This window comes from Paraburkholderia sp. SIMBA_027 (assembly GCF_046535315.1).
Taxonomy (GTDB): domain Bacteria; phylum Pseudomonadota; class Gammaproteobacteria; order Burkholderiales; family Burkholderiaceae; genus Paraburkholderia; species Paraburkholderia tropica.
In genome coordinates this window covers 1-56617 of the sequence record NZ_JAWRWY010000017.1, presented here as the reverse complement: position 1 = coordinate 56617, position 56617 = coordinate 1, and the positions used below count along the sequence as shown (strand labels likewise).

The window sequence follows — 56617 nt, the reverse complement described above, 5'->3', positions numbered from 1 at the left end:
GAGCGCCGCCATTTCGCCGAGCGCGCGGACGGGCTGCCCGACCGTCGAGAGCGCCGGCCACGTGAAATTGCCCAGTTCGATGTCGTCGAAACCGATGATCGAGCAGTCGGCCGGCACGCGCAAGCCGCGTTCCGCCGCCGCCCGCAGCGCGCCGATGCCCATCATGTCGTTGCCCGCGAAGATCGCGCTCGGGCGCACCGTGTCGAACAGCTGGGCCGCGGCGCGATAACCGCCCGCGCCCGAAAAATCCGCTTCGACGATCGCGCCCGGCGCGATCTCGATGCCGCGTTCGGCCATCGCGCGCAGGAAACCGTGCATGCGCATCGCGCTGACCGCCGTCGTGATCGGCCCGGTGATGCAGCCGATGTTCGCGTGGCCCAGTTCGATCAGATGGCGCGTCGCGAGCCACGCGCCGCGCTCGTGATCGATCTGCACCAGATCGGCGTTGAGCCCTTCGATGTTGCGGTCCACCACCACGATCGGCTCGCGGGTGTCGCCGAGCGTCGCCGCAAGCACCGCGTCGTCGCCCGCCGAGGCCACGATCAGCCCGTCGATGCGCTTTTCCTGCAGCACGCGCAGATAGTTGCGCTGCTTTACGGGATCGTCGTCGGAATTGCAGAAGAACACGCAGTAGCCTTTCTTCGCACAGCCGTCCTCGACGCCGCGCGCCAGCTCCGCGAAATACGGATTCGTTCCGTTCGGCACGACGAGCCCGATCGTCGCGGTCGAGCGCGCCTTGAGCGAGCGCGCGACCGCCGACGGCACGTAGTTGAGTTCGCGTATCGCGCGCTCGACCTTGGCCCGCACGTCCGCCGAGACCGGACGCGAATTGTTCACCACATGCGACACCGTCGTAAAAGACACCCCCGCCACTGCGGCTACATCCTTGATCGTCGCCATCTTGTATGTTGCTCCTGCTTCGTGCTGCCGTTTGCTACTGCTGCCGCCACGCGGCGGTGATTGCTCTCGTCGCCCGCGCTGGTCCAATGCGCGGGCACGCCCTCGAATGTCTTCTTCTTGCCGCGGTCCGAGCCGTCGCGCCGCGCCTGGTTGCGCGCGCAGCGTTCGTCTACCGCTTTTATCGCTTCATCTGTTGCTGCCGGTTCCGGCTGGTTTTTCCGTCGATGCTGCATTGCACGGCTAGTCGATACTTTTCCGATTCCCTTCCGACGCCCATCAAGCCTTGCGTTTGCCGCGCCGGCTGCGATACGTATCGAGCACCACCGCCACCACGATCACCGCGCCGGTGATGATGCGTTTGGTCGGCTCGTTCGCGCCGATCTGCGCAAGCCCCGCCGCCAGCACGGAGATGATCAACACGCCGAAAAACGTGCTGATCACCGAACCGCGCCCGCCCATCAGACTCGTGCCGCCGATCACCACGGCCGCGATCACCTGCAGCTCCAGCCCGACGCCCGCGTTCGGATCGGCGGCTTCGAGGCGCGACACCTGAAACAGCGCCGCGAGCCCGGACAGCGCGCCCATCAGCGCGAACACGATCACCTTGTAGGGCCGCGGATCGACGCCCGCGAGCCGCACCGCTTCCTCGTTGGTACCGATACCAATCAGATAGCGGCCGAACACCGTGCGCGTGAGCACCAGCTGCGCGATCACCATGACCGCGACGGCGATCAGGAACGCGGGCGAGATGCCGAACGCGATCGGATTCGAGAGAAAATCGAATGCGTCGCCGATATAGGCCGTGCGCGAATTCGTCATCTGGTACGCGAAGCCGCGCGCGGCTTCCAGCACGCCCAGCGACACGATGAACGACGGAATCCGCCAGCCCACCGTGACCGCGCCCGTGAGCGTGCCCGTGGCCGCCGCGGCCAGCACGCCGAGCACGGCGGAAGGCAGCGCGCCGAGTCCCCATTTGAGCGCCGCGACGCTCACGACCGACGCGCCCAGCGCAAGCACCGAGCCCACGGACAGATCGATGCCCGCGATGATCAGCACGAAGGTCATGCCCACCGACATCACGACGAGATCGGGAATCTGGTTCGCGATCGTACTGAACGTATCGTATGTCAGGAAGTGCGAACTCAACAGCGAGAACAGTACGATCATCGCGACCAGCGCGAGCGCCAGCCCGAGGTAGTTCGAGAAGCCGAAACGCGTGCCCGCGGGCTTGCCGCTCGCGGCTTGCGGCGCGGGCTGATTCGTTGCCGGTTCGCGCAACGGTCCGTTCGTCATGAAGCGCTACCTCCTGCGTCTGTGTGCACGTCGCCGGCGGCCGGCAGATCGGCCGCGTCCGCGAGCATGGCGTCCTCGGCGCGATAGCCCGCGAACGCGGCGCCAAGCAGCGCGTCCTGACTCCACGCGCCGCGCGCGAATATCCCCGTCATCCTGCCTGCCGACATCACGCCGATGCGGTCGCAAATCAGCATCAGTTCGCGCAGATCGCTCGACACCACCACGAGCGCGCGGCCTTCGCGCGCCAGTGCGCCCATCAGCGCATAGATGTCGAACTTCGCGCCGACGTCGATGCCGCGCGTCGGCTCGTCGAACAGCAGCACGCGCACGTCGCTGTTGATGCGCCGCGCAAGCCAGCGGCCGATCACGACCTTCTGCTGGTTGCCGCCCGACAGCTCGCCCACCGGCTGGCCGGGACCCGCCGTGCGAATGCGCAGCGCCTCGATCTGCGTGCGCGCGAGCGCGTTTTCGCGCGCCGCGTCCACGATGCCGTACCGCGCCACCGCCCCCACGTTGCCGAGCGACACGTTGGCCGCGACCGGTTGCGGCAGCAGCAGCCCTTCGCCCTTGCGATCCTCGGTGATGAGCGCGATGCCGTGGCGTACCGCGTCCACGGGCGAATCGATCTTCACCGGCTGCGGCGCGCCGCCGTCCTTGCCCGCGAGCGCCACCGTGCCGCGCTCTTTCGTATCGGCGCCGTAGATCAGGCGCATCAACTCCGTGCGGCCCGCGCCAATCAATCCCGACACGCCGAAAATCTCACCGGCGCGCACCTCGAACGAGACGTCGCGCACCGCGTTCGCCCGGCTCAAACCGTCCACCTTGAGCAAGGGCGCGCCGATGCGCCGCTCGCCCAGATCGATCTGCTCGCCCAGCTCGCGTCCCACCATCAGCGCGACGATGCGCTCGGGCGTGAGATTCGCCATCGCGTCGACGCGCACGAGGCGGCCGTCACGCAACACCGCCACACGCTGCGCGATGCGCTCCAGCTCTTCGAGCCGGTGCGAGATATAGACGAGCGCCACGCCGCGCGCCTTGAGCCGCGCGATCTGCTCGAACAGCAATTCGACTTCGCGGCCCGTGAGCATCGCCGTCGGTTCGTCGAGGATGAGCACGCGCAGCGGCGCACCGCCCTGCGTTTCGTCGACGATCAGATTGCGCGCGATCTCCACGAGCTGCTGATGGCCGATCCCGAGTTCGTCCACGAGCGTGTCCGGGTCGATCGCCTCCAGTCCGACCTGGGCCATCGCGGCGCGTGCGTCCTCGCGCAGGCGCGCGCGATCGATCCATCCCGTCCAGCCCAGCGCACCGAAGCCGCGCGAACGCGGCAGCCGGTTCAGAAACAGGTTCTCCGCGACCGACAGCGTCGGCAGCAGGTTCAGCTCCTGCATCACCATGCGCACGCCGAGCGCCTCGGCGTCGTTGCGGCTCGCGGGCGCGTAAGTCTGCCCGCCCAGCGTCATCGCACCGGCGCTCGGCGCGGTCAGGCCGCCCACGATCTTTGAAAGCGTGCTTTTGCCTGCGCCGTTCTCGCCCGTGAGCGCAAGCACCTCGCCGGCGTGCAGCGCAAGGCTGACGTCGGCGAGTACGGGCTGCTCGTAGGTCTTGCCGACGCCCTTGACCGTCAGCACGGCGTCGGCCGTGGCTACCGGGTGGGTGTCGGGGGCAATTGCATCCATCACGATCCTGTAGTCGCGGGCTGCGCCGCCCAGGTCCGCGGGCACGCCTCGTGGTTCCGCCGGCGCGTCCGGGCGGTTGCCATCCGGACGATCCCGCGGTTGCGACGCCGGGCGGCTGGCCCGGACATCGTCAGGCGACGGCGCGGGAAAACGGGCCTTCCCGCTGCCCGGATGCACACGCGCCCATCACCGACGAAATAACGGCGGCGCCGCAGCTTTCTTGAGCGCTTATTGCACGAAAAGTATGAAGAATGGCCGCGCGCCCGCCGCACCGGGAAATCGCCGCGCGTCGGTTGCACCGTTATGCACGCCGAAAATTCGGCATGCATAGCGTGTGCGCGCCGCGCGCCATGCACGGCGCTTACTTCGTGACCAGCACCACGGGCGTTTCCACCACGCCCGACAGATCGGATTGCTTCTTGTGCTCCTTGATGGCCTTGAGGGCGGTATCGATGCCGAACACGGCCTGTTTGGCGGCGTACTGGTCGGCGGTCGCGAGCACGCGGCCGTCCTTGAGCATCGGCTTGATGGCGTCGATGTTGTCGTAGCCCACCACGTAGACCTTGCCCTGCTTGCCCGCCGCGCGCACGGCCGAGACCGCGCCGATCGCCATGTTGTCGTTACCGCAGAGCAGCGCCTTCAGGTCGGGATACTCGTTGAGCATGGCCGAGGCCACCGCATTGCCCTTGTCGATTTCCCACTCGCCCGACTGGGTGGACACGATCTTCGCGCCGAGCGCGTCCATCGCGTCCTTGAAGCCGGCCGTGCGCTGCTGCGCGTTGGTGGTCGTCGACACGCCTTCCACGATGCCCACCTGGTCGCCCGCCTTGAGCTTCTTCGCGAGGTAGTCGCCGACGAGGCGCGCGCCCTTGCGGTTGTCCGGCCCGACGAACGGCACGTTCAGGTTCTTCGACTTGAGCACGTCGGGATCGAGCCGGTTGTCGATGTTCACGACGATGATGCCCGCGTCCACGGCCTTCTTCACGACCGGCACGAGCGCTTTCGAGTCGGCGGGCGCGAGCACGATGGCGTCGACCTTCGAGACGATCATCTGCTCGACGATCTGGATCTGCGCGGCCGTATCGGTTTCGTTCTTGATGCCGTTGGTGACGAGGTCGAAGGCGCCGGCGTTGTGCTTCTGGTAGTCCTTCGCGCCGTTTTCCATGGTCAGGAAGAACTCGTTGGCGAGCGACTTCATGACGAGCGCGACCTTGGGCTTGTGGGCCGCCGCCTGCGCATGAGCGGCGAGCGGCGTGAGCGCGACGGTGGCGAGGGCGACGGCCGTGCACAGCACGCGACGGCGGATGCGGAAGTTCATCGTTTGTGTCTCCGGTTTGTCTGGCCCGGTGCGGGCCGTATTTCTGGTTATGCGCAAACGTTTGCAAGCATCCCGAAACGGTGGACGGGATGCCGGTCCTTCTCTTCTCTGCGTGTTACGCCTTCAGTCCTGCCATGCGGCCACCCGTCCTGGCGGCGGTTTGACCCGGAGTTTGACTCAGAGCCACCCGCCGCGGCGGAACAGAAAGTACAGCACGATGTCGATGCCGGCCATCACGGCCAGACAGGTTTCGTAGCCGTATTTGTAATGTAGCTCGGGAATGCGTTCGAAGTTCATCCCGTAGATACCCGCAATCATGGTCGGCACGGCGAACAGGGCTGCGAACGAGCCGAGCCGCTTGGTCACCTCGTTCTCGGCGAGCGAAATCATGCCGAGATTCACCTGGATCGCCGTGACGATCATTTCGCGGCGCGCGTCGATCGTGTTGGACAGGCGCACGAGGTGGTCGTACACGTCGCGATAATACGCCTGCATGCCCGCGCAGATCTGCGGAATGCGCCCGCCGATCAGCTTGCCGACGGCGTCGAGCAGCGGCGTGACGTGATGCTGGAAGATCACGAAACGGCGCTTGAGCGAATAGAGATCTTCGATGATGGCGCGCGAGGCCGCGAGATTGTGCTTCTCGAAGATGCGGTCCTCCAGTTCCTCGATTTCGCTCGCGAGCGATTCGAGCACCGGCATGTAGCGATCGACCACGCTGTCCATCAGCGCGTAGAGCACGAAACCCGAGCCTTCGCTGAGCAGTTCCGGCTCGCGCTCGCAGCGCGCGCGCACGTCGGTGAAACCCTGCTGCGCGCGGTGGCGCACCGAGAGCACGAAATTCTTGCCCGCGAACACGTTGACCTGGCCGGTCACGAGCTCGCTGTCGGCGTCGAGTTCGATCGTGTGGAACACCGCGAACAGCGTGTCGCCGTATTCCTCGATCTTCGGGCGCTGGTTGCCGTTCATCACGTCTTCGATCGCGAGCACGTGCAGCCCGAATTCCTCCTGCATCGCGGCCATCTCGCCCGCGTCGGGATCCTTGAGTGCGACCCAGACGAAGCACTCCGGTTTCTGCAGATAGTCGCTGATGGCCTCGACATCGATGTCGGCCAGTTTCTTGCCGCCCTGATACGCGGCGCAATTGATGAGCATGTCGTGTTCGTCCTGGCGGCGTGCGGAAACTGAAAGCTTTGCAAGCCGCTCGTCCTGAAGTTGAATCGTTTCGCTGAAGCGGTTCCCAGTGTAAGCGCTGGATTGACCAGGCCGCTGGCTAGCAGGTTCCGCGCCCGGGTCAGTGCGGCGCCTCGGCGGGCGCGGACGCGGCCGCCTCAGTGCGGCACGCGCCGGATGCCGATCCGATGATCCTTGTCGAACGTTACGCTGGCGAAGCTCGTATAACGGGCGTCGACGAGAAAACGCAGTTCGACGACCGGATCGAACTGCGTCGAGACGCCGATGCGGTGCACGCCGGGTTTCAGGTAGAACGTGACGTGCTCGCCGTCCATCAGGTCGGTGACGCGCTCGCCGTCGAGGTAGACGGGCGCGTCGCGGAATTTGACGATCACGTTGCCGGTGCGCTCGCGACGCACGTCCACGGCCACGAGCCCTTCGCCGGGCGTGGTGTAGCCGGGCTTGAGGATGCGTGCGGCCGGGACCGGCTTGAACGGCGCGGCGGCCGCGCGCTCCTCGGCGCAGCCGCCGAGCGTCAGGCACATGAACAGACTCAGCGCCACTGTCAGGGCGGCGCACGAGGCCGCGGCAAGCGACGTTCGCCTGTTGCGCATCCTGCCGCCCGCCCCGCTCCCCGACGACGACACGCTCACTCCGCTCGCTCGCATGGACGCTCTCCCCTCGTTTGTTCTGTCATTCGCCGGTGATGCGCGACCGGCCGGTCAGGCCGATGTCGCGATGTTCGCGTGCGGTCCCATGATATACGCGCGGCGGCACGAGGCGCGCGGCGATGGAGTATGCTGTCCCGAAATTCATCGGGCACCCGCAGGAGGACGCGAGCGATGTGGTATTTCACGTGGATACTCGGCATTGGCGTCGCGCTCGGCTTCGGCATCATCAACGTGATGTGGCTCGATGCGAACGGCAAGTTCTTCGAGCGGCCCGGCGACACCCCGGCCTCCAGCGGCGACGATGGCCGCGCCCGTGCGCCGGCAGCACCGGAAAGCCGTTCGTGACGAGACTGGTGATGGTGTGCGGTCACGCCGGCACGGGCAAAACTTCGCTCGCCAAACGCCTGATCGGCCCGCTGGCGCGCGCGACGGGCGAACCGTTCTGCCTGCTCGACAAGGACACGCTCTATGGCCGCACGAGCGCCGCGACGCTCAGCGCGCTCGGTCAGGACCCGCATGACCGCGACAGCCCGCTGTTTCTCCACCATCTGCGCGACCCCGAATACCAGGGGCTGCTCGATACGGCCCGCGAGAATCTCGCACTCGGCGTGAGCGTGCTGGTGGTCGCGCCGCTGTCGCGCGAGGCGCGTGAGCGGCGTCTCACCGATCGTGCGTGGCTGGGCGTGGACGCCGATGTGAAAGTGGCGGCCGTCTGGGTGCGCTGCGACGAAGCGACCGCACAGCACCGCATCGTGGCGCGCGCCCATCCGGACGACGCCTGGAAGCTCGCGCATTGGGACGATTACCGGCAGCGCCGCATCGACCCGGTCGGCGCGGCACTCGACGCGCTGATCGCGTTCGACACCACCTCGCCCACCGACGCGGACTACGACGCGCTATTGCAGCGCCTGCAATCGTTGTGACGGCGGCCGCCGACTGAACGCCGCGGCCGCCTCTGCTTCCCACCTGACTTAGACCACCGCCGCCGGAGCACGCGCATCGAGCGTCGCGCCCTCGTAGACCTGACCGAAGCGGTTGGCGAGGAATTGCGGCAGCGACACCTGCTCCTGACGCACGAAGCCCGCTTGCGGCAGACGCTTCTCGCGGAACAGATCGAGCACCGCGCACATCGAACCGGCCGTGGTGATCTGGATCGCGCTCATCGGCATGCCGCAGACGGTCTTCGCGAAGATCTTGCGGGTGAAGACTTCCTGCACGAGCTGGCCGTTGCGCATGCCGGTGACGGTCATGAAGATCAGCACGACGTCCTGCTCGGTCGACGGAATCGCGCGGCGCATGATGTTCTTGAGCGTGTCGCGGTCGCCTGAAAGACGCAGATCTTCGAGCAGGAATTGCATCAGCGCGCGATGCCCAGGATAACGCACCGACTTGTAGTCGAGCGACTCCACGCGGCCTGACAGCGTTTCGCACAGCGTGCCGAGTCCGCCCGAGGTGTTGAACGCCTCGTACTCGACGCCGTCGAGCGAAAAATGTTCGAGTCCTTCGAGCGGCTGCACCCATTGCATGCGGCTGTCGCGAATCGCTTCGCAGGGCTGGCAGTACTCGTTGATGAGACCGTCCACGCTCCACGTGAGGTTGTATTTGAGCGCATTGGTCGGAAACTGCGGCAGCGCGCCGACGCGCATTTTCACTTCGCGGATCTCGGTGAAGCGGCTCGCGAGCGCGTGCGCCGCGATGCCGATAAAGCCCGGCGCGAGACCGCACTGCGGCATGAACGCGTGATCGGCGCCTTCGGCGAGCGCGCGGATCGCATGCGTGGCGCGCACGTCCTCGGTCAGATCGAAATAATGCACGCCCGCACCCTTGGCCGCTGACGCGACATTCACGGCGAGGTAATACGGCAGCGCGTTGATCAGCACGTCGTAGCCTTCGAGCGCGCCGCGCAGCGCGGCGGCGTCGGCGGAGTCGACGCGCACGGTGGGAATGCCCTGCGCCGAAAGCGCGTCGAGCGCGCGTGCATCGCGGTCGAGCGCGGCCACTTCGTAGTCGCCGGTTTCGCGCAGCATGTGAGCAATGGTGTGGCCAATCAGGCCGGCGCCTGCAATCGCGACTTTCATCTCGCCTCTCCTTTTCATGTTCTGTGATCGATGGGCTTGCGGCGCCCGTTCGCAGACAGTCTAGGGAGGTGCAAAATCAGTTGATAGGCGCAAAATGATGCGCTTTGTCGTCGATTTTCGTCATTTCGACGAAGGTTTTCGTCATAGTGACGAAAAAGGGTAAAAACAGCGTAAAAACGCGCCGCGGCAAACCGCGTCGGTGCGCTTCAATCCGCTTCAATCCACCCCAATCCGCTTCAGCCCATCACCGTACCGCGGTCGATCTTGCGCGCGAGCACGATCGACGTGGTCGTGCGCTCCACGCCCTGCATGCCGCCGATCTGGTCGAGCAGATCGTTCAGCCGATCGGGCGAATCGGCGCGCAGCCACGCCACGTAGTCGTATTCGCCGCTCACCGCGCAGAGCAACTGCACCTCGGGCATCTTGCCGAGCCGCTTCTGCACGTCCGGCCCGTGACGCGGCGCGATGATCAGTCCGACCCACGCCTGCAGGCTCGCGTCGAGCACGTCCTGGCCCAGGCGCACGCCATAACCGGCGATCACCTGCGTGCGTTCGAGCCGCGCGATGCGCGCGAGCACCGTGGTGCGCGCGACGTCGAGCTGACGCGCGAGATTGGCCACGCTTTCGCGCGCGTTTTCCTGCAGCAGCGCGACGAGGCTGCGGTCGAGGTCGTCGAGTTGGTCGAGGCGCGGCGGTCTCATCGAGGAAGCGGCTCTCTATGTGAAGAAACGTTAAGAAGCTCGTGCCATTATCGCGCGCGTGGCCACGACAGCGAAAGCACGCCGCCACCTTCATGCGAGCCGGAATGCGATGCGCACTGCGTATTTCAGGGTATTTCGGAGCGTTTCGTTTGTAAGCAGTTGTGGCATCGCAGCCGCTTTTACACGATAACGTGGTACTAATATCGGCTGTTAACCCGGCCTCGCTGCCGGGTAACGCGCCTACTCGCTACGAAACGAAGATTCAAGGAGCAACAATGAAGAAAGCTTTCGTCATCCTGGCCGCTACGCTGTCCATGAGCGGTGCGTTCGCGCAAACCGCCGCGTCCACGCCTGCGGCTGCCGCGGCGTCGGGTGCCGACGTGCGCGCTGCACAGCATCAGCAACGCGTGGAAGAGCGTATCGCTTACCTGCACTCGGCGCTGAAGATCACGCCCGAGCAGGAGCCGCAATGGAAGGCGTTCGCCGACACGATGCGCAACAACGGCGAGACGATGGCCACGCTGTACAAGCAGCGCGCGGACAGCGAAACGTCGCGTAACGCGCTCGACGACATGAAGCAGTACGCGCAGATCAGCCAGGCGCACGCCGAAGACATGCAGAAGCTCGTGACGGCTTTCGAGCCGCTCTACACCAGCCTCTCGCCGGAACAGAAGAAGCTCGCCGACACCACCTTCCGTCACCGCGGCCCGGGTCCGGGCGCGAAGGGTCCGGCTCACGGCAAGCACAAGGGCAAGCCGAAGTCGAAGGCGCCCGCAGCGGCAGCCAGCGGCGCGGAAGCCGCAAGCGCGCCGGCAGCCGAGTAAGCTCGCTGGAGGCTGCGCCGCTGCAGGGCCACGGCTCGAAGCGGCGAAGCCTTGCGGAACCTGCGAAGGCCGGGCATCATGCCCGGCCTTTCTGTATTTCTGGACTGCGCTTCCGGACGGTATTTCCGGACTGTATTTGCGGGCCGCTTTTCTAGCCTATATTTCAGGCAGTCGTTTTCCGCTTTCCCTGCTTTCTGCGCCTTCCGCCACCATGATCGAACTGAACCAACTCGACCTCGCCACCGATCCCGCCGCACAACGCGTCGTCAAGGACGAAACCGTGACGGTCGAATTCGCCGCCGCGCCCGGCGAGCTGATGAGCCTCGAAGGCCCGAACCGCTACGCGCAAGGCGACGCGATCATCACCGGCGCAACCGGCGAACGCTGGGTGGTCTCGCGCGACCGTTTCGATCCGAAATACCTGTCCGCCGATGCCGCGCTCGCGCACGGCGCGCCCGGCGCGTATCGCAACCGCCCGTCCGTGGTGCTCGCCAAACGGATCGACGAACCGTTCACTATCGTGCGCTCGGCGGGCGGCGACCGCCTCACCGGCGCGGCCGGCGACTGGGTCATGCAATACGCACCCGGCGATTACGGCGTCGTCAAAGCCGCGCGTTTTGCGAAGGTCTACCGGCTGGCGGACTGAGCGACGCGCTCGTCGCTTCATTGGGCGTCCGTCGCGCTCAGGCAAACTCTTCGTCCAGCGCGAGCGTCACGTCGCGCGGCGTTTCCTCGCCCTTCGCATGCTGCTCCTCAAGCGAGCCGATGGTCGCTTCCACGTAGGCGCGCAACACCGCGAAGCTGCGTCCGCGCAAACGCGGCGGCAGCGCGCGGTAACGCGCGAGCGCGGCGGGCGCGATGGCCACCGAGAGCGTCATGCGGCGCGCGGCGGCGCCCATGCGCATCGCCACCCAATGCACGACGAGGAGCGGCGCGCCGTTATCGGCGGGCTGCTCGCTAAAACGCGTCTGTTCCGGAAACAGATCGGCGATCACGCGCGCGAGCTCCTCGAAATCGGGACTCGCGCATTCAAACAGATAGTCTTCCATCGCTGACCAAAAAAGTGAAAAAGCGCTGCGGTGCAGGACTCTATCAGACGGCGCGCGCGGGACGTCCGGGCGCGCAGCGGCGGAACAGCACGACGGCCACCGCGACCGCCACGACCGCATAGAGCGCATCGACGGCGACGAGCGGCACGAGGCGCGCCTGGAACATCGCCGCGGGCACGTCGATCAGCGCGTGCAGCACGATCGCGAGCGGCAGGATCGACTTGCGTCCCGCCTGCACGCCGCGCCACATCAGCACCGACAGCCCGATCTGGAACACGAAGGCCGCCGTGCGTTCGAGCGCGAAAATGCCGGCCTGCAGCGGCGACAGCGTGGCGAGCACCAGATGCACGCGCAGCACCGAATCCATCGTGAGATTGCTCAGATGCGTATCGAGCTCGCCGCGATTGGCGAGCACCGCGAAGAAGATCCACTGCAACTGCACGAGCACGCCGACGAACCACGCCTCCGCGCCGCCGTGGCCGATGCCGTAGGCGAGGCCCGTGCTGTCGACGGGCGTGTTGGGCAGACGGCCGCCGCGGCGCGCGAGCATGCGCATCGCGATGTAGCGCCCCACTTCCTCGCAGACGCCCGCCGCGAGCGCGCCGTAGAGCACGAAGGCGAGCGGATTTTCGAACAGTTGCGCCGTGGCCGGATTCTGATGCAGCACGAAGTCGTTGAGTCCCCGTTCGAGCACGGTCGCAAACAAGGCGAACACCGCGACGCCGGAAATGGTGTCGCGCCAGTCGAATCGGAACGGCTTGCGCAGCCGGCGATAGACAGTAATGGGCAAAACGGCGACGAACAGCGTGGCGAGCGACAGGCAGACGAGCGTGACCGGATCTACGTGCATGGGTTTCCTTGTGACATCCGGCGCGCCGGGCGCGCGCCGCAGCCCGAATCATCGCAGATATCGGGCGGCTCGCGCAGCCCCGGCTACGCGCCCATGGCGCGTCGCGCGCGTTTTTTGTCCGGGCGCTGCGGCGTTCAGCCGAGCGTCGACGCGCGCACGACGAGTTCGCCGGGAAACGCCGCCGCGCGCGCGGCGGGCGCCGCGCCTTCGATGCGCTCGTGCAGAAATTCCACGGCGCGATAGCCGATCTCGCGCGTCGGCTGGCGGATCGTCGTGATGCCGGCGAGTTCGGCCCATTCGGGATCGTCGATGGCGATCAGGCCCACGTGCTGCGGCCATTGCGCGCCGAAGCGCGCTTTCAGATGCAGCGCGAGGCGCAGTGCGACCGGCGCATTCGCCGCGAACAGCGCGCAGCGCGCGCCACGCTTCGCGGCCTGGGCGAGATGCGCGTCGAGTGCGTCGAGCGCGGGCGCGACCGCGTCTTCCTCGCGCAGATCGAGCACCTGCGTCGCGTGCGCGACGGTTTTGGCATGCTGTGCGTCCTGCGTCGCGTGGCGAAACGCCGCTTCGCGCTCGCGCCGCGAACTCACGTGCTCGAACGGCTGCACCACGAAGACGAGGTCGTCGTAGCCGCGTTCGAGCAGATGCTCGACACCGAGCCGCACGGCCGCCGCATTGTCGAGACCGACTACGTCGGCGTCGAGGCCGTCGACGGTGCGGTCCACCAGCACGGCCGGAATGCCGCCGCTGCCGACCGGCTTGAGCATCGACTCGCGCACGCCGAGCGCATTCACGATCACGCCTTCCACGCGATACGTCGTCAGCAGTTGCAGATAGCGCCGCTCCATGTCGACTTCGTTGGCGGCGTGACAGATCAGCGGCATGTAGCCGAGCGCATGGCACGCCGACTCCACGCCTTGCAGCACTTCGACCGAATACGGATTGGCGAGGTCGGCGAGCAGCAGCCCGAGCAGACGGTTGCGGCCGCGCTTGAGGCCGCGCGCCATCTGGTTGGGCCGGTAGTCGAGGCGCTCGATGGCGGCTTCGATGCGCGCGCGCAGATCGGGCGACAGCACCGACAACTCGCCGTTCAGATAGCGCGAAATGCTGGTCTTGCCGGTGCCCGCCTCGCGCGCCACGTCGCTGATCGTCGCGCGGCGCGGCGCGGCCGCCGGGGCGTCTGCGTGCGGGTCTGCCTGAGTGTCTCGATGGCCGCCGTCCACGCCCATGCTCATCGCGCGAGCACCTCGCGATTGACGATGTTGTTGCGCAGCGTGCCCGCGAGCGCGCCGACGAGGTTTTCGGCGGCGTTGCGCGCCATCGCGTGACGCGTTTCGTGCGTGGCCGAGCCGATGTGCGGCAACGCCACCACGTTCGGCATGCGCAGCAGCGGCGAAGCCGGATCGATCGGTTCCTGATCGAACACGTCGAGCCCCGCGCCGTGAATCGTGCCCGCTTCGAGCGCGGCGATCAGCGCCGGTTCGTCGACGGTCGCGCCGCGCGAGGCGTTGATCAGGATCGCGCTCTTCTTCATCTTGCGGAACTGCTCCGCGCCGATCATGTGACGCGTGGCGTCGGTCAGCGGCACCTGGAGGCAGACGAAATCCGACTCCGCGAGCAGCGTGTCGAGTTCGACGCGGCGCGCGCCATACTCGCGCTCGGCCGTCTCGTTCGGGCTGCGGTTGGTGTAGAGCACGTTCATGTTGAAGCCCAGCGCCGCGCGCCGCGCGACCGCCCCGCCGATGCGTCCGAGCCCGACGATGCCGAGCGTCTTGCCCTGCACGTCCACGCCGAATTGCGGCGCGCCGATGCTGCCCTTCCAGTGGCCCGCCTTCACCCAGTCGGCCAGTTCGACCACGCGCCGCGCGCTCGCGAGGATCAGCGAGAACACGGTGTCGGCGGTCGATTCGGTCAGCACGTCGGGCGTGTGCGCGAGCACGATGCCGCGTCGCGTGAGGTCGGCCACGTCGAACTGGTCGAAGCCGACCGAGATGGTCGACAGCGCCTTGATGCGCGTGCCGTCGAGCATCGCGGGCGTCACCTTCACGCTCGCGCCGATCGCGCCGTCGGCGTCCTTGAGCGCGGCGGCGAGCGCTTCGGCGTTGTTGCCATCGACGAATTCGACTTCGGCGTGCTCGCGCAGATACGCGGTGACGTCGTCGGGCAAGGCTTTGTAGGCAACGATTTTCTGCTTCATAGGTGCGCTATCTCTCGAATGCTTCAATGCGGTCGGGACGGTGTGACGAGGTTCTTGAAAGCGTTATTTTCCATGTACTGGCGCGGCATAGCCAGCCGCGTCGTCGCGCTGCGGCTTGACGGCGAGCGTGAGACCCACCGCGGCCACCAGCGCCGCGCTCATGAACGCATAGGATGCCGCAGGCGAGCCCGTCGCCCCATTCAGATAGCCGACCACGTACGAGCCCACGAACGAACCGAGCGCGCCCATGCTGTTGATCAGCGCCATCGCGCCGCCCGAGACGTTCTTCGGCAGCAGCTCCGGCACGATCGCGAAGAACGGGCCATACGGCGCGTACATCGCCGCGCCCGCCACGATCAGCAGCGCGTACGAAAACCAGAAGTGCGTCGTGCCGAGCGCGTACGAACCCGCGAAGGCGAGCGCGCCGACCAGCAGGAACGGCCACACGAAGGCGCGGCGATTGTCGAGCTTGTCCGACGCCCACGACGCCGCGAGCATCGCGATGGTAGCAGCGAGATACGGCAATGCCGAGAGCCAGCCCGTTTCGACCATGCCGAGCGCCGAGCCGTTCTTCACGATCGACGGCAGCCACAGCACGAAACCATACACGCCGATGCTCCAGCAGAAGTACTGCGCCGAAAGCAGCATGACCGCCGGCGTGCGAAACGCTTCGGCGTAATTCTTGACCGGCTTGATGGCGGCCTGTTCGGCGCGGAACGCGGCGTCGAGCGCGCGCTTTTCGTCGTTCGAGAGCCACGTCACCTGGGCGGGTTTGTCGCGCACGAGGCACCACCAGCACACGGCCCACACCACGGCGGGCACGCCCTCGGCGATGAACATATGACGCCAGCCGAACGCGTGCACGAGATAGCCCGAGACCACCGACATCCACAGCACCGTGACCGGATTGCCGAGGATCAGGAAGGTGTTCGCGCGCGAGCGTTCGCTCTTGGTGAACCAGTTGCTGATGTAGATGAGCATCGCGGGCATCACCGCGGCCTCGACGACGCCGAGCACGAAGCGGATCGCCATCAGCGAGGGAATGTTGGAGACGATGCCGGTGAGCGCCGCGCAGCCGCCCCACAACACGAGGCTCACGAACACGAGCTTGCGCACGCTGCGGCGTTCGGCGTAGACCGCGCCCGGAATCTGGAAGAAGAAGTAGCCGAGAAAGAACAGCGCGCCGATCAGCGACGAGAGCGCCGGGCTGATGCCCAGGTCGCGATTGATGCCGGCCGCCGACGCGAAGCCGTAATTCGCGCGGTCGAGATACGCGAGGCTGTACGTGATGAACACGATCGGCATGATCGCCCACCAGCGGCGCGGTGCGAGCGAGGTTGAGGTCATCGATGTCTCCTGTTGATCGCATCGGGCGCGGCTGCGCCTCGTGCGGCCCCCTGCATGGCGGATGGCTGCCGGGCGGCGGTTCAATTGCGCCCGGCTTTTGCCGTTTCAGGCTGCTTCGTAGTGATACGAGGTGTGGCGTGTTTTATGCGGCGTGAGCGGTATCGGTGAGATCGACAGTAGCGGGCCTTTCCTGCGCTTCCTGCGCTTCGAGCGCGTCGAGCTGCGCGCGCGTGGGCAAGCCTTCCGAGTCGCCGATCACCTGCACCGCGAGCGCGCCGATGCGGTTGCCGCGCGCCACCGCTTCGGGCAGCGTGCGGCCTTCGAGCAGCGCGCTGACCACGCCCACGGCGAAACCGTCGCCGGCGCCCACGGTATCGACCACCTTCTCCACCGGCTGCGCCTGCACGTGGCCGTACGCGCCCTCGGCGGTCTCGAAGTACGCGCCTTCCGCGCCGAGCTTCACGACCACGCCGCGCGCGCCGCGCTCCAGATAGAAACGCGCGATCAGCGCGGGATCGTCGGAGCCCGTGAGAATGCGGCCTTCGTTCACGCCTGGGAACACCCAGTCGGCGAGCCGCGCGAGTTCGTTGAGCGTCGCGACCATCTCGGCTTCGGAGCCCCACAGCGTCGGGCGCAGATTCGGGTCGAAGCTGATCGTGCGGCCCGCTTCGCGCATTTCGCGCGCGAGCAGGAACGCGAGTTCGCGCGAGGTGGCGGAAATCGCGGGCGCGACGCCGCTCAGATGCAGATGGCGCGCGCCGAGCACGTAGCCGCGCTTGAAGTCGCCGATCGACAAATGGCTCGCCGCCGAGCCGCGACGGAAATATTCGATGGCGGGATCGCTGCCGTCGTCGCATCGGGACTTGAGCTGGAAACCGGTGGGAAAGCGCTCGTCGGTGGCCACGCATTGCGTGTCGATGCCTTCCTGTTCGAGCACCGCGCGCACGAAGCGGCCAAACGAGTCGTCGCCGACGCGGCTCATCCAGCCCACCTTGAAGCCGAGGCGCGCGAGGCCGGTCGCCACGTTGAGTTCGGCGCCCGCCGCGCGCTTCGTGAACTGCGCGACGCCGTGCAGCGGACCGGTTTCGGCGGCGACGAACATCGCCATCGCCTCGCCGTAAGTGATGACATCGAGTGAGTGGTTCATGGAATGCGTTCCTGAATGGAGAGAATGCGGGCCGTTCGTGTGCGTTGAGGTGTGCTTTGAGGCGCGCTTCAGGCGGCGCCGAGCCAGCTCACGTAGCGCGCGGCGTCGTCGGCGAGGCGCGTCTCGTCGAACGGAAATTCGATGCCGCGCGGCACGTCCGACGGCAGGCGCGCGAGTGCGGCGCGGCACAGCGGATCGTCGGCGGCGGGCGCGCAGGGGAAGCGCCGCGCGCCCTCGCCCTGCACGGCCTTGCAGTGGATGTACTCGACGTGCGGCGCGAGCGCCACGGCGGCCATCAGCGGCGCTTCGCCGGTCCATTGCCAGTTGCCGATATCGAACGTCATGCCAAGCAGCCCGTCGTGGCCGCTCGCACGCAGCGCGCGAAACAGCCCGGTGAATTGCGCGAGACGGCCGCCCATTTCAAGCTGGCCGTTTTCGACGACCACGCGCGGCAAACGCGTTTCGCTTGCTACGACGTTCGTTGTGGCCTTTGCGGCCTTCGCGCCCAGTTCCGCGAGCACGTCGGCCAGATGCGCCGCGTGCGCGTCGCCGGCGAAGCCGCCGAGCTGAAGCTTCACGAACCGCGCACCGAGCGCCTGAGCGCACGCGACCGCCTCGCGCAGCGCGGATGCGTCGAGCGCGCCGTCCTCGGCGTAGAGCGAATCGGGCGTTGACCACACGGACCACATCTGCGCGTTCGCAAATGCCGTGCCGAGGCTGCGCAGCGCGTCGAGGCTGGCGTCGGCGTCGTCCATCAATTCGCGCCGCACCTCGAAAGCGTGCGCGCCGCCCGCGTTCGCGACCTTCAGCCACGTCGCGTGTCCGTCTCGCCGGATCGCCCCGGCGCCGAACGCGCTCGCCACAATTGCCACTTCCGCCATCGTCGTCTTCCTGTTTCCGGGCCGGCCGGAGCGCGATTTGCGCGATCCGGCACCCTTTCTCATTGCTTCATATTTGCTTTGGAACCGGTTCCAATCAGGTTCCGAAAAAAGGCGCATGAAGCGCCCGATCGATGGCCGAATAGTGCGCCGAGGCGCCGCGCGTCGCCATTGTGGAAATCCCCTAAATCACGGCGGGAACCTGGCCGCCGCGCTGCCGTCATCGGGCGTATCGAGCAGACAGAGTTCGAGAAAGCGCTGGGCGACCCGCGAAGCCGCGCCCGCGTGCGGCACGAGGATCGAAAAGCGCCGCGCCAGTGGTTCCGGGCCGATGCGGATCTGCCCCAGCGCGCCGTCTTCGTGGCGCATCGACATCGCCGAGACGAAACCGATGCCCATGCCCGCGCGCACGGCCTCTTTCACGCCCTCCACGCCCGCGATTTCGAGCGCGACGCGCATGGGCACGGCGGCGCGCGCGAACGCGCGCTCGACGAGCTGGCGCACGCCCGAGCCGTCCTCGCGCAGCACCAGCGGCCAGTCGGCGAACGCGCTCAAGTCGCAGCGCGGCGGTGTCGGTGACGGTGTGGCAGTCGCGCGTTCGCGTTCATCGAGTTGCGCGATCAGCGGATGCCCGCGCGGCACGATGGCCACGATCTCGTCCTCGTGCCACGGATGCACGGCGGCATCGGCGGGCAACTGCTCGCCCACCGGCCCTTCCACCAGCGCGATATCGAGCTGGCCGAGCATGGCGACGACGTCCGAGGTGTTGCCGCTCGCGGTTTCGAGCTTGACGTCGGGATAGCGCCGGTGAAACGCCGCGACCAGATACGGCAGCCGGTAGCTCGCGGGCGTGGTGCTCGCGCCGATGCGCAGCGTGCCGCGTTCGAGCCCGCGCAGCGCGTCACGGAACGCCTGAGCGTCGCGCCAGGTGTCGCGCAGGCGCGCCGCATAGGCCGCGAGCTGCTCGCCGGTGGGCGTGAGCCGCACGCCGCGGCCGTCGCGCTGATACAGCGGCTCGCCGAATTCCTCCTGCAGCAGCCGCAATTGCCCCGACACGGCGGGCTGCGACAGATGCAGCGCCAGCGCGGCACGGCTGATGTTGCGGTGCTCCGCGACGGCGGCGAACGTTATCAGTTGCTCCGGGGTCATTGCGTAGATCTATAAGGTTGACCTATATTTTACTTCGTAAATGACGATTATTCATATCGTTATATCTAAATTAGGATTAGCGCATTCGCTCGATACTTAATTGGATAACCGTCATGTCCACCCCATCGACCACGCTTGCGCATTCCCCGTCGTCTACACGCGGCCAACTGAACGGCGTGTTGTTCGTCGCCCTGTTCGCGGCCGCCGTCACGCGCGTCGCCGCGCTGCCCGCCATCGCCAATCTGGGCCTGAGCCCGCTGATCGTCGGCATCGTCGCGGGCGCCGTCTACGGCAACGCCTTGCGCGACGGCATGCCCGAAAGCTGGGCCGCCGGCGTCAACTTCTCGGCGCGCAAGCTGCTGCGCATCGCCGTCGCCTTCTTCGGGTTGCGCGTGAGCCTGCAGGAAATCGCGCAGGTGGGCGTGCCGGGGCTCGTCGAGTCGGTCGCCATCGTCGTGAGCACGCTCGTGATCGGCACGTGGGTCGGCATGAAAGTCATGAAGCTCGATCGCGACACCGCCATTCTGACGGCGGCAGGCAGCGCGATCTGCGGCGCGGCCGCCGTGCTCGCCTTCGAGTCGACGCTGCAATCGAAGCCGCACAAGAGCGCGATGGCCGTGGGCAGCGTGGTGCTGTTCGGCACGCTCTCGATGTTCCTCTATCCGCTGCTGTACCGCGCGGGCTGGCTTCATCTCGACACGGTCGGCGCGGGCCTGTTCTTCGGCGGCACGATCCACGAAGTCGCGCAGGTCGTGGGCGCGGCGAGCAACGTGAGCCCCGAGGCCACGCATATCGCCACCATCGTCAAGATGACGCGCGTCATGCTGCTCGTGCCGGTGCTGCTCGTGCTCGGCGTGTGGCTGAACCGCTCGGCGCGCCAGGCCGTCGCCAGCAAGACGCACGGTGCGCAGCACGAAGCGCACCACGGCGCCCGCAAGCTCGCGGTGCCCTGGTTCGCGCTCGGCTTCCTCGCGCTGGTGGTGGTGAATTCGCTGCACGTACTGCCCGAAGCGGCCACCTCGACGCTGAACACGCTCGACACCTTCGCGCTCACGATGGCCATGACCGCGCTCGGCATCGAAACGCGCGTCTCGCAGATCCGCCAGGCCGGTCCGCGTGCGCTGACGACGGGGTTCATCCTCTACGTGTGGCTGACGCTCGGCGGCCTCGCGATCACCTGGGGCGTGGAGCGTCTGTTCGGATGACCCGCGCATGATCCGCGGCCGAGCGGGAGCCGCCCGCGCCGCCCTTCCCGTCAGCGCCAACAGCGCCGTCAGCCCCGCCCGCCGCGGGGCTTTTGGCGTTTGTGCGCCGGGGGCACGCGCAATCCAGGCGCGCCGGTTGCGAGCCATACTGTCCACTGCCGCCCGACGTTCAGGCGGCGGCTCGACCAGGGGGACGACCGATGGCATACGAACTGTATTACTGGGACGGCCTGCAAGGCCGGGGCGAATTCGTGCGGCTCGCGCTGGAAGAAGCGAAGGCGCCGTATATCGACGTGGCGCGCGGCTCGAAGGACGATGGCCAGGGCATCGGCGCGATGATGGCCGAACTGGACAGCGACGACCCGTATCCGCCCTACGCGCCGCCGTTTCTGAAGGACGGCGAGCTGATCGTGCCGCACGTGGCCAACATCCTGTTCTACCTTGGGCCGAAGCTCAAGCTCGCGCCGCGCGACGAGGGTCTGCGGATCATTGCGAACGGCTTGCAATTGACGATCGCCGATCTGGTGACCGAAGCACACGACACGCATCATCCGATCGCGAGCGGCCTCTATTACGAGGACCAGAAAGACGAGGCGAAGGCGCGCTCGAAGGATTTCATCGCGCATCGCATTCCGAAATTCATGGGCTATTTCGAGCGCGTGCTGGCGCAGAATCCGGACGGGCCGCGCCACATGGTCGGCAACGCGCTCAGTTACGTCGATCTTTCGATGTTCCAGATCGTCGAAGGGCTGCGCTACGCGTTTCCGAAGGCCACGAAACATTTCGCCGATCACTATCCGCACGTGGTCGCGCTGCACGACGCGGTGGCGGCGCGCCCGCACATCGCCGCGTATCTGGCTTCGGAGCGGCGTTTGCCGTTCAACGAGACCGGCATTTTCCGGCACTACCCGGAACTCGACCACGCCGTGCGCTGAACGCCAGGCGGCGCTGCCGGCGCTTCCCGCGCCCGCCCGCCTGCTATCGGGCTGACGCAGCGCATGCCGCGCGCTGTGCGGCCCCGGCGTTCGCGACGCCCGCGCGCCGCCGCGACGTTATCCTCGCTTTATCGACGCTTTCGCACGCACGCCGCCCCGCGCGCGTGCGATCCTGTTCACCTGTTCAATCCGTCTGCCTGCCGTGCTGTCATTCCTGCTGAAACTGCGCACCCGCGCCCGCGATCTCTTTCGCCTCTCCGACGCCCACACGATGCTGATCTGGTCGGTCATCGTCGGCGTGGCCGGTGCTTTTGCGACCGTGCTGTTTCGCGAAGGCATCGCGCATCTGCAGATTCTGTTCACGGGCAGCGAAGGCAGCTTCGTCGAGATGGCGCGCCGTCTGCCGTGGCACACGCGCATCTGGCTGCCCGCGGCGGGCGGCTTTATCGCGGGCTGTCTGCTGCTCGTCGCCAAACGCAGTTCGGCGGGCGACGCCGCGGGCGGCGGCAGCAAGCCGATCCACACCGACTACGTGGAAGCCGTGGCGATCGGCGACGGCGTGATGCCGGTCGGCAAAAGCATCTGGCGCAGCGTTTCGTCGCTGTTCACCATCGCGAGCGGCGGCTCGATCGGCCGCGAAGGCCCGATGGTGCAACTCGCCGCGCTGGCCGCCTCGCTGATCGGCCGCTGGGTGCACTTCGATCCGCAGCGGCTGCGTCTGCTGGTGGCGTGCGGCGCGGCGGCCGGTATCACCTCGGCGTACAACGCGCCGATCGCGGGCGCGTTCTTCGTCACCGAAATCGTGCTCGGCTCGATCGTGATGGAAAGCTTCGGGCCGATCGTGGTTTCTTCCGTGGTCGCCAACATCACCATGCGCGAGTTCGCGGGCTACAAGCCGCCGTACGAGATGCCGGTGTTTCCGCCCGTGACGGGCATCGAGGTGCTGCTGTTCGTCGCGCTCGGGCTGCTGTGCGGCGTGCTCGCGCCGCGTTTTCTCTCGCTGCTCGACGTCGCCAAGGCGGGCTTCGGCAAGCTGGCGATTCCGCTGCCCGCGAAACTCGCACTCGGCGGCCTCGTCTGCGGCGTGATTTCGGTGTGGACGCCCGAAGTCTGGGGCAACGGCTACAGCGTGGTGAATTCGATCCTGCATTCGCCGTGGACGTGGACCGCGCTCGCGGCGGTGCTCGTCTTCAAGCTGATGGCGACGGCGGCGACAGTCGGCTCGGGCGCGGTCGGCGGCGTGTTCACCCCGACGCTGTTCATGGGCGCGGTGGTGGGCTGCCTGTTCGGCCAGGGCATGCATGCGCTGTGGCCGCATGGCACGTCGGCGCCGTATGCGTATGCGATGGTCGGCATGGGCGCGTTCCTCGCGGGCGCGACCCAGGCGCCGTTGATGGCGATCCTGATGATCTTCGAAATGACGCTCAGCTATCAGGTCGTGCTGCCGCTGATGCTGTCCTGCGTGGTCGCGTACTTCGTCGCGCGCGCGACCGGCAAGAAGTCGATGTACGAAATCACGCTGCATCGCAATCGCGAGGAAGCCGAGCGTCTGCGCCTGCGCGCCACGCAGATGCGCGAACTCGTGCGCCCCGCCGACACGGTCGTGCGCGCCGGGGCGACGGTGCAGGAAATGACGCGCGTGTTCCTCGAATATCCGGTCAAGTATCTTTACGTGACCGACGACGACGACCGCTTCCTCGGCGCAGTCGCGCTCGCCGACATCACGAACGACCTGCTGCAAAAGCGCGATACCTCGAACAAGCATGCCTGCGACTACCTCAAGGCTTCGTTCGACGTGCTGACACCCGACATGCCGCTCGCTGTTGCGTTGCAGCATTTCATGTCGTTTCAGGGCGAGCGTCTGCCGGTGATCGAAAGCGCGCAACAGCCCAAACTCGCGGGCGTGGTCTATAAGACATCGCTGCTCGATGCGTATCAGCGGCTGAACGCCGAGCGCTGAGGCCGCGTGGCGGAGTTCGCCTGTAGCGCCTCGCCTCTCGCGTTTTGCAGACCGATCGATGAAAAAAGCACGCGCGTTCGCGACGCGCGCAGGCTTTTGCTGCCATTATGAGCAGGACGCTCGCGCGTGTGCGCGGGCCGGCGGTCACAGCCGGTTTCTCCAGCCGGCCCCTCGTCGCACAGGCCGCCTCGCCCGCCGTTCGCACGCGCCGCGCTGAGCCGCTTCGCTGCTGGGGTTGCCGTGATGTTTGCCATCGTCGGCGCGCCTTCGGCACGCGGTCGCCGCATCGCACGGACGCAGGGGCGCACTGTCGCGGTACGGCACTTGCTGTGGCCTTCGGGCCGCATGAGGAAAGGAGGTCGAGCGATGAAAACCTCGACGCTGTTGACCACTGTGTTGCTGTCCGCGTCGTGTTTTGCCGCGCCGGTGCACACGCATGATGCCCAGATCGACCGCGCCAGCGCACACGCGATGGAGCCGTCCACACGCTCTCCGATGGCCGACGTGCCCGTCGCGCCACCCGCGCCCGACGTGCCCGCCGCCACGAGCACGCAGCGCTGGGAATATCTGACCCTGCCCAAATCGCACCGTCTCGATCACGCGCTCACGCCCGACGTGCATCTGCAGACCTGAGCCGCGCGCCCGCGTGGGCTGAAACGGGCGGCGGGCGGCCGCGCACCCTGCGGCGGGTTTCGACGTGGATTGTGTATGCTTGACCCGCGACGCCCGTGGACCGAAACGCATATCTGATCGGCTCCGGCTGGATGGCCGGGCCGTATCCAGAAACCGCCATTGAACCGATTTCCGACACTTCAGCCCGTTCAGCAAGGATTCAACGCATGTCCGCCTCCCGCCTCCCCGAAGAACCGATCGACCTCCAGTTCACCGACGTCCTGCGCGAAGTGCGCTGGCCCGCCAACAAGGACGATCTCGTGGACGCCGCACGCGCGGCGGGCGCCAGCAACGAGGTGCTGGCGATTCTCGACGGCATGCCCGAGCAGGATTACCGCGACGTGGCCGCGGTCACGGCGCTCATCGGCAGCAACTACGGCCCTGGCCTCGGCATTTGAGGCACGCCGCGCGCACGCGTCAGGCGTCGCGACCGAAGACCACGCGCGCGAAGAAGCGGCCCAGCACTTCCTCCACCACCGGCGGCGTTACATGCTGCGGATCGGCCGTGGCGAGAAACTGCACGCCGTCGCACAGGCCCATCAGCCCGAGCGCCATGAGGTCCGGCGCGATCGTCACCGGCGTGCCGACGCGCGCCGAAAACTCCGCGATATACGCGCCGAGCCGCTCGCGCTTTTCCTTCATGAAGGCGTTGAAGCGCGCCCGGAAACGCGCGTCGCGCGCCGCGAGCAGCTTGGCTTCCACCCACAGCAGAAACATCTTGTTGTCCTGCGGCAAGCGGCTGTAGAAAGTCAGCACGCGCGCTTCCATTTCCTCGCGCGAGGCGGGCGTTTCGAAGATCGAACGCAGCTCGCCTTCCATCGCTTCGTGATCGCGCCGCAGCAACACCACGAGCAATTCCGCCTTGCTGCCGAAGTTCGAGTAGAACGCGCCGCGGGTGTAGCCGGCCGCGACCGCGATGTCTTCCACGCTCGCGCCCACGAAACCCTTCTTCATGAACATGGCCTGCGCGGCGTCGAGCAGGCGCTCGCGCGTCTGGTCGCGGCTTTCTTCGCGGGTAAGGCGCTTGCGCCCGGTGGTCTGGCGTGCCATGGCGTGTCGATAACGATGCGAGAAACGAGGTGGGGACCTCGATGGAAAACGTCGCCGGAACGATGCGTCCCGGATGGAAAGGCGATCGCCGAAGTCTAGCACTGAATCATTCTTCGGATTCAATCGTGTATTCAGATACAACGTTGTATTAGAATGCAAACCATCATCTGAGATCGGTTGACGCGCAGCGGAGGAGACATCGAGGCGCGTCCCGCGCCACGCGCGGACAGACTCAGCGGCGGCGCGGCGTGTCCGGTGCATTCGATCCGGCCCGGCGCGCGTTCCAGGCGTGTCGAGGTCCAAGTGAATCGTTGCGGTCGTGGCGCATCGAGCAGGATGCGCGGGCAGTGCCCCGTTTTCGTCGAATCCCCTTCCACTCTGCGCCGGGCCGTGCGCCGCCTTGCGGGCGTCGCCGCGTGCTGCGCGCTCGCGGGCCTCGCGGCTTGCGGCAAGCACGAGGCCGCCGCGCCCGGTCCGCGCCCCGTCGTGTCGATGACCGTGCATCCGGACGCGCACGGCGCGAGCGCCAGCTATCCGGGTACCGTGCAGTCGCGCAACGCCACGCCGCTGTCGTTCCGCGTGAACGGCAAGATCATCGAGCGCAACGTGCGGCTGGGCGACAGCGTGAAGCCCGGCCAGGTGCTCGCGCGTCTCGATCCGGGCGATTACGACAAGAACGCCGCGAGCGCGCAGGCGCAGTACGACGCCGCGGCGCATCGCTACGTGTTCGCCAAGCAGCAGCTCGATCGCGACACCGCCCAGTCGCAAGCCAACCTCATCGCCCGCGCGCAGTTCGAGCAGACCCAGGACGCGTATGCGTCGGCGCTCGCGCAGCGCGACCAGGCCAAACAGCAGCTCGCGCTCGCGCAGGATCAGCGCCGCTATACGCAGCTGGTTGCCGACCACGCGGGCGTGATCACCGCCGAAAACGCCGACACCGGCCAGAACGTGCAGGCGGGGCAAGCCGTCTATCAACTGGCCTGGACCGGCGAGATCGACGTGGTGAGCGATCTGCCGGAAAACGCCATCGCGGGCCTGCGCACGGGCGATACGGCTCAGGTCACGCTGCCCGCGCTGCCGGGCCGCCGCTATGCCGCGAAAGTGCGCGAACTCGCGGCCGCCGCCGATCCGCAAAGCCGCACGTGGCGCGTGAAGCTCACGCTCGAACATCCCGACGCCGATGTGCGTCTCGGCATGACCGCGAACGTCGCGCTGGCGGCAAACAACGCGAACAACGTGCCCCAGGACGCATACACGGTCCCGGCCACCGCCCTCTTCCACGACGGCAACGCGCCCGCGCTCTGGATCGTGCAAGGCGCGGACAACGTGCTGCAACTGCGCCGCGTGAGCGTCTCGCGCTACGACGCGCGCACCATCACCGTGACGAACGGCCTCAAGGACGGCGAGCGCGTCGTCGTGCAAGGCGTGCACACGGTCACCGTCGGCGAAAAAGTGCGCCCGATTGCGCCGCTGCATCCCGAGGACTTCGCGTCATGAGCGAGGTACCCGAGCAGGAACACGACCGCGAGCCAGGCGCGGATCATCAGGAAGGCCGCTTTAATCTCTCCGCCTGGGCGCTGCGCCATCAGGCGCTGGTGATCTTCGTGATCGCGCTCGCGACGATCTTCGGCGCGCTCTCGTACACGCGTCTTTCGCAGTCCGAGGATCCGCCCTTCACGTTCCGCGTGATGGTGATCCAGACCTTCTGGCCCGGCGCGACCGCGCGCCAGGTCGAGGACGAAGTCACGAGCCGCATCGGCCGCAAGCTCCAGGAAACGCCGTATATCGACTTCCTGCGCAGCTATTCGCGTCCGGGCGAGTCGCTGGTGTTCTTCACGATGAAGGACTCCGCGCCCGTCAGCGAGGTGCGCGAAACGTGGTATCAGGTGCGCAAGAAGGTCGGCGACATCGCGCCGATGCTGCCGCAAGGCGTGCAAGGCCCGTTTTTCAACGACGAATTCGGCGACGTCTACACCAACATCTACACGCTCGAAGGCGACGGCTTCTCGCCCGCGCAACTGCACGACTACGCCGACAAGCTGCGCGAGGAACTGCTGCGCGTGAAGGACGTGGGCAAGGTCGATTATTTCGGCGACCCGAACCAGCGCATCTATATCGAAATTCCGAACGCGCAGCTCACGCGCCTCGGCATTTCGCCCACGCAGATCGGCCAGGTGATCGGCGCGCAGAACAGCGTCGCGGCCTCGGGCACGCTCACCACCGCCGACGACCGTGTGTTCGTGCGCCCGAGCGGCCAGTTCACCGACCTCAAGACGCTCGCCGACACGCTCATCACCGTGAACGGCCACAACTTCCGGCTCGGCGACATCGCCACGATCCGGCGCGGCTACGACGATCCGCTCGCCACGCAGATGCGCTACGACGGCAAGGCCGTGCTCGGCATCGGCATCACAATGCAGCCGGGCGGCGACGTGATCCGGCTCGGCAAAGCGCTTGACGCCCGTATCAACACCTTGCGCGCCGAACTGCCCGCGGGCCTCAAGCTTACCGAAGTGTCGAGCATGCCCGACGCGGTCTCGCATTCCGTCGACGACTTCGTCGAAGCCGTGGCCGAAGCCGTCGGCATCGTGCTGGTCGTGAGCCTCGTCTCGCTGGGCGTGCGCACGGGCATGGTGGTCGTCATCACGATTCCGATCGTGCTGGCCGTCACCGCGCTCGTGATGTTTCTGTTCGACATCGGCCTGCACAAGGTCTCGCTCGGCACGCTGGTGCTCGCGCTCGGCCTGCTCGTCGACGACGCGATCATCTCCGTCGAAATGATGGCCGTGAAGCTCGCGCAGGGCTGGAACCGCACGCGCGCCGCCGCTTTCGCGTACACGAGCACGGCGTTCCCGATGCTCACCGGCACGCTCGTGACCGTCTCGGGCTTTTTGCCGATTGTGCTGGCGAAGTCGAGCACGGGCGAATACACGCGCTCGATTTTCCAGGTGTCGGCGATTGCGCTGATCGCGTCGTGGTTCGCGGCCGTGGTGCTGATTCCGCTGCTCGGCTACCGCCTGCTGCCCGAGCGCAAGCGTGACGCCAACGCGCCGCACGACGAACATCACGAAGACGACATCTACGACACGCGTTTCTACCATCGGCTGCGCGGCTGGATCGGCTGGTGCATCGAGCGCAACTTCGTCGTGCTCGGGCTCACGCTGGTGCTGTTCGTGGTCGCGCTCGCGGGCTTCACGCTGATCCCGCAGCAGTTTTTCCCGAGTTCCGATCGCCCCGAACTGCTCGTCGACGTGCGGCTGCCCGAAGGCGCATCGTTCGACGCGACGCTGCGCCAGGCGAAGCGACTCGAAGAAGCGCTCAAGGGCCGTCCGGAAATCGATCATTCGATCGACTTCGTCGGCACCGGCGCGCCGCGTTTCTATCTGCCGCTCGACCAGCAATTGCAGCAGCCGAATTTCGCGCAGTTCGTCATCACGGCGAAGTCGGTGAAGGATCGCGAGAAGCTGGCAGAATGGCTCGAAACCAAACTGCGCAACGATTTTCCGGCGGTGCGCACGCGTCTTTCGCGGCTGGAGAACGGACCGCCCGTCGGCTATCCGGTGCAGTTCCGCGTGAGCGGCGACGACATCGCGACCGTGCGCGGCATCGCCGATCGCGTGGCCGCGGCCATGCGCGCCGACAAGCGCACCGAAAACGTCAGCTTCGACTGGGACGAGCCGGCCGAACGCTCGCTGCACTTCGAGATCGATCAGCAGAAGGCGCGCGCGCTCAATGTGAGTTCGCAGGATGTCGCCAACTTCCTGCAGATGACCTACTCCGGCTACACCGTCACGCAGTATCGCGAGCGCGACAAGCTCATCAGCGTCGATCTGCGCTCGCCGCCCAACGAGCGCGTCGATCCCGCGCACATGCTCTCGCTCGCCATGCCCACGCCGAACGGCCCGGTGCCGCTCGGCGCGCTCGGGCATCTCGAGAACACGCTCGAATACGGCGTGATCTGGTCGCGCGACCGGCAGCCCACCATCACCGTGCAGTCCGATGTGCGCCAGGGCGCGCAAGGGATCGACGTCACCCATGCGTTGCAGAAAACGCTCAAGTCGATCCAGGCCACGCTGCCGACGGGTTATCGGATCGAAGTGGGCGGCTCGGTCGAGGAAAGCATGAAAGGCCAGACGTCGATCTACGCGCAGTTGCCGATACTCGTGATCGCCGTGCTCACGCTGCTGATGATCCAGTTGCAAAGTCTGTCGCGCGTGATGATGGTCGTGCTGACGGCGCCGCTCGGGCTGATCGGCGTGGCCGTCGCGCTGCTGCTGTTCAACGAGCCGTTCGGCTTTGTCGCGATGCTCGGCGTGATCGCCATGTTCGGCATCATCATGCGCAACTCGGTGATTCTCGTGGATCAGATCGAGATGGATATCCGCGCGGGGCATCCGCGCTTCGACGCCATCGTGGGCGCGACCGTGCGGCGTTTCCGCCCGATCATGCTGACGGCGGCGGCCGCCGTGCTCGCGCTCATTCCGCTCGTGCGCTCTAACTTCTTCGGGCCGATGGCCACCGCGCTGATGGGCGGCATCACGAGCGCCACGGTGCTCACGCTGTTCTTCCTGCCCGCGTTGTACGCGACCGCGTTCCGCGTGCGCAGCAGCGAAACCGACCAGCCTCAAGCGAACGCGGGGAAAGCATCATGACCATTTCCACGCCGACGAAGATGGGCGAGGCCGTACGCGCGGCCCGGCGCACGGCCGCTGCCTCGCGCCTGCGCCTGAGCGCGGCGGCCCTGGCGGCGCTGCTCGCGAGCGCCTGTTCGTGGGGGCCGGACGGCAAGCCGCCCGCAATGCCGCAGCCCGCGCATTACGGCGCCGAGCCGCAAGCGGCGCAGACGGTCGCCGCGCAAGGCGTCGCGCAGCAGTTCGATGTGGGCGCGCAGCCGGTGCCGCAGTGGTGGACGCTCTACGACTCGCCGCAGCTCGATGCGCTCGTCGAGGAAGGCCTCGCGAACAGCCCGAATCTCACCGCGGCCGATCACAGCCTGCAAGCCGCGAAGGAACAGTTGCGCGGTCAGATCGGCAGTTCGATGCTGCCGACCGTCGATGCACTCGGCACCGCGCAGCGCCAGCGCGCGCCCGGCATACCGCAACTCGGCATCGACAAGCTCCAGTACGACGTGTTCGCGGGGCTCGTCGAAGTGCGGTACTCGTTCGACCTGTTCGGCGCGACGCGACTGAACAACGCGGCGCTCGCCTCGCGCGTGAACATGCAGGTGTTCCAGTTCGAGTCGGCGCGACGCGCGCTGGCCGCCAACATCGTCGCGAGTGCGCTGGGCGCGGCCACGCTGCATGCGCAGATCGACACGACCGTGCAGTTGATCGCGCTCGCCAACGCGCAAGCCGACGAAATGCAGAAACGCTACGCGCTCGGCGCCGTGTCGCACACCGATTTGCTGAATGCGCAGCAGAGCGCGGCGTCGCTGGCGGCCAACCTGCCGGGACTGCGTCAGCAATGGACGGCGATGCGCCACGCGCTCGCCGTGCTGCTCGGCCGCACGCCCGACAATGCGCCGCCCGATCTCGATCTCGCGAGCCTGCATCTGCCGCAGCAGGTGCCGGTGGTGGTGCCGTCGGAACTGCTGAAAACGCGTCCCGACATCGAGGCCGCGAGCGCGGCGCTGATCGCCGCTTCCGCCGACGTGGGCGCGGCGACGGCGCAGATGTTCCCGAGCATCACGCTCTCGGCGGGCCTCGGGCAGGCGGGCTTCAGCTGGCCGGTGGTCACGTCGGGCGTAGGCGCGCTGTGGGCGATCGGCGCCTCGCTCACGCAACCGATCTTTCACGGCGGCGCGCTGGTCGCGCAGCGGCGCGCGGCGCTGCAGACCTATGATGCGGCCAGCGCGTCGTACCGGCAGACCGTGCTGGCGGCGTTCCAGGACGTGGCCGACCGGCTCGCCTCGCTGGAGCACGACGCGCAGGCGCTCGATGCAGCGGGCACCTCGGCGCAGGCCGCCCAAGGCGTCTACGACGACACCAACGCGCGCTACAAGCTCGGCGCGCTGCCCTACTACGCCGTGCGCCAAAGCGAGCAGCAATGGCGCAATGCGCGTCTCGACGAGATTCGTTATCGCGGCGCGCGTCTGTCCGACACGGCGGCGCTGTTTCAGGCGATGGGTACCCCGCCGTCGGACAATCCCGTTTCTTCTCCGAAAGCGGCCGCCGATGCCGCTGCATCGGCCTCCGCGGTGAGCAACTGATACGCACCCGGCGTTTCGCATGATTCGTTGAAAAGCGCCTGAAACAGGCGCTTTTCACGTTTTTCTGTCAGAAAAATCGCAGGACTCTTTTTGGGATGTGGCTGCTACACTCCCCGTCACATCAGCTCATCGCAAAATAATTCATTAGTGATGCTGATGAAAATAATGACTGATCGGAGCGTTTAAGGGCGTGGGCTGTGCATCGTCGCATCGCGTGCATGGTCGCGTCCGCGGACCACAACCTCGAGCATGACGACCATGACTGCCTTCTTCCGATACACGATCTCGCTCGCGCTGCTCATCGCCGTCAGTCACGCGGCGTACGCAGGCATCGATTGCGCCGGCTCGCGTGGCGGCTTTCGCTTCCAGAACCACGATAGCTGGACCGGCACGGACAAGCTCGAACACTTCGGCTTGTCCGCGCCATTCGGTGCAATCGGTGGCTGGCTCGCGCGCGATACCGGACATCCGGTGATCTACGGCACATTGATCGGCACGGTGCCGGGCTTGCTGAAAGAGGCGTTCGACGGCACCTGCCGCAGCGACGGATTCTCGTACAAGGACCTGTTCGCGGACGCGCTCGGCGCGCTCACAGGCGCGTGGCTCACGCACTGGGGGTTGATGTTCTCGCGTACATCGCATAGCCAAACCTTCGGTCTGCGATACGACAGCGTGTTTTGAGGCGCAATCTGCCTTGCGCGGCACGCGCGCGAAAGCGCCATGCGGATCAGCGGGTTAGATTTGATCTTCAGAGGTTACCCACAGGGATGCTAACAAAAACTGTGGATAGCTCCAGACTGTCTGCGTGGCCACTCGCCCCTATCATTGCTCGGCATCCTAATGATTGACATTGCACCCCTGCCTGGTCGGAGTGCCGGTCGATTACCCGTTAAACGTGAAGCCCTTCCACTGGAAGCCGCGTGCTTCCTCCAGCGAGCACAGCCACATCCATTGCCCGGGGACCATCGGGCAGGACGAACGGTCTGTGGTCAGCGGTACGGTGCGTACCACGTCGAACTTCTGCCCCTTCTCGATGCGCAGGATATCGGTGGGTCCGGACTCCTTCGTCCAGCCCTCCCAATAGCCGCTTTCCGGGCAGACGCCCCCTGTGCAGAGGTTCATGTAGCCGTAGTCATTGCGCTTCTTGAGTCGTTCTTCCTCGCGCTTCTGTTTGCGCATTTCTGGTGTTAGCAACGGATAGGCGCGGGCAATTCTCACTAACCACAGTGACGGCTGCGTACCAACTGGTGCATCACTTCCCGGTTCGAAATAGGTAAGTTCAACATCGACTGGAAAGCGACTATCCGAATGCGCATTCGCACGGAAACGATATCTATGCTGTCCGGGCGTTTCAGCCAAGGGCGGTCCCATATCGTTGTCTTTGGACCGAGATCCATCGCTGCTTACCCAATAATCGGCCAAATCGAGTTCCTGCTTCAGAACGGATATGGATATTCCGCGAACCGCTACATAGAAAGTCAGTCGGAATTCGGATGGCACTATTTTCAACATAGAGCGATCGTCAGTATAGTCAAGCGGATCATCAACCGTCCTTAGCTTGATGGAGGCTTCTGGCATTTCATTGTTATGGAAAGAATATACTTCCCCAAAATCGGAAAATACCGATTTTGTTGACTGATGGATTTTCCCAAATGCGGGATTGTTAACGTCCAAAGGCTTGTCGTCTCGCAGAACCAGCATGGCCTCCCGCAATGCGTTCACTATCGCCACCCTTTGCGTATCTGTTACCTGATCAGCCATTGCCGAAGACTCCGATTTCTTCAAGGGCATGTCGATAGTGCCTTGTGCAAGTGCCGGGATTGACCAGGTCAGCATGGTCAGGATTATCCCAATACTGCATAACTGCAATTTCGGTCGCAAATGCATCCTCCTCGTGGTAATGGGTGTAGTATCCAGGCTCGTCGCGTTGCCCCATCGCCAAAGCCTGCTCCAGCGTAACGCCACGCATTTTTGCGACTTCGGCCTGCACCTTGTCAGCATCCGCAAATGCCGGTTTCCATGGTTCATACCCGATTCCAGCTTCCCGGTTAACAACAATGAACCACCAGTATTGAAAGATGAGCATGCGATGTACGCCAATCTTGACGAGATCGTTTCTCGGAAATTGCTGCTTTTCAGCCAGCGTCAGGATATCTTCCTGCGTAGTCGTTTTGAACATTGCTGCAATACCAGGAAACTGCCTGTAGTCGTCCGGATATGTTCCGTAAAGTGACATCATCCAGAACCTTTGCTGACAGTGACGTGCTTCATGGTAGATCGTTGTTGCTAATCCTCTAAGTCGTGCGTCGAAGCTCCCCCGCGCGCTCGCCTTTTTTGCATCCGTTTTAGCGGCATCAATCATGTCAAATTGATTCAACAAAATGGAAATTGTTGCTTCAGTGATATGCATCGTCCACGCTGTGGCGTTAAATACCGCCGCTTCAGTACCCCTGAGGTTAAACCCCGATACTTTCGCGGACTCGCGCGTAAGAATTTCAAGGTCGGGCATCGCGGATTTTGGCATTCCAAAAGCCCCAGACTGAAGGGCGGCGGTGAGCGCGTCCTTAACCGCAATTGTGATTTGCTCTGCGAGCAATGTGCTGGACGCGGATCTCCCCCCCTTCCAGTCTATGGCCGTCAGCGTTTTCTTGACTGCTGCCGTATAGGCTTTCGCGACCGGGTATTCAACGTCTTTCCGCGACAGCCCAATTGAAATATCCGCCTTGGCGCTGCCAATAAAGCGGTACGTCCGCAGGCCGAAATTCATTGGATCGCACGACAGGAACGCTGGCTCCCTGGCCTGCGATGTCGCCCCCGTCTGTGGAGTGGAAACGGTCTTGTTGCCAACCTGCATGGTCTGCGCCGGCGCCACCGCGTTCGGTGGTGGCAGGCTCGCATCCTGGTAGACCGTCGTACTGACCAGCCCGACGACGTGATCCGGCTCGCTCTGCGACATCAGCTCGATCATGCCGAACATCGTCGCATTGCTTGTGACCAGCTCCATTTCCCCCAGCTCATTTGTCACACCGCTGATGACCCGCCCATCATCGAGCGTCATGCGGTACGGCTGGTTTGAGATCGCGAAGCCCCCCTGGTTCTCCACCAGCACGTGATGCGCTGCGAACTTGCCAGGGCTGTCCGGCGTCACCGGAAACTGCACCGGTTGACCTTGCGGGTCCGCTGTCGCATGTCCTGCCGCGTGAATCAGATGCTGTCCGTTGGTGTAGACGTAGAACCCATCCGGTCGCAGGCTGACAAGCGTGTTGTTGCAGCGGAGATTGATCCCTTTCGGCGCATTGATGTCGACACGCCCCTGGGTGCTCGTTACCGTCATGTCATCCTGCGACATCAGCGTCATCGTGCCGTTGCGCGACTCGGCATGGACCGGCCCGGTCGATATCAGCCGGATGGTCTCCTGTGCATAGAAGGCAATCTTCTTCAGCACCGACACCAGCAACGACTTGCCCGCCGCAAGCGACACGTGACCCGTGGCGCTTGCCGCCAGATGCCGCCCGCTCGACAGGTGCAGGTCGTCGGTCGCCGCCGCCTGGATGCCCGCCGCGCTCGCGAGCAGCAGGTGAGGCCGCTCGAATTCAGGGAAATCATCCGCGCCCGCGCGCGGATTCGCGCTGCCGCGCAGCTCATCGTTCGCGGTCTTGATCGCTGTCACGGCGTCGCTCTGATCGCGCCCCGGCTCCTGTGCGCCGCGCTGCTGCGCGAGTTGCGCCGCGTTTTCGTGGATGTCGCGCGCCGCCGTCAGCCACTCGATGCACTCCTCGTCCACGCGGTTCTCACCCGGCGCGTAGCGCAGCGTCCTGTAGGCCTCGCCGTGCTGCTGGAACGCGCCCATCGTGTCCGCGATAACGAGGCGGTGAAAACCTTTCGAGTGCTCAAACCAGAAGAACAGACCCGCGCGTTCGCACCAGCGCATGAAGCACGTGAAGTCAGATTCGAAATACTGTCGTTGCAGGTCGCGCACGGGATAGTGTCCACCGTGGATCGGCCCCGCGACACGCCAGTCAATCGATACCGGGTAGTCCGCCAGCAGTTCGCGGATCGCATCGATCACTGTTTTGTTCTGGAAAACGCGATAGTTCTGCCCCATCGACGCCTGCTTCAGCGTCGGCTCCAGCACGAATTCGTAGACCATCGTGCGATCGTTACGCTCGATGAAGCGCGCCGTGCTCACACGCCCGGTAATTTCGCGCACGTGGAAACCGATGTTGCCCTGTCCCGTATTGCCAGGCATGCCGGGGATGAACGTGCCGCGCCCGGGAATGTCGATGGACACAGTAATCTCGGTGCCGACGATGGCGTCGAGATCAAGCGCGGTGTCGAGCGTCCACGGCGCGCGCAGATCGGTTTTTGCGCGCACGGTGTAGTGAAAAAGGCCGCCGACTGACTCCGTACCCTTCAGGCTGATGGGGACCAGCAGGGAATGCGTCACTTCCTTCTGCGGCACGGTCGGATTCAGACGCCAGTACCAGTCCTCGCGCGGTGTGAGCGGTGTGAATCGCGGAATGGCCGCGCCGTCGATCTCCATCGGCCTCCCGGGGGCACGATAGCGTTCCCGGCTGGAATCGCTGTGGTTTTGCATGGAATGCCTCACGCCCCGATGAGCGTGGCACCGCACGCGGTTGTGTCGCCGATGAACATCACCTTCACGCCGTTATGCGTGCGCGAGCCCGATGCCTTCCCCGGATAGTCGCCGCCGCACTTCGGACAGCGCACCCGATGCCCTTCGAGCATCACCGGCACGCCGTGGTGTTGCAGATTCGGCGCGGCTTCGATGACCTCGCCGCCATGATCCGTGGCGTCGCCCAGGCGGGCGACTTCGCGCCCCGTTATGTCGTCTCTCATCTGCCGTTGCTTTCCGTGAAATCCACTAAACACGCATTGGCGCATGGGGGATAACAGAGGCGATATGAGAGCAGTCCGAATAGCGAATGCGCGGTGCCTGGTTTGGGGGCGTTTTGATCTGGGCCAGGATCCCGGGATCGTTCGCTATCCAAATTCTTTCTGCGACACGAGCGAACAAGCCGACTTGCTGGCACTTCGCGCCGCAAGAGAACGGATCGATCAACACTGCCGGCGCAACGGTAGTTCAGCGCAATCGCGGAAGACTTATCCCCAGTTTTTGTTGAAGTCCCTGTGGACAAGCCCTGGGCAACCCACCCAAACCCTTGTTGCCAAAGAGAATTGTCCGCGCAAAACAAAACACGGCACGTCGTTGCCGACGTGCCGTGTAATGAGGTGAAGCGGCGAACCTGAGCGAATACCGCAGCGTTACGGCTTGTTCGTCTCAAACAGATCCATGATCTGCTGCTTCTCGCTCGTGGTCACGCTCGGCGGCGTCATGCCGCCCGGACCCATGCTGCCCGTTGCGCCGCTCGCATCGCTGGCCGCGCCGGCCGGCACGCCCGCATCCATGCCGATGGCCGAAACGAAGCCCGCACCCGGCGTCATATCCGAGTAGTACAGCTCGCTGCCGATGGTCGTGAGACCTTGCGGCATCGGCGGCTCTTCCTGCGGAATGCCTCGCAGCGCCTTGCTCATGTAGTCGACCCAGATCGGCAACGCGAGCTGCGCGCCGAACTCGCGGCTGCCGAGGCTCTTCGGCTGGTCGTAACCCATCCACGCAACCGCCACCAGCGTGTGCTGATAGCCGGCGAACCAGCCGTCGTGCGCGTCGTTGGTCGTACCGGTCTTGCCTTGCAGGTCGTCGCGATGCAGCACGTTGGTGCCCGCGCCCGTCCCCGCCGTCGCCACCGAATGCAGCAGGCTGTTCATGATGTACGCGTTACGCGGCGTGATCGTCTGCGGCGCGTTCTGGCCGGCGACCAGCGGCTGCGCACGCGAGATCGGCTGGCCGTGCGCGTCGTCGACTTCGGCGATCAGATACGGATTGATGCGATAACCGCCGTTCGCGAACACCGAGTACGCACCCGCCGATTGCAGCGGCGTGACGAGCCCCGCGCCGAGCGCCATCGGCAGATACGGCGGTGTCTTGTCCGCGTCGAAACCGAAGCGCTGCGTCACGTAATCCTGCGCGTACTTCGTGCCGATATACGACAGGATGCGGATCGACACGAGGTTCTTCGACTTCTGCAGCGCGAGGCGCATCGGCATCGGGCCGTCGGGTTGATCGTCGTCCTTCGGTTCCCATGCGTCGCCGCCCGGCGAGCTCGGCGGAAAATACAGCGGCGCATCGTTGATGATGGTCGCCGGTCCGAGGCCCTTTTCGAGCGACGCCGAATAGATGAACGGCTTGAAGCTCGAACCCGGCTGACGCCAGGCTTGCGTGACGTGGTTGAACTTGTTCTTGTTGAAATCGAAGCCGCCGATCAACGCGCGGATCGCACCGTCCTGCGGCGTGAGCGAGACGAGCGCGCCCTCCACCTGCGGCAACTGCGTGATCTGCCAGTCGTTCTTCTCGTCGGCGATCAGGCGCACGATCGAGCCGGACTTAATGCGCAGCGCGTTCGACGCGCGCGGCGACAGACCCGCCGCCACGAAGCGCAGGCCCTGGCCCGTCACCGTGATCTGCGTACCGTCGAGCAGTTGCGCCGTCACCGATTTCGGCGTGGCGTCGATCACGACCGCGGAGACGAGGTCGCCGTTGTCGGGGTGATCGGTCAGTGCGTCGTCGATCGCCTGGTCGCGGTCGTCGCCGGCCGGCGGCAGTTGCACGAAACCTTCCGGACCGCGATAGCCGTGACGGCGCTCGTAATCCATCACGCCCTTGCGCACGGCGGCGTAGGCGGCGTTCTGGTCGGCGCTGTCGATGGTCGTGGTGACCGTGAGACCGCGCGTGTACGTTTCGTCCTTGTACTGCGCATACATCATCTGGCGCACCATTTCCGCGACGTACTCGGCGTGCACGCTGTACTCGGTGCCCGCGGTGCGCGTGTGCAGCGGCTCCTTGATGGCCTCGTCGTACTGTGCCTGGGTCACGTAGCCGAGATCGAGCATGCGCTTGAGGATGTACGCCTGGCGGATCTTCGCGCGCTTCGGATTGACGATCGGGTTATACGCGGACGGCGCCTTCGGCAGACCCGCGAGCATCGCCGCTTCGGCGAGCGTGATGTCCTTGAGATCCTTGCCGAAGTACACGCGCGCGGCGGCCGAAAAACCGTAGGCGCGCTGACCCAGATAAATCTGGTTCATGTACAGCTCGAGGATCTGATCCTTCGTGAGCGCACGTTCGATCTTGTACGCCAGCAGCATTTCGTAGATCTTGCGCGTGTAGGTCTTCTCGCTCGAGAGGAAGAAGTTACGCGCGACCTGCATCGTGATCGTGCTCGCGCCCTGCGACGCGCCGCCGTGCATCAGATCGGCCACGCCTGCGCGCAGAATGCCGACGAAGTCGACGCCGCCGTGTTCGTAGAAGCGATAGTCCTCGATCGCGAGCACGGCCTTCTTCTGCACGTCGGGGATGTCGTCGAAGCGCACGAGCTGACGTCGCTCTTCACCGAATTCGCCGATCAGCACGTGGTCGGCCGTGTAGATGCGCAGCGGCACCTTCGGCTGATAGTTCGTGAGCGCGTCGAGCGAAGGCAGCTGCGGGCCCATCACGACGAGCGCATAGCCGACGATCAGCGCGCCCACCACGGCCAGCGTGGCGAACAGGCCGAAGAAGCCGAGCGCGATCGACGCACCGATCGAGCGGCGTTTGGGCCGTTCGTCGCGCGCGTCGTCGCGGCGCTGCGGCTCGCGTCCACGGTTGAAGGAGGGTTCCCGATCGTCGTTCGGGTACTGCGGTGAAGGCGGTCGTTTAATGATAGGCATGACTGGAATGATTGGCGCGTTCGTTTGCGCCGCGGCTGCGCGGCAAGCGCGCGTAGATCTCGATCATGGCGTCATGGCGCCAATGCGGCATGTGACGGCGCCGCGCCCCGAGCGCGGTTCCGTAACGCGGCCGGCAACGCCCCCGTCCGGCCACGTGGCGCGCGAATTCCGCGCGCCGTCGCAAGGTGAATCTTTCATCACCCTTTCGCGTGAAGCCCGCCCATGAAGCCTTGTGCGCTGCATCGACGCGAAATGTAACAGCGCATTCTAAATAATTCGGGCGGGGGCGGTCGCGCTTTTTTTGTAAGAGTTTCCTGGACAAGCTCATGCCGACCTGTTTATTCGCCGTGAATGCCGTGCGGTGACGGCAGTTTGCGCCACCTGACGCGTTCTGCGGAGAAAGTGTCGAAGCGACAGGAGATCGGCGCGCGCTTTCGACGCTGTGCGCCCCGATCCGCAATAGATCATTGCGCGCTGCGCAAGCGCCGTGCGCGCAGCTTGGCGTTGCGCATCGCGCGTCTCGTCTTATCATGGAGAGATTGCTGCACGCCCCTGCGCGAGCGGCGGCCATCGCGCTGCTGTAACGGCCGCCCCACCCGCGCCGGACCCGAGGTCATTCGAGGCCGACCCCGACGCCGATCCATCGGCGAGCCGATCATGAACAAGCCCAGCGAACGCATCGTGGTCTTCGTCACCCCCGCGCAGAAACGCGCGATCTCCGCCACTGCCGACGAACTCGGCATCAGCATCAGCGAGCTCATGCGGCGCGCGGTGATCGCCTTCAGCGCAACCAGCGACCAGGTGAAGGCGGCCAGCATCGTCGACCGTCTGAACGCGCCGCGCCAGCCTGACGCGCTCGCGCAGGTCTTGCGCAAGGCCGCCAAACCGCTGAAGCCGGGACGCGCCGGTATCCGGCCCGCTGTCGCCGGCGAAGCAAACGCGCCGCTCGAAACCGCCACGCCGCTCGAACACGCGCAGACATCCGACGAAACACACGAAGATCACGAGGCCCGTCTCGAACACGACGCCACGCACGAAGTGGCGCAAGCGGTCGCACGCCTCGCGGCATCCGCCGCCGAAAGCGCTGCGCAGGAAAGCCACGCCGCGCTGCCGCAAGACGTGCATTTCGCCGATAACGAACCGCTGCAGCCGCTCAGCGGCACACCGTTCGCCCGTCGCACGCTCGACGACCGCGACGAAGAAGACACACATCGCCATGGCCCCGCGCCCGAGGGCGGCAAGTTCGCCTGAGCGCGCGCCTGCCCGCGCCAATTAGACGGCCAACGCGACGGCCGATGCACGCGCGACGCACCCTCTGCGCGCCGTGCCTTTAAGTCCCTTTTAAGAGACCCCGTGGTGTAATATCCGCGAGCGATGCGCGCTGGGCCACGCATGAAACGCGGCGCGACGTGAAGAAAGGTCAATTGTGTCGGCGTGAATCGTTCGCGCTATTGCAATCGGCGCTTTCGTCCCGATTTGCGCGCTGCATGCGCGGCTCGCCCAAAGCGGCGTAAGCTGAACGCGAGGCGCGCGCACGTGCCGCAAGCCGCATCGCGGCCCGCCAAATGTAGGGCCGATCTCATTTCACCGGAGAATTACATGTCGCTTTTCGACTCCATCTCTCGCACGGTCAAGGGTCTCTTGAACGATGCCGCCGACTCCGTGCAGGACCCGTCGCGCGACGCGCGCCAGATCGTGCGCGAACTCGACGACAGCATTGCGAAAGCCGAGAACTCGCTCGTCGAGATCCAGGCGCAGGTCGCAATGCAGCAAAGCAAGCGCGACGTGGCCGCCGACAAGGCGAAGAAGTACGAAGACGGCGCGAAGCGCGCGCTGCAATCGGGCGACGAAGCGCTCGCTCGCGAGGCGCTCGGCGCGCAGTCGACGGCTGAAGCCGAACGCGACGCGCTCGCGGCGGAACTCGCCAAGCTCGAACCGTCGGTCGACCAGCTGAAGCAGCAGATCGACGACATGCGCTCGCGCCGCAACGACCTCAACGCACGCTCGAACATCCTGCAGGCGAAGCAGCAGATCGCCCAGGCCAAGGACGTCGCGGCGACCGCGCTCGGCGGCATCGGCGGCAAGAATCTTGCGCAGGACTTCCAGAAGCTCGAAGACAAGGTGAATCTGTCGAACGCCCGCTCCGACGCCCGCCTGAATTCGGCGGACACGTCGAGCGGCAAGGCGCTCGACGACAAGCTCGCCGCGCTGAACAAGGGCCCGTCGGTGGATGACCGCCTCGAAGCCCTGAAAAAGCAGCTGAATACGCCGGCGCAGTAACACGCCGCGCGTGACGGATGCGGCGCAGCGGTCTTCGCGCGCCGCATCCACGTAACACTGTCATGGAGACGGGCGACAAGCCGCCCGGCCTGCAACATGAAAAAGTTTTTTGTCGCTGTTTTCGCTTCGCTTGCGCTCGTGAGCGGCCTGGCGTTCGCCGTGCCGAGCGTCCAGCAGATCGAATCCGCGATGTCGCAAGGCGACTGGCAACGCGCCGACTCGGGTCTCACCGAGGTTCTGCAGGCGCATCCGGACAACGCCCGCGCGCACTATCTGTACGCGCAGGTGCTCAACCGCGAAGGCCGTTACGCCGATGCGCTCACGCAGGTCCAGCAGGCGAAGCAGCTCGACCCGCAAGTGCGCTTCACGCAGCCGCAGCGCTTCGCGCAGGTCGAAGCCAAAATCCGCTCCGACGCCGCGCGCGCCGGTAGCGTCACCACCAACCGCGCAAGCAATCCGTTCGCGCAGCAATCGCAATCCGTCGCGCCCGCCGCCGCCATGGCCGCTGCCGCGCCGGTCAGGCACGGTCCGGGCATCGGCATGTGGATCGGGATTGCGATCGTCGTGATCGGCATCGCGCTCGTGCTGCGCTGGACGCTGCGCCGCGCGAAATCGAACGACGACGCCAAGGCCGGCGACGACCGCCGCGACCAGCTCAAGCGCGCCACCGACCTGCTCAACGGCGTGCGTTCGCTCAAGCTCGACGTGAAGCTCTCGACGGCCGCCGGTCACGAGGTGCTGGAGAAAGATCTCGAAGCGTTCGAAACGCAGCTTCGCGGCGTGGTCGAACGGCTTTCGGGCAGCACGAATCCGGTCGCACCCTACGAGATCGAAGATCTGGAACGCCAGTTCGAAAGCCTCAAGGCGCGCGCCGAAGGCCGCTCCGATCCGAACGCCCAGGCCGCCGCGCCGGCGGCCGCGTACGGCAGCGGCTCGGCCTACGCGCGTGAAGCCGACGCCGCCTTTGGTCACAATCCGCAATATCCGCCGCAATATCCGCCACAGCAGCAACCGCAAGTCATCGTGCAGCAAGGCGGCGGTGGAATGGGCGGCATGGGCGGACTGCTGACGGGCGTGCTGCTCGGCGAGGCGCTCAACCACGGCCGCGACCGTGTGATCGAACGCGACGTGATCGTCGACGACGACGGCCGCCGTGTGCCGCGCGACGGCGGCAACGGCGGCGGTCTCGACTTCGGCCAGGGCTCGAACGACTGGGACGACGGTTCGGGCGGCGGCGTCGACATGGGCAGCAACGACAGCAGTTCCGACGACTGGAACAGCTAGGCGCCCAGCCGCCGCGCATTCGCCGCTGCTTTTGGATCACGGGCTCCCTCGCGGAGCCCGTTTTACATCGGCGCTGCCTTTCATTTTTCGAGCACGCGCTCCCGCTTTGAAGAAGCACACGATCATGGCCACACCTGCGGGACCCTCCTCCACTGCGCCGCGCATCGTCATCGTCGGCAGCGGTTTTGCCGGTATTGGCATGGCGATCCGCTTGCGCCGCATGGGCATCGAGTCGTTCACGATCTACGAGGCCGCCGCGAGCCTCGGCGGCACCTGGCGCGACAACGCCTATCCCGGCGCGGCGTGCGATGTGCCGTCGCATCTCTATTCGTTTTCATTCGAGCCGAACCCGGACTGGACGCGCACCTACGCGCCGCAACAGGAGATTCTCGACTATCTCGAACGCTGCGCGCGCAAATACGACGTCGAGCGCTTCGTCGTCTATCGCTCGCGGGTAAGCGCCGCGCGTTTCGATGTGACGCGCGCCGTCTGGGTGATCGAGATCGAGCGCGAAGGCGTGACCGAAACCGTGGAAGCCGATCTGCTGATCGCCGCCAACGGACCGCTCTCGCGTCCCGCCCTGCCCGCGATCGACGGGCTCGATCGCTTCGAAGGCACGCTGTTTCACTCGGCGCGCTGGGATCACGACTACGCGCTCGAAGGCAAACGCGTGGCCGTGATCGGCACGGGTGCGAGCGCGATCCAGTTCGTGCCGCGCATCCAGCCGCGCGTCGCGCAGCTCACGGTGTTCCAGCGCACGCCGCCGTGGATCATGCCGCGCCGCGACCGCGCGATCAGCGCGCGCCGGCGCTGGATTTACCGACACGTTCCGCTCGCGCAGCGGCTCGCGCGCGCGGCCATCTATTGCCAGCTCGAATCGCGCGCGCTCGGCTTTATCGTCGATTTGCGCCTGCTGAATGCGCCGATGAAATTCGCGCGCAACTATCTGGCGCACAAGGTCAAGGACGCGGCACTGCGCGCGAAACTCGCGCCCGATTACCTGCTCGGCTGCAAGCGCGTGCTGCTATCGAGCGACTATCTGCCGGCGCTCACGCAGCCTAACGTGGCGCTCGTAACGGAGCCGATTCGCGAAGTGGTCGCCGATGGCGTCGTGACGCAAGACGGCACGCATCATCGCGTCGATGCGATCGTCTGCGGCACGGGTTTTCAGGTCAACGACGTGGATGCGCCGTTTCGCGTGACGGGCCTCAATGGCGCGGATCTCGGCGAAGCGTGGCGGCGGGACGGTCCCGAGGCATATCTGGGCGCGAGCGTGGCGGGCTTTCCGAACTTCTTCATCGTGATCGGCCCGAACACGGGTCTCGGCCACAACTCGATGATCTACATGATCGAGTCGCAGATCCGCTATATCGCCGATTGCATCCGCGCGATGCAGCGCCGTCGCGCGCGCACGATGAACGTGCGCGCCGACGTGCAGCGCGCGTTCAACGCGAAACTGCAGGCGCAGCTCGCGCGCACGGTCTGGAAGTCGGGCTGCCATAGCTACTATCAGACGAAAAGCGGCAAGGTCACGTCGCTGTGGCCTGGCTTCACGTTCGCGTTTCGTCACCAGACGCGGCGCGTGCGCGAAAGCGACTATGAGTTCGGCCGCTAACGGCACATATGTTTCGGCATCCGAATCATATGTGCCACGCGCTCTACACGCGCACCGGCTTGCCCGCGTAGACCCGCGTTTCGTACGCGAAGTCCACCGTGCCGCCTTGCTGCGTGGCATCGAACAGCGTGCGTAGCGCCGCGAGCATCGGCGCGTGGCGTGCGTCGTCGGCTGTCGGCGCATATGACGACGACATCAAGCGCCCTTTCAGCGCGTCGAAATCGAGCTGCTGTGCGTTCGGAAACACCGTTTTCTGCTCGAAGCCCTCGCCGAACCAGTCGGCCATCGCGTCGTCGGACGGATAGGTTTCGGCCACCTCGGTGTAGTCGGCGCAGAACGCGTGCAGCAAGGCCTCATAGCCTTCGAGAAACGCCGAGCCCTTGAGCAGACGGCTGTTCCAGAACAGCAGGATCTTGCCGCGCGGCTTGAGCACGCGCGCGAATTCGCGCCGCGCGCCCGCCTTGTCGAACCAGTGAAACGCCTGCGCGGCAATCACAAGATCGACGCTCGCGGTATCGAGCGTGCTTGCTTCCGCCGTGCCCGCCACGCTGCGATAGCGCGGATAGTCGGCCAGAAATGCGTCCGCCGCCGCGCGCATCGCCGCATTCGGTTCGACAGCGACGACCGGATGGCCCGCGTCGAGAAAGAGTTTCGACGACAAACCCGTGCCCGCGCCGATGTCGGCCACCGTCGCGCCTGGCGCGACGCCGCATTCGACGTGCGCGAACGTCGCCACTTCGCGCGGATAGCTCGGGCGGTACTTCACGTAGTCGGCGACCCGGTCGGTGAAACGCCGGGTGGAATCGTCGGTCATGAACGCCCCTCGTCGTGTGTTGTGCGCTCAGCGTGTCGCGTCTCGCGCGGCGCGCCGCCTCATCCGGCCCCACTCAACAGCTTGAGCAGGTCCCAGAGAAAACGGCACACCATCACAATCAGTTCCCAAAGCTGAGCCAGTTGATGCCAGAACGCGCCGACCACCACAAACGCGCCCTCCCCAAATATCGCTTCTATCATCATGTTCCCACTGCGGAGCGCGCCCATCGCGATCCGCAAGCCCCGATCATAGCGCCCCGCGCTACCCGCACGCGAAAGCGGCCTGGAAGCCTGGCCCGAAGCTACCCCGGAAAGCCCGCTCAAGTCGCCGTCCGCGCTGCCGTAAACACGTTGAAATCCCGGCGATCGCGCACGCGTCATGCATGCGTGGCGCGACGACCGGGCGCGACACGCATCGCCGCAGCGAATACGTAGAGCAAGGAGACTTCCGATGACAGTTTTGCGCCTGGCCTGGCGCGGCCGCCGCCGCTCAGGAAAATCGGCCTCGATCGTTGGCGATATCGCCGCGCACGCGGGCCGGCTTGGCATTGAAATCTGCGACGTGTCCGGCAATGTCGAGGCCGTGGCGGCCCGCGTCGGGCATCAGGCGGACGTGTGCGACGCCTTGCGCGAGTCGGCCGCGCACACGCTCGCGGGGAACCATCAGATCGCCACCGCCGCGCGCGCCATGCGCGAAGTCAGCGCCGGGACGGCCGCCAATGTGCAGGCCTCGCAGCAGACCATCGAGGCGTCGCTCGGCGACATTCACTGGCTGGTCGAGGGCGTGACCGTCATCGAAACCCAGATCGGCGCGCTCAAGGCGGCGCTCGAACACGTCTCGCGGGTTTCCGAGGAAATTTCGCTGATCGCGCGTCAGACCCAGTTGCTCGCGCTGAACGCCGCCATCGAGGCCGCGCGCGCGGGGGAATCCGGCAAGAGCTTCGCGGTGGTCGCCGCGGAGGTGAAGAACCTGTCCGCCAAGACCGCGCAAGCCACCGGACAGATCGAACAGACGCTCGCGAAACTCACGCAGCAGACCGAGCGTCTGATCGTCGAAGGCGCCGCCAACACCGAGCGCGCGCATCGCGTGCGCGAAGGCACGCGCGCGATCGGCGAGGCCGTGCACAGCACTGGCGATGCGATCACCCTGCTCGACGCGCACGCCGGAGAGATCGCCAAACTCACCGGCGAGATCGAAGCGAAGTGCGACGGTCTCGAATCGCAGGTCAGCGAGATGGCCAACGGCGTCGAGGATTCGAGCCGCAATTTCGCGCAGGCCAAGGATCAACTCGGCAAGCTGCTTTCGGTCTCCGAGACGCTCATCGAACTCTCGGCCGCGACCGGCGTGGAAACCGAGGACACGCGTTTCATCGACAGCGTGCAGCGCGCGGCGGAGCAGGTCGGCAAGCTCTTCGAAGCGGCCGTCGCGCGCGGCGAAATCAGCGAGGCCGATCTGTTCGACCGCCACCACGCGCCGGTGCCGAACACGCAGCCGCAGCAGCACATGACGCGCTTCACCGCGTTCACCGACCGCGTGCTGCCGCCGATTCTCGAACCGCTGCTGCAACTCGACGAGCGCGTGGCTTTCTGCGCCGCCATCGATCCGCTCGGCTACATTCCCACGCACAACCGCAAGTTCTCGCATCCGCAGGGCGCGGATCCGGTATGGAACGCCGCGAACTGCCGCAACCGGCGCATCTTCAACGACCGCACCGGGCTCGCCGCGGGCTCGCATACGAAGCCGTTTCTGTTGCAGACGTATCGGCGCGATATGGGCGGCGGCCAGTTCGCGATGATGAAGGACGCGTCCGCGCCGATCTTCGTCAACGGACGGCATTGGGGCGGTTTTCGAATGGGGTATCGGCTTTAAAAGCCGGCTCTAAACAAGCGGCTCTTAAGCCCGCACGCCCGAAAAGAAAAACGGCGCGCAGACCGAAGTCCACGCGCCGTTTTGTCTGTTTTGGCGACGCCGCCGAAGCAGCGAAACCCTCAGACCGCCATCGCCGAGCGCCGACGTTCGGCGCGCTGCATGAAGTAATTGCCGACGATCACGCCCACCGTCACGACGCCGATGAACAGCGTCGCGAGCGCATTCATTTCCGGATTCAGGCCCAGACGCACGCGCGAGAACACCACGAGCGGCAGCGTCGTCGAGCCGGGGCCCGAGAGGAACGCCGAGAGCACGAGGTCGTCGATCGACAGCGTAAACGACAGCAGCCAGCCCGCCGCGAGCGCCTGCGAAATCAGCGGCAGCGTGATCTGGAAGAACACCTTGAACGGCGTGGCGCCGAGGTCGAGCGCGGCCTCTTCCAGCGAGGGATTCAGCTCGCGCACGCGCGACTGCACGATGATCGCGACGTAGGAGATGCAGAGCATCACGTGACCGATCCAGATCGTGAACACGCCGCGGCCCGCGGGCCAGCCGAGCAGCTTGCCCATTTCGACGAACAGCAGCAGCAGCGAGATGCCCTGAATCACTTCGGGGATCACGAGCGGCGCGTTGATCATGCCCGTGTAGAGCGTGAAGCCGCGAAAACGGCCCATGCGCGCGAGCACGAAACCCGCCCACGTGCCGATGATCACCGAGGCGAACGCCGTCATCAGCGCGATGCGCAGCGAGAGCCACGCGGCGTTGATGAGTTCGTCGTCGGTCGCGAGCGCCTGATACCAGCGCGTCGAGAAATGCGTCCACACCGTCACGAGTTGCGACTCGTTGAACGAATAGACGATCAGGCTGACGATCGGAATGTAGAGGAACGCGAAGCCAAGGCCGAGCGCGATGAATTGCAGGACGCGATTCGGTTTCATTTGCCGCGGCCCTCCAGTTCCTTCGCCTGGAAGTGCTGGAACAGCGCCATCGGCACGAGCAGCAGCAGCACCATCGCGCAGGTGACGGCGGACGCCATCGGCCAGTCGGCGTTATCGAAGAACTCGTTCCACATGACGCGGCCGATCATCAGCGTGTTCGCGCCGCCGAGCAGTTCCGGAATCACGTACTCGCCGACCGCCGGAATGAACACCAGCAGACAGCCCGCGATGATGCCGTTCTTCGAGAGCGGCAGCGTGATTTCGAGGAATGCGCGCCACGGCTTCGCGCCGAGGTCGTAAGCGGCCTCGAGCAGCGTGAGATCCATTTTCACGAGGTGCGCGTAAAGCGGCATCACGAGAAACGGCAGGTACGAATAGACCATGCCGATATAGACCGCCGTGTTCGTGTGATACAGCTCGATAGGCGAATGGATGATGCCGACCGACATCAGGAAATTGTTCAGCAGTCCGTTGTTCTTCAGAATGCCGATCCACGCGTAGACGCGAATCAGGAACGACGTCCAGAACGGCAGCATCACGGCCATCATGAGGATGTTGCGCGTGGCCGGATTCGAGCGCGCGATGTAGTACGCCATCGGATAGCCGATCAGCAAACACAGCAGCGTCGAAATGGCCGCCACGACCACCGAATTCACGTAGGTCGCGAAGTACAGGCTGTCCTGGAACAGAAACGCGTAGTGCGAGAGGTCGAGCGCGATGTGCCAGACGCCGTCGCTGAACGACGTGAGTTCCGTGTACGGCGGAATGCCGAGCTGCTGGTCGGCGAAGCTGATCTTCACCACCAGAATGAACGGCACGAGGAAGAACAGCAGCAACCAGAAGAACGGCCCCGCCACCACGGCGGTGCGGCCGGTCAGGTTGAAGCGCCGCGCCGGCCAGTGCAGCACGTCCTTGAAGGTCGGCGCGCTCATGAGGTCAGCACCACGCCGGCCGATGCGCTCCAGCGCACGTAGACTTCGTCCTCCCAGGTGGGCGAGTCGATCTCGGAGAGCGCGAGGCTCGACATGTTCGCGATCACCGTCTTGCCCGATTCGAGCTTGACGTGATACAGCGAGTAGCCGCCCATGTAGGCGATGTTCTTGACGACGCCCTTGCCCCAGTTGAACACGCCCTCGGGCGGCTTGCGCGTGAGCGAGATGCGCTCGGGGCGCACCGAGATCGTCACGGGCATGCCGAGCGGGCCGGTGATGCCGTGGTTCACGTACAGGCGTACGGGCAGATCCGCCGACTCGACGAACACGTGGTCCGGTTCGTCTTCCACGACGTTGCCGTCGAACAGATTGGTCGAGCCGATGAATTCCGCCGAGAAACGGCTGTTCGGATACTCGTAGACCTCGTTGGGGGTGCCGAGCTGGACGATCTGGCCTTCGCTCATCACCGCGAGGCGGCCCGCCATCGTCATCGCTTCTTCCTGGTCGTGCGTGACCATGATGCAGGTGACGCCGACCTTGTCGAGAATATTGACGAGCTCGATCTGCGTGCGCTGGCGAATCTGCTTGTCGAGCGCCGACATCGGCTCGTCGAGCAGCAGCAGCTTGGGACGCTTGACGAGCGAGCGCGCGAGCGCGACGCGCTGCTGCTGACCGCCCGACAACTGATGCGGCTTGCGCTTCGCGAAGCGCGTCATCTGCACGAGTTCGAGCGCGTTGGCCACGCGATCCTTGAGCTCGCCCTTCTTGACGCCTTCCTGGCGCAGCCCGAAGCCCACATTCGATTCCACGGTCATATGCGGAAAGAGCGCATACGACTGGAACATCATGTTGACCGGACGGCGGTACGGCGGCAGCGTGGCGAGGTCTTCGCCGTCGATCAGGATCTTGCCCGACGTGACGGTCTCCAGACCGGCGAGCATGCGCAGCAAGGTGGACTTGCCGCAGCCCGAGCTGCCGAGCAGCGCGAACAGCTCGCCCTTCTTGACCGACAGGTTGACGCCCTTGACGGCCGTGGTGTCGCCGAACTTCTTGACGACATCGACGACCTGCACGAAGTTGTCCGCGGCGGGATTGGCACCGTTGGCCGCGGCGAAGCCCGAAGGCAGCACACCGGCGGTTGCCGGCGCGCTCGACTGGTCACTCATGATTCTCTCTGCCCTGCCTGGTTCTGCCTGACTACTGGACGGGGTTGACGAACAAAGCCCCCGGCGTCGTGCCGAGGGCTCGGGTAAAACGGTCAGTCTGCTGCGCGGCGCGTCAGCGGCCCGACTTGAATTCGGTCCACAGACGCGTCTGCAGACGCTGGATCTCAGGCGGCAGCGGCTTGAGCAGGAACAGGGTCTTCAGAACCTCGGGCGGCGGGTAGACGGCCGGGTCGTTGGCGATGTCCTTGTTCACGTACTTGCGCGCTTCCGCGTTCGCGCTCGGGTAGAACACCGTATTCGTGATCGCCGCGTGCACCTGCGGCGTCTCGATGTAGTTGATCCACTCGTAAGCGGCTTCCTTGTGCTGCGCATCCTTCGGGATGGTCATCACGTCGAACCAGATCGGCGCGCCGCCCTTCGGAATGTAGTACTCGATCTTGTACGGCTTCTTCGCCTCGATCGCGCGATGCTTGGCGATCACGACGTCGCCCGACCAGCCGTAGGCGAAGCAGACGTCGCCGCCGACCATGTCGTTGATATAGCCCGACGAGTTGAACTGCGTGATGTACGGACGGATCTTCTTCATCATCGCCAGCGCGGCGCGATAGTCGTCCGGGTTCGTCGAGAGCGGATCCTTGCCGATGTAGTGCAGCGCGGCCGCGAACATCTGGTCCGGCGCGTCGAGCACCGAGACGCCGCACGCCTTCAGCTTCGAGATGTTCTCGGGCTTGAAGAGGATGTCCCAGTTGTCGAGCGGCACGTTCTTGCCGAGGATCTGCTGCGCCTTCGTGACGTTGTAGGCGAGACCCGTCGTGCCATACGCCCAGGGCACCGCGAACTTGTTGCCCGGATCCGCGCCGGCGACGAGCGCCATCAGCTGCGGATCGAGATACTTGAGATTGGGGATCTTCGACTTGTCGATCGGCGAGAAAATGCCGGCGGCGATCTGTTTGCCCGCGTAATTGCTGGTCGGCACAACGATGTCGTAGCCCGAGTTGCCCGCGAGGAGCTTGGCCTGGAGCGTGTCGTCGCTATCGTAGTTGTCGTACTTGACCTGAATGCCGGTTTGCTTCTGGAAGTTCGGAATCGTGTCCTTGGCGATGTAATCGGACCAGTTGTACACGTTCAGTTGCGTATCTTTCGCCACCGACGACACCCACGGCGCCGCGCACAACGCGATCGCACCCAGATGCGCCCAAACCCGTTTCTTCATCCCGTTCTCCGATTCACTCAGCCACGGCGCAGCTCGCGCCCGCCCTTTGTTTTTGCCTCGCATGTCGCCGCGCCTCGCGCGGCCCCCAGAATTTACCGAACCTACCATCAAACATGCCAGGCGCCAAAAAAGAACGGCCGCATGTCGCGCAAACGGAACACGCATTCTCCGTGCGGCGCCGATGGCAAATCGGGCGCAATTTTAGCCGTTTATGCGTCCCTGTCCACCGAAAAAACCGGACCGTGCGACATTCGCGCGACGCGGGCGACGCCGAGGCGCCGCGCAGGCCGGGGCGTGCGGCACGCCATCGCGGGGGCACATCCGGCGCGCCGGGGCAGGACGCGTGGTAAAAAAAACCCTGAGCAGACCGGGCCCGCGCCTCGCGAGCCTCAGGGCGGCATGCACCGCCCCGCGCGCCCCTCCGACCACCGCCCGCCTCCTGACGACCCGACGCATGAGCCTCGATACTCCCGCGCCTTGCCTTAGCCTTTGGTTTCGCCGTCTTCTGTCCTGTGTGTCTTCTGTGCCGCTTTTGCCGACCTGGATGCCTTTCCGGGCGCGCAGGGGCACAATCCGCGCGCAATCGCCGTGGCGCCGCCGAAGCCAAGCCGCCGTGATCCATCGCGCATCGACTTTGATTCCGGCGCTGGCAATGGCCGCCGCGGGTCTTGCCGCCGCGCCGGCCGCGCACGCGAGCATCGCCATGCTGCAGCCGCCGCGCGAAGTCGCCGCCTCCCAGCCGCTCGAACTCACCCTGCTCGTCACCGCCGACGACGGCCGCCCGCTCAAGGTCACGCTGCCTGCGACGCTGCGCGTAACGCTGACGAACGGCGACGTCGCGCCCGCGCCGCTCGATCTCGTGCGCGAGCCCGGCGTGCCCGACAGGTTGACGTTGCGGCCCGGCCAGTTCCGCAAGGTGCGCTACCGTGCGCCGTGGCCCGACAGCGCGCGCGGCGCGGTGCGCATCGATCCGGTGGGCTTCGACGCCTCGCCCGCGCTCGTCGTGCTCAATCGCGGCCCGAACCAGGCCGCCGTCGTCCAGACCGCGCGCGCCGAAAGCGCCGCGACCTCGCCCGCCAGGATCGCCGCCATCGAGGCCACCGGCGCCGACAGCGCCATTGCGCCCGCCGCCGACTCGCTCGCCACGACGGGCCGCAGCACGCTCGCGCGCCTGTCCTACTACGAGCCGATGTACGTCGGCGTGGGCAAGAACGGTGACACGACTGCGCGCTTCCAGCTCAGCTTCAAGTACCGGATCATCATGCCGGACGACCTGCGCTCGAAAGGTTTCTTCGACAACCTTTATTTTGCTTACACGCAGAATTCGATCTGGGATCTGAGCGCGACCTCGGCGCCGTTCCGCGACACGAGCTACATGCCGCAGCTGTTCTATTACATCCCGGATACCGGCTGGAAGAGCGACTGGTTCACGCGCATGGGCATCGCGGCGGGCGTCGGTCACGAGTCGAATGGCCAGTCGGGCGCGGCGTCGCGCGGCATCAACATCGTGTTCGTGCGGCCCACGTGGGAGTTCGGCAACGTGGACGACTACCACGTGACGGTTTCGCCGAAGCTGTACTACTACCTCAGCAAATCGGACAACGAGGACATTGCCGATTACCGCGGCTACATGGACCTGCTGATCAAGTACGGCAGCCCGGACGGCTGGCAGCTCGCCACGACGCTGCGCAAGGGCACGAAACACGGGTACGGCAGCGTCGACGCCCAGCTCACCTACCCGCTCTCGCGGCTGATCAGCAGCAAGTGGGGTGGCTATCTGTGGATCGGCTATTTCAACGGTTACGGGGAGGATCTGCTCGACTACAACCAGCGCCAGCACTGGGTTGCGCGGATCGGCTACAGCATTGCGCGCTGACTGCGCGCGACGGCGCCCGCCGTGGCGTCGGGCCGCAGTTGGCCGGATCGGCTAACATAGCGGGGTTTCTGGTCCCGACCGGCACGTGGCCGCGCCGGTCATCCCGCCCCAAGATATTTCATGGCATCCAATCTTCACGATCTCCCCGACAGCCCGTGCATCGGCGTGTGCTCGACGCTCTTCGACGACATCTGCAAAGGCTGCGGCCGCACCGCGATGGAAGTCTCCAACTGGGTGTTCCTCAGCGACGAGGAAAAGCGCGCCGTCTGGACGCGCATCGAGCGCGAAGGCACGGCCATGCGCTTCCAGAAGAAGAACGCCTGACGCCGCAAACATGAAAAACGCCGGACGAACCGGCGTTTTTTTCCTGCCCGAGCGGCGCGCCGGGCGTCAATTCCCGACGCTCAACTGCGCCTTCAACGCAGCGCAAAAGCGGCCCGTTTGGCGACCGCCGGCCGCGAACCCCCCGTCAAAAGCAGCTCCAGCAGATCGCGCACGCTGCGGATCGCGTTGCCGAACGGCAACGACTCGCGCCCCCGGAAAAACAGCCCGTTCGACACGTCGCCACGCAAAGCCGCCGCGAGACGCGTGTCGATGCAGAAGTGGCCGAATTTTTCGATACCGTCGCGCAGCCCGCACATCGACAGGCAGTCGAGCCCGGTCGGGCAGGCCAGCTTGATCGAGCCGATTTTCGCGCGGATACGCGATTCGTTGCGCAGGTAACGGTCGAGCCACGGCGTCTTCACCGCCCGCGCAGGCAGACCCGTCACGCTGACGAATTCGACGATGTCTTCGGGCGTGGCGTCGGCCAGCACGCGCTTGAAGTTCGGATGCGCGTCGCCCTCCTCGGTCACGGCGAACGGCGTGCCGACCTGGACGCCGTTGGCGCCGGCTTCCAGCCACTTGCGCACGGCTTCGTGACTGTTGATGCCGCCCGCGACGATCAGCGGCACGTCGCGGCGCGTGATGCCGAGCGAGGCGTAGACCTCGTCGAGATCGGCGAAGATGCGGTCGAACGCGAAACGCTCGTTGTCCATGTCGGCGATGTCGGTCACGCCAAGGTGGCCGCCCGCGTGCGCCGGGTGTTCGAGCACGATGGCGTCGGGCAGACGCCCCTTCTTCGCCCACTTCTTGAGCACCAGTGCGACCCCGCGCGCGTCCGACAGGATAGGCACGAGCGCGATATCGACGCCGGCGGTCATATCGGGCAGATCGAGCGGCAGACCGGCACCCATGACGATGGCGTCGGCGCCTTCCTCGCAGGCCGTGCGCACATAGTCGGCGTGGGCGCTCACGGCCTTCATGACGTTCACGGCGATCATGCCGTTGCCGCCGGCGAGCTGGCGCGCAGCGGCGATCTCGCGGCCGAGCGCGATCAGGTTCGCGCGTGCGAGCGTTTCGTGCGAGTGATCTTCGCGGCATTCATCGGCGAGGTCGGCGTGATGATGGCGCAGGTCGATGCTCGCGATGGTGCCGAGCGCGCCTTCGCGCGCGACACTGCCCGCGAGCCGGTGAGCCGAAATGCCGACGCCCATGCCGCCTTGCACGACCGGCAGCAGTTGACGCCCGCGGATGACGAGCGGCGAGAACGAATGAGTAGGAAACATGGTGACCCGCTTTGCGTTGTCGATGACAAAACGACAATGGTCGCGCGCCGCCCACAGATCACATTGCGATTAATCAATGAAAAATGCGGGGTCTTATGAAGAACCCCGCATGGATGATTCGCATCAACACGTCACGCCGAAACATTTGCAAGGCGCAAAAGCGCCTACAGATCAGGCTTTCGGCACTTTGAACTGCATCGATTTGTATTCCAGGTACTCCTCCAGACCGTAGACGCCGTTCTCGCGACCGTGGCCCGACTGCTTGTAGCCGCCGAACGGCGCGGCCATGTTCCACGCGCCGCCGTTGATGTCGATCTGACCTGTGCGGATACGTCGCGCCACGCGCATCGCGCGCTCGTCGCTGCCCGCCCAGACCGCGCCGCCGAGACCGTAGAGCGAGTCGTTGGCGATGGCGACGGCGTCGTCTTCGTCCTTCGCCGTGAGGATCGTCAACACCGGGCCGAAAATTTCCTCCTGCGCGATGGCGGCGTCGCGCGGCACGCGGCCGAACACGGTCGGCTTCACGAAGAAACCCTGCGTCACGCCTTCAGGCAGGCCCGCGCCGCCGGTCACGAGTTCGGCGCCATCCGCGATGCCGCGTTCGATGTAGTGCTGCACGCGCTCCTGCTGCACCTTCGAGGCGAGCGGGCCGAGCTTCGCCTTCTCGTCGCGCGGATCACCGACCGTGTAGGCTTCGACCGCCTCTTTCGCGAGCGCGCGCGCTTCTTCGTAGCGCGATTCCGGCACGATCATGCGCGTGTGCGCCGAGCAGGTCTGCCCCGAGTTCAGAAAGCACGCGCCGACGGTGCCTTTGACGGCCGCCGCGAAATCGGCGTCGTCGAGCAGGACCGAGGCCGACTTGCCGCCGAGTTCGAGCGCCACGCGCTTGACCGTCGCCGACGCCACTTCCGAGACACGCTTGCCCGCGCGCGTGGAACCCGTGAACGACACCATGTCGACCTGCGGATGGCGCGCAAGCAGTTCGCCGACAACCGGGCCGTAGCCCGTGACGAGATTGAACACGCCGGCCGGCAGGCCCGCCGCATGAATGGCCTCGGCGAGCACGAACGCATTGAGCGGCGCGATTTCGGACGGCTTGAGCACGACGGTGCAGCCTGCGGCGAGCGCGGCGGCGACCTTGAGCGTGATCTGGTTGAGCGGATAGTTCCAGGGCGTGATCGCCGCGACCACACCGACCGGCTCGCGCACGACCAGCGAATTGCCGACGCGCTCCTCGTACGGGAACTCGCTTGCGAGCTTCGCGTAGGCGCCCCAGTTGTAGACCGGACCGCCGACCTGGATCGCGCGCGCAAGCTTGAGCGGCATGCCGACTTCGCCGGCGATCAGTTGCGCGAGTTCGTCGGTGCGGGCCTTGAGGTTCTCGGCGATCTTTTGCAGATAGGCGCCGCGCTCGGCGGCGGGTGTCGCCGACCAGGCGTCGAATGCGGCGCGCGCGGCGGCGATGGCCGCTTCGGCATCGGCTTCGACGCCCTCGGGAATGCGGCCCATCACGGCCTCCGTACCCGAGTCGAAGACGTCGATCGTCCCTTTGCCATGCGGCGCGACCCATTGGCCGTTGATGTAGAGCTGGGCGTAATTGTTCATGCGGTGTGCTCCTGTCTCCGTGTCTGTTGGTGTTCTTGCCGCATGCCTGTTTGACGCACGCCGGACGTGTTTCGGGACGGCGCGGGCGTCAAGAACCACGCGGCGGCAACGTTACATTCTAGCGTGGTTGACGGTTACGTAAAGTGTCGGCGACACCCTGCGTTACACGGACTAATCCGTGCCTTGGCGGACCACCAAAACAAAACGGGCGACGCTTTACGCGTCGCCCGTTTTCATTTCATCCCGCAATCAGCAATCAGCAAACTGCGCTCAATGCAGACCCTGGCTCGCCAGGAAGTCCTCATAGTTGCCGCTGTAGTCGTTGATCGTGCCGTTGGTCTTCACT

49 protein-coding genes (1 of these 49 cut by a window edge) are annotated in these 56617 nt (G+C 65.6%); 20 read left to right on the top strand and 29 right to left on the bottom strand.

What is annotated here, in order from left to right; translation table 11 throughout:
• The 6 genes from SB764_RS28815 to SB764_RS28790 form a co-directional block, all read right to left on the bottom strand.
• Positions 1-900 carry the 5' portion of a LacI family DNA-binding transcriptional regulator gene (locus SB764_RS28815; protein WP_124260982.1) on the bottom strand. Its footprint begins 141 nt before the window's first position, so the window shows 900 of its 1041 coding nt (coding positions 1-900); its start codon is at positions 898-900; its stop codon lies beyond the left edge, outside the window.
• Between the two features lie 276 nt (positions 901-1176).
• A complete protein-coding gene (locus tag SB764_RS28810) occupies positions 1177-2193 on the bottom strand; it encodes an ABC transporter permease (protein WP_065064740.1) in 1017 nt (338 codons plus the stop codon).
• The gene (locus tag SB764_RS28805) at positions 2190-3872 is read right to left on the bottom strand and encodes a sugar ABC transporter ATP-binding protein (protein WP_410865823.1); all 1683 of its coding nucleotides are present in this window, start codon (positions 3870-3872) and stop codon (positions 2190-2192) included. The genes SB764_RS28810 and SB764_RS28805 overlap by 4 nt, the downstream gene beginning before the upstream one ends.
• Before the next feature lie 361 nt (positions 3873-4233).
• Positions 4234-5190, bottom strand: coding sequence for a sugar ABC transporter substrate-binding protein (locus SB764_RS28800; RefSeq protein ID WP_074984113.1), 957 nt, complete (start codon positions 5188-5190; stop codon positions 4234-4236).
• A gap of 177 nt (positions 5191-5367) precedes the next feature.
• Positions 5368-6345: a magnesium/cobalt transporter CorA gene (gene corA, locus SB764_RS28795; protein WP_065064734.1), complete on the bottom strand. Its 978-nt coding sequence runs from the start codon at positions 6343-6345 to the stop codon at positions 5368-5370.
• 176 nt (positions 6346-6521) lie between these two features.
• Complete coding sequence (locus SB764_RS28790) at positions 6522-6908, bottom strand: hypothetical protein (RefSeq protein WP_231957737.1); 387 nt, start codon at positions 6906-6908, stop codon at positions 6522-6524.
• Between the two features lie 297 nt (positions 6909-7205).
• Between SB764_RS28790 and cydX the strand changes: the two genes are divergently transcribed.
• Together cydX and SB764_RS28780 are read left to right on the top strand one after the other, a co-directional pair.
• Entirely contained in the window at positions 7206-7379 is a 174-nt protein-coding gene (gene cydX / locus SB764_RS28785; RefSeq protein WP_065064730.1) for a cytochrome bd-I oxidase subunit CydX, read from the top strand.
• The gene (locus SB764_RS28780; RefSeq protein WP_074984108.1) at positions 7376-7957 is read left to right on the top strand and encodes an AAA family ATPase; all 582 of its coding nucleotides are present in this window, start codon (positions 7376-7378) and stop codon (positions 7955-7957) included. The genes cydX and SB764_RS28780 overlap by 4 nt, the downstream gene beginning before the upstream one ends.
• Positions 7958-8005: 48 nt before the next feature.
• Here the strand turns inward: SB764_RS28780 and SB764_RS28775 are convergent, their stop codons facing one another.
• Both SB764_RS28775 and SB764_RS28770 read right to left on the bottom strand, forming a co-directional pair.
• Positions 8006-9112: a saccharopine dehydrogenase family protein gene (locus tag SB764_RS28775; protein WP_065064726.1), complete on the bottom strand. Its 1107-nt coding sequence runs from the start codon at positions 9110-9112 to the stop codon at positions 8006-8008.
• 236 nt (positions 9113-9348) lie between these two features.
• Positions 9349-9813 (bottom strand): Lrp/AsnC family transcriptional regulator, encoded by a 465-nt coding sequence (locus SB764_RS28770; RefSeq protein WP_065064724.1) that lies wholly within the window; start codon positions 9811-9813, stop codon positions 9349-9351.
• A gap of 275 nt (positions 9814-10088) precedes the next feature.
• Here SB764_RS28770 and SB764_RS28765 point away from each other — a divergent pair, with 275 nt between their 5' ends.
• The gene (locus SB764_RS28765) at positions 10089-10637 is read left to right on the top strand and encodes a Spy/CpxP family protein refolding chaperone (RefSeq protein WP_074984106.1); all 549 of its coding nucleotides are present in this window, start codon (positions 10089-10091) and stop codon (positions 10635-10637) included.
• Between the two features lie 211 nt (positions 10638-10848).
• A complete protein-coding gene (locus SB764_RS28760; protein ID WP_110329159.1) occupies positions 10849-11283 on the top strand; it encodes a PGDYG domain-containing protein in 435 nt (144 codons plus the stop codon).
• Positions 11284-11320: 37 nt separating this feature from the next.
• Here the strand turns inward: SB764_RS28760 and SB764_RS28755 are convergent, their stop codons facing one another.
• The 8 genes from SB764_RS28755 to SB764_RS28720 all read right to left on the bottom strand — a co-directional run bounded on the left by SB764_RS28755 (position 11321) and on the right by SB764_RS28720 (position 19254).
• Complete coding sequence (locus tag SB764_RS28755) at positions 11321-11686, bottom strand: DUF3022 domain-containing protein (RefSeq protein WP_065064718.1); 366 nt, start codon at positions 11684-11686, stop codon at positions 11321-11323.
• Between the two features lie 43 nt (positions 11687-11729).
• Complete coding sequence (locus tag SB764_RS28750) at positions 11730-12536, bottom strand: YhfC family intramembrane metalloprotease (RefSeq protein WP_065064716.1); 807 nt, start codon at positions 12534-12536, stop codon at positions 11730-11732.
• Between the two features lie 134 nt (positions 12537-12670).
• Complete coding sequence (locus tag SB764_RS28745) at positions 12671-13765, bottom strand: substrate-binding domain-containing protein (protein ID WP_065064714.1); 1095 nt, start codon at positions 13763-13765, stop codon at positions 12671-12673.
• Between the two features lie 2 nt (positions 13766-13767).
• A complete protein-coding gene (locus SB764_RS28740) occupies positions 13768-14733 on the bottom strand; it encodes an NAD(P)-dependent oxidoreductase (protein WP_110329158.1) in 966 nt (321 codons plus the stop codon).
• Positions 14734-14796: 63 nt separating this feature from the next.
• Positions 14797-16080, bottom strand: coding sequence for an MFS transporter (locus SB764_RS28735; RefSeq protein ID WP_074984101.1), 1284 nt, complete (start codon positions 16078-16080; stop codon positions 14797-14799).
• 142 nt (positions 16081-16222) lie between these two features.
• A complete protein-coding gene (locus SB764_RS28730; protein ID WP_183713910.1) occupies positions 16223-17227 on the bottom strand; it encodes a sugar kinase in 1005 nt (334 codons plus the stop codon).
• A 68-nt stretch (positions 17228-17295) separates the two neighbouring features.
• Positions 17296-18108 (bottom strand): sugar phosphate isomerase/epimerase family protein, encoded by an 813-nt coding sequence (locus SB764_RS28725; RefSeq protein ID WP_410865822.1) that lies wholly within the window; start codon positions 18106-18108, stop codon positions 17296-17298.
• Positions 18109-18294: 186 nt separating this feature from the next.
• Positions 18295-19254, bottom strand: a complete 960-nt coding sequence (locus SB764_RS28720) for a LysR substrate-binding domain-containing protein (protein ID WP_410865821.1) — start codon at positions 19252-19254, stop codon at positions 18295-18297.
• Positions 19255-19367: 113 nt separating this feature from the next.
• On the opposite strand from SB764_RS28720, the gene SB764_RS28715 reads away from it, so the two are divergent.
• The 5 genes from SB764_RS28715 to SB764_RS28695 all read left to right on the top strand — a co-directional run bounded on the left by SB764_RS28715 (position 19368) and on the right by SB764_RS28695 (position 24424).
• Complete coding sequence (locus SB764_RS28715; protein ID WP_074984095.1) at positions 19368-20459, top strand: YeiH family protein; 1092 nt, start codon at positions 19368-19370, stop codon at positions 20457-20459.
• 200 nt (positions 20460-20659) lie between these two features.
• Positions 20660-21394, top strand: a complete 735-nt coding sequence (locus SB764_RS28710) for a glutathione S-transferase family protein (protein ID WP_110329154.1) — start codon at positions 20660-20662, stop codon at positions 21392-21394.
• A gap of 202 nt (positions 21395-21596) precedes the next feature.
• On the top strand, positions 21597-23354 hold the full coding sequence (locus SB764_RS28705) for a ClcB-like voltage-gated chloride channel protein (protein WP_410865820.1): 1758 nt from the start codon (positions 21597-21599) through the stop codon (positions 23352-23354).
• A 366-nt stretch (positions 23355-23720) separates the two neighbouring features.
• Complete coding sequence (locus SB764_RS28700) at positions 23721-23987, top strand: hypothetical protein (protein WP_065064697.1); 267 nt, start codon at positions 23721-23723, stop codon at positions 23985-23987.
• 206 nt (positions 23988-24193) lie between these two features.
• Entirely contained in the window at positions 24194-24424 is a 231-nt protein-coding gene (locus SB764_RS28695; RefSeq protein WP_065064695.1) for a DUF2795 domain-containing protein, read from the top strand.
• Positions 24425-24443: 19 nt separating this feature from the next.
• On the opposite strand, the gene SB764_RS28690 is transcribed toward SB764_RS28695, so the two are convergent.
• Positions 24444-25076, bottom strand: coding sequence for a TetR/AcrR family transcriptional regulator (locus SB764_RS28690; RefSeq protein WP_065064693.1), 633 nt, complete (start codon positions 25074-25076; stop codon positions 24444-24446).
• Between the two features lie 336 nt (positions 25077-25412).
• On the opposite strand from SB764_RS28690, the gene SB764_RS28685 reads away from it, so the two are divergent.
• The 4 genes from SB764_RS28685 (at position 25413) to SB764_RS28670 (ending at position 31965) form a co-directional block, all read left to right on the top strand.
• Positions 25413-26573: an efflux RND transporter periplasmic adaptor subunit gene (locus SB764_RS28685; RefSeq protein WP_410865819.1), complete on the top strand. Its 1161-nt coding sequence runs from the start codon at positions 25413-25415 to the stop codon at positions 26571-26573.
• Positions 26570-29728 (top strand): efflux RND transporter permease subunit, encoded by a 3159-nt coding sequence (locus tag SB764_RS28680; RefSeq protein WP_410865818.1) that lies wholly within the window; start codon positions 26570-26572, stop codon positions 29726-29728. Before SB764_RS28685 ends, SB764_RS28680 begins: the two co-directional genes overlap by 4 nt.
• Positions 29725-31284, top strand: a complete 1560-nt coding sequence (locus SB764_RS28675) for an efflux transporter outer membrane subunit (RefSeq protein ID WP_410865817.1) — start codon at positions 29725-29727, stop codon at positions 31282-31284. The genes SB764_RS28680 and SB764_RS28675 overlap by 4 nt, the downstream gene beginning before the upstream one ends.
• A 258-nt stretch (positions 31285-31542) precedes the next feature.
• Positions 31543-31965, top strand: a complete 423-nt coding sequence (locus SB764_RS28670) for a hypothetical protein (RefSeq protein WP_110329167.1) — start codon at positions 31543-31545, stop codon at positions 31963-31965.
• 201 nt (positions 31966-32166) lie between these two features.
• On the opposite strand, the gene SB764_RS28665 is transcribed toward SB764_RS28670, so the two are convergent.
• The 4 genes from SB764_RS28665 to SB764_RS28650 form a co-directional block, all read right to left on the bottom strand.
• Positions 32167-33045: a hypothetical protein gene (locus tag SB764_RS28665; RefSeq protein WP_156773894.1), complete on the bottom strand. Its 879-nt coding sequence runs from the start codon at positions 33043-33045 to the stop codon at positions 32167-32169.
• A complete protein-coding gene (locus SB764_RS28660; RefSeq protein WP_410865816.1) occupies positions 33038-35827 on the bottom strand; it encodes a contractile injection system protein, VgrG/Pvc8 family in 2790 nt (929 codons plus the stop codon). Before SB764_RS28660 ends, SB764_RS28665 begins: the two co-directional genes overlap by 8 nt.
• 62 nt (positions 35828-35889) lie before the next feature.
• Positions 35890-36144, bottom strand: coding sequence for a PAAR domain-containing protein (locus SB764_RS28655; protein WP_183038993.1), 255 nt, complete (start codon positions 36142-36144; stop codon positions 35890-35892).
• Between the two features lie 426 nt (positions 36145-36570).
• A complete protein-coding gene (locus SB764_RS28650) occupies positions 36571-39072 on the bottom strand; it encodes a penicillin-binding protein 1A (protein WP_065059406.1) in 2502 nt (833 codons plus the stop codon).
• 657 nt (positions 39073-39729) lie between these two features.
• Here SB764_RS28650 and SB764_RS28645 point away from each other — a divergent pair.
• The 4 genes from SB764_RS28645 to SB764_RS28630 all read left to right on the top strand — a co-directional run bounded on the left by SB764_RS28645 (position 39730) and on the right by SB764_RS28630 (position 44251).
• On the top strand, positions 39730-40323 hold the full coding sequence (locus SB764_RS28645) for a hypothetical protein (protein WP_176079217.1): 594 nt from the start codon (positions 39730-39732) through the stop codon (positions 40321-40323).
• A 348-nt stretch (positions 40324-40671) separates the two neighbouring features.
• Positions 40672-41352 (top strand): PspA/IM30 family protein, encoded by a 681-nt coding sequence (locus tag SB764_RS28640; RefSeq protein WP_065059403.1) that lies wholly within the window; start codon positions 40672-40674, stop codon positions 41350-41352.
• A gap of 96 nt (positions 41353-41448) precedes the next feature.
• Positions 41449-42636 carry a tetratricopeptide repeat protein gene (locus SB764_RS28635; protein ID WP_321868131.1) on the top strand — a complete coding sequence of 396 codons (1188 nt, stop codon included), beginning with the start codon at positions 41449-41451 and terminating at the stop codon, positions 42634-42636.
• 124 nt (positions 42637-42760) lie between these two features.
• Entirely contained in the window at positions 42761-44251 is a 1491-nt protein-coding gene (locus tag SB764_RS28630; protein WP_183713933.1) for a flavin-containing monooxygenase, read from the top strand.
• A 43-nt stretch (positions 44252-44294) separates the two neighbouring features.
• On the opposite strand, the gene SB764_RS28625 is transcribed toward SB764_RS28630, so the two are convergent.
• Together SB764_RS28625 and SB764_RS28620 are read right to left on the bottom strand one after the other, a co-directional pair.
• Positions 44295-45065 (bottom strand): class I SAM-dependent methyltransferase, encoded by a 771-nt coding sequence (locus SB764_RS28625; protein ID WP_065059401.1) that lies wholly within the window; start codon positions 45063-45065, stop codon positions 44295-44297.
• A gap of 59 nt (positions 45066-45124) precedes the next feature.
• A complete protein-coding gene (locus SB764_RS28620) occupies positions 45125-45268 on the bottom strand; it encodes a hypothetical protein (protein WP_161495517.1) in 144 nt (47 codons plus the stop codon).
• A 247-nt stretch (positions 45269-45515) separates the two neighbouring features.
• On the opposite strand from SB764_RS28620, the gene SB764_RS28615 reads away from it, so the two are divergent.
• Entirely contained in the window at positions 45516-46934 is a 1419-nt protein-coding gene (locus tag SB764_RS28615) for a methyl-accepting chemotaxis protein (protein WP_410865815.1), read from the top strand.
• A 119-nt stretch (positions 46935-47053) separates the two neighbouring features.
• On the opposite strand, the gene SB764_RS28610 is transcribed toward SB764_RS28615, so the two are convergent.
• The 4 genes from SB764_RS28610 to SB764_RS28595 all read right to left on the bottom strand — a co-directional run bounded on the left by SB764_RS28610 (position 47054) and on the right by SB764_RS28595 (position 51183).
• The gene (locus SB764_RS28610) at positions 47054-47872 is read right to left on the bottom strand and encodes an ABC transporter permease subunit (protein WP_065059398.1); all 819 of its coding nucleotides are present in this window, start codon (positions 47870-47872) and stop codon (positions 47054-47056) included.
• Complete coding sequence (locus SB764_RS28605) at positions 47869-48804, bottom strand: ABC transporter permease subunit (RefSeq protein WP_065059397.1); 936 nt, start codon at positions 48802-48804, stop codon at positions 47869-47871. Before SB764_RS28605 ends, SB764_RS28610 begins: the two co-directional genes overlap by 4 nt.
• Entirely contained in the window at positions 48801-49970 is a 1170-nt protein-coding gene (locus SB764_RS28600; RefSeq protein WP_065059396.1) for an ABC transporter ATP-binding protein, read from the bottom strand. The genes SB764_RS28605 and SB764_RS28600 overlap by 4 nt, the downstream gene beginning before the upstream one ends.
• A gap of 112 nt (positions 49971-50082) precedes the next feature.
• On the bottom strand, positions 50083-51183 hold the full coding sequence (locus tag SB764_RS28595; RefSeq protein WP_065059395.1) for a polyamine ABC transporter substrate-binding protein: 1101 nt from the start codon (positions 51181-51183) through the stop codon (positions 50083-50085).
• Positions 51184-51835: 652 nt separating this feature from the next.
• On the opposite strand from SB764_RS28595, the gene SB764_RS28590 reads away from it, so the two are divergent.
• On the top strand, positions 51836-53059 hold the full coding sequence (locus SB764_RS28590) for a phospholipase A (protein ID WP_234774757.1): 1224 nt from the start codon (positions 51836-51838) through the stop codon (positions 53057-53059).
• A gap of 120 nt (positions 53060-53179) precedes the next feature.
• On the top strand, positions 53180-53383 hold the full coding sequence (locus SB764_RS28585) for a DUF1289 domain-containing protein (RefSeq protein ID WP_074984548.1): 204 nt from the start codon (positions 53180-53182) through the stop codon (positions 53381-53383).
• Between the two features lie 92 nt (positions 53384-53475).
• Here SB764_RS28585 and SB764_RS28580 read toward each other — a convergent pair whose 3' ends face one another.
• Both SB764_RS28580 and SB764_RS28575 read right to left on the bottom strand, forming a co-directional pair.
• Positions 53476-54666 carry an NAD(P)H-dependent flavin oxidoreductase gene (locus SB764_RS28580; RefSeq protein ID WP_410865813.1) on the bottom strand — a complete coding sequence of 397 codons (1191 nt, stop codon included), beginning with the start codon at positions 54664-54666 and terminating at the stop codon, positions 53476-53478.
• Between the two features lie 171 nt (positions 54667-54837).
• Positions 54838-56271 carry an aldehyde dehydrogenase family protein gene (locus SB764_RS28575; protein ID WP_321865423.1) on the bottom strand — a complete coding sequence of 478 codons (1434 nt, stop codon included), beginning with the start codon at positions 56269-56271 and terminating at the stop codon, positions 54838-54840.
• Positions 56272-56617: the final 346 nt, after the last annotated feature.

Excerpts from the sequence above, each read along its gene's own strand:
- SB764_RS28810 (WP_065064740.1), bottom strand. The coding sequence starts at position 2,193 with ATGACGAACGGACCGTTGCGCGAACCGGCAACGAATCAGCCCGCGCCG.
- SB764_RS28805 (WP_410865823.1), bottom strand. The coding sequence starts at position 3,872 with ATGGATGCAATTGCCCCCGACACCCACCCGGTAGCCACGGCCGACGCC.
- SB764_RS28800 (WP_074984113.1), bottom strand. The coding sequence starts at position 5,190 with ATGAACTTCCGCATCCGCCGTCGCGTGCTGTGCACGGCCGTCGCCCTC.
- corA (WP_065064734.1), bottom strand. The coding sequence starts at position 6,345 with ATGCTCATCAATTGCGCCGCGTATCAGGGCGGCAAGAAACTGGCCGAC.
- SB764_RS28790 (WP_231957737.1), bottom strand. The coding sequence starts at position 6,908 with ATGTGCCTGACGCTCGGCGGCTGCGCCGAGGAGCGCGCGGCCGCCGCG.
- cydX (WP_065064730.1), top strand. The coding sequence starts at position 7,206 with ATGTGGTATTTCACGTGGATACTCGGCATTGGCGTCGCGCTCGGCTTC.
- SB764_RS28775 (WP_065064726.1), bottom strand. The coding sequence starts at position 9,112 with ATGAAAGTCGCGATTGCAGGCGCCGGCCTGATTGGCCACACCATTGCT.
- SB764_RS28770 (WP_065064724.1), bottom strand. The coding sequence starts at position 9,813 with ATGAGACCGCCGCGCCTCGACCAACTCGACGACCTCGACCGCAGCCTC.
- SB764_RS28765 (WP_074984106.1), top strand. The coding sequence starts at position 10,089 with ATGAAGAAAGCTTTCGTCATCCTGGCCGCTACGCTGTCCATGAGCGGT.
- SB764_RS28760 (WP_110329159.1), top strand. The coding sequence starts at position 10,849 with ATGATCGAACTGAACCAACTCGACCTCGCCACCGATCCCGCCGCACAA.
- SB764_RS28755 (WP_065064718.1), bottom strand. The coding sequence starts at position 11,686 with ATGGAAGACTATCTGTTTGAATGCGCGAGTCCCGATTTCGAGGAGCTC.
- SB764_RS28750 (WP_065064716.1), bottom strand. The coding sequence starts at position 12,536 with ATGCACGTAGATCCGGTCACGCTCGTCTGCCTGTCGCTCGCCACGCTG.
- SB764_RS28745 (WP_065064714.1), bottom strand. The coding sequence starts at position 13,765 with ATGGGCGTGGACGGCGGCCATCGAGACACTCAGGCAGACCCGCACGCA.
- SB764_RS28740 (WP_110329158.1), bottom strand. The coding sequence starts at position 14,733 with ATGAAGCAGAAAATCGTTGCCTACAAAGCCTTGCCCGACGACGTCACC.
- SB764_RS28735 (WP_074984101.1), bottom strand. The coding sequence starts at position 16,080 with ATGACCTCAACCTCGCTCGCACCGCGCCGCTGGTGGGCGATCATGCCG.
- SB764_RS28730 (WP_183713910.1), bottom strand. The coding sequence starts at position 17,227 with ATGAACCACTCACTCGATGTCATCACTTACGGCGAGGCGATGGCGATG.
- SB764_RS28725 (WP_410865822.1), bottom strand. The coding sequence starts at position 18,108 with ATGGCGGAAGTGGCAATTGTGGCGAGCGCGTTCGGCGCCGGGGCGATC.
- SB764_RS28720 (WP_410865821.1), bottom strand. The coding sequence starts at position 19,254 with ATGACCCCGGAGCAACTGATAACGTTCGCCGCCGTCGCGGAGCACCGC.
- SB764_RS28715 (WP_074984095.1), top strand. The coding sequence starts at position 19,368 with ATGTCCACCCCATCGACCACGCTTGCGCATTCCCCGTCGTCTACACGC.
- SB764_RS28710 (WP_110329154.1), top strand. The coding sequence starts at position 20,660 with ATGGCATACGAACTGTATTACTGGGACGGCCTGCAAGGCCGGGGCGAA.
- SB764_RS28700 (WP_065064697.1), top strand. The coding sequence starts at position 23,721 with ATGAAAACCTCGACGCTGTTGACCACTGTGTTGCTGTCCGCGTCGTGT.
- SB764_RS28695 (WP_065064695.1), top strand. The coding sequence starts at position 24,194 with ATGTCCGCCTCCCGCCTCCCCGAAGAACCGATCGACCTCCAGTTCACC.
- SB764_RS28690 (WP_065064693.1), bottom strand. The coding sequence starts at position 25,076 with ATGGCACGCCAGACCACCGGGCGCAAGCGCCTTACCCGCGAAGAAAGC.
- SB764_RS28685 (WP_410865819.1), top strand. The coding sequence starts at position 25,413 with ATGCGCGGGCAGTGCCCCGTTTTCGTCGAATCCCCTTCCACTCTGCGC.
- SB764_RS28680 (WP_410865818.1), top strand. The coding sequence starts at position 26,570 with ATGAGCGAGGTACCCGAGCAGGAACACGACCGCGAGCCAGGCGCGGAT.
- SB764_RS28675 (WP_410865817.1), top strand. The coding sequence starts at position 29,725 with ATGACCATTTCCACGCCGACGAAGATGGGCGAGGCCGTACGCGCGGCC.
- SB764_RS28670 (WP_110329167.1), top strand. The coding sequence starts at position 31,543 with ATGACTGCCTTCTTCCGATACACGATCTCGCTCGCGCTGCTCATCGCC.
- SB764_RS28665 (WP_156773894.1), bottom strand. The coding sequence starts at position 33,045 with ATGGCTGATCAGGTAACAGATACGCAAAGGGTGGCGATAGTGAACGCA.
- SB764_RS28660 (WP_410865816.1), bottom strand. The coding sequence starts at position 35,827 with ATGGAGATCGACGGCGCGGCCATTCCGCGATTCACACCGCTCACACCG.
- SB764_RS28655 (WP_183038993.1), bottom strand. The coding sequence starts at position 36,144 with ATGAGAGACGACATAACGGGGCGCGAAGTCGCCCGCCTGGGCGACGCC.
- SB764_RS28650 (WP_065059406.1), bottom strand. The coding sequence starts at position 39,072 with ATGCCTATCATTAAACGACCGCCTTCACCGCAGTACCCGAACGACGAT.
- SB764_RS28645 (WP_176079217.1), top strand. The coding sequence starts at position 39,730 with ATGAACAAGCCCAGCGAACGCATCGTGGTCTTCGTCACCCCCGCGCAG.
- SB764_RS28640 (WP_065059403.1), top strand. The coding sequence starts at position 40,672 with ATGTCGCTTTTCGACTCCATCTCTCGCACGGTCAAGGGTCTCTTGAAC.
- SB764_RS28635 (WP_321868131.1), top strand. The coding sequence starts at position 41,449 with ATGAAAAAGTTTTTTGTCGCTGTTTTCGCTTCGCTTGCGCTCGTGAGC.
- SB764_RS28630 (WP_183713933.1), top strand. The coding sequence starts at position 42,761 with ATGGCCACACCTGCGGGACCCTCCTCCACTGCGCCGCGCATCGTCATC.
- SB764_RS28625 (WP_065059401.1), bottom strand. The coding sequence starts at position 45,065 with ATGACCGACGATTCCACCCGGCGTTTCACCGACCGGGTCGCCGACTAC.
- SB764_RS28620 (WP_161495517.1), bottom strand. The coding sequence starts at position 45,268 with ATGATGATAGAAGCGATATTTGGGGAGGGCGCGTTTGTGGTGGTCGGC.
- SB764_RS28615 (WP_410865815.1), top strand. The coding sequence starts at position 45,516 with ATGACAGTTTTGCGCCTGGCCTGGCGCGGCCGCCGCCGCTCAGGAAAA.
- SB764_RS28610 (WP_065059398.1), bottom strand. The coding sequence starts at position 47,872 with ATGAAACCGAATCGCGTCCTGCAATTCATCGCGCTCGGCCTTGGCTTC.
- SB764_RS28605 (WP_065059397.1), bottom strand. The coding sequence starts at position 48,804 with ATGAGCGCGCCGACCTTCAAGGACGTGCTGCACTGGCCGGCGCGGCGC.
- SB764_RS28600 (WP_065059396.1), bottom strand. The coding sequence starts at position 49,970 with ATGAGTGACCAGTCGAGCGCGCCGGCAACCGCCGGTGTGCTGCCTTCG.
- SB764_RS28595 (WP_065059395.1), bottom strand. The coding sequence starts at position 51,183 with ATGAAGAAACGGGTTTGGGCGCATCTGGGTGCGATCGCGTTGTGCGCG.
- SB764_RS28590 (WP_234774757.1), top strand. The coding sequence starts at position 51,836 with ATGGCCGCCGCGGGTCTTGCCGCCGCGCCGGCCGCGCACGCGAGCATC.
- SB764_RS28585 (WP_074984548.1), top strand. The coding sequence starts at position 53,180 with ATGGCATCCAATCTTCACGATCTCCCCGACAGCCCGTGCATCGGCGTG.
- SB764_RS28580 (WP_410865813.1), bottom strand. The coding sequence starts at position 54,666 with ATGTTTCCTACTCATTCGTTCTCGCCGCTCGTCATCCGCGGGCGTCAA.
- SB764_RS28575 (WP_321865423.1), bottom strand. The coding sequence starts at position 56,271 with ATGAACAATTACGCCCAGCTCTACATCAACGGCCAATGGGTCGCGCCG.